The organism is Streptomyces sp. NBC_00691 (assembly GCF_036226665.1).
GTDB lineage: Bacteria > Actinomycetota > Actinomycetes > Streptomycetales > Streptomycetaceae > Streptomyces.
The window spans coordinates 5,368,590-5,424,583 of record NZ_CP109007.1; the positions used below are offsets into that span (position 1 = coordinate 5,368,590).

A 55,994-nucleotide genomic window follows, 5' to 3' on the forward strand; every position below is an offset into this window, starting at 1 on the left:
CGATGGGGAAGAACAGCTCGGGGTCTTCCTCACGACAAACGGCGTTGTGACGCCAGTCCATGGCTGCTACCTCTCTAGGGTGTTACAAGCTGGTTGCTTGTGAATGTGAACGCTTTCACGAATCCCCCCGCAAGGGAAGGGCCGACTGCCAGGTGAACTGGTGTGGTCCTAAGACTGAGGAGGGGTTCTGGCTCTCAGTGGAGGCCGGTGTTGCGGGCCGTCCCGATCGCCAAGAAGAGACTCCCAAACCCCGGCAACGGATACAACCCCTTCCGGAAAGTTTTTTTTGATTCCTCGGTGTCGGCTAGGTCACAGCCGTACTTCTAAGGGGTGGATGCGCGCCTAAACGTTCGAGTGAAAGGACTTTGGGCCCTTCCACTCACACAATCACACGCAGTGCACGGCGTACGCCTGTGAACGTCACGCTCGTACGCAGTCCCAGGTGGTCTCCGTCCATCTGCAGGGGGAGGGGGACCTTGGAATGCAAGGTGAAGTCGGTCAGGTCGTGCAGAGTCGCCGCGTGCTTGCCGCGAGGCCCTCGTTCCGGGGTCGAGGTGAGCAGCTGGGTGGCGTACCGGGCCACCGCCGGGGTGGAGAGACGGCGCAGTCCGAGGACGTCCAGCGCGGTTTCGAAGGAGGCCTCCGGGGACGCGTACACCGGGCGATTGCCCAGGTAGGTCCAGGGGGAGGTGTTGCAGATTATGGAGAGGACGAGGTCCTCGACCGGCTCGGCGCCGGGCCGCTCCAGGGTGATCGTGCCGTGCCGGCGGTTCGGTTCCTCCAGGAACTGGCGCACCACCTGGCGCAGGTAGAGGGCGTGGGTCGATCTCTTCCCGCGTTCCCGCTGCTGTTCGACCCGGCCGATGACACTCGCGTCGAAACCGAGACCGGCACAGAAGGTGAACCAGCGGGACGGGACGGACTCGTCCTCCGTGCCCGGTGTCCCCGACGCCAGCCCGAGGCTCACTGTGCGTGTCCGCCTCTCACGCAACGCGTCGAGCAGGGCGCCGGTCGCCTCCACGGCGTCGTTCGGCAGTCCGAGCGCGCGGGCGAACACGTTCGTCGATCCGCCGGGGACGACCGCGAGGCCCGGGAGCCGCTCGGGGTCGGGCCCGCCGTGCAGCAGTCCGTTGACGACCTCGTTCACCGTGCCGTCGCCGCCGAGCGCCACGACCAGGTCGACGGTGCCGGAGTCCGAGGCCCGTCGGGCGAGGTCCCGCGCGTGTCCGCGGTACTCGGTGGTGACCGCCTCCAGCTTCATCTCGCTCGCGAGCGCGTGGATGAGCACGTCACGGGTGCGGGCACTGGTGGTGGTGGCTGCCGGGTTGACCACGAGAAGTGCGCGCATGAGCGCCAGGGTACCTACCCGGCGGTACCGGGCCCACTCCAGCCCGATCCCTGGACGTATCCGACCCGGCCCCCGGCAAGCGCGACCGCACGGAGCCGGCGCCGTGCCCCCGGCCCCGCGGCCGTGCCTCCGCCCGGCTTCGGGCGGGCCGGGCCCGCCCCGCTACCCTGCCCTGTATGAGCAGTCCCGCTGAGAGCAGCACGGAGCAGACCCCCCGCCCCGCCCGACTCGCCGCCGCGGCGGTCGTGGCCGGTGTCGAGGCCCTCGGCCTCTTCGCCGGGGGTGTCTACATGCTGGTGCACGCACTGACCGGGACGTCCGATGACCTCACCGGCGCCGCCACGGGCGCCGTGACGCTCGTCGCACTGGGACTCATCCCGCTCGCCGCCGCCCGGGGCCTGTGGACGCGCCGTTCCTGGAGCCGCGGTCCGGCCGTGATCACCCAGATCCTGGCCCTGCCGGTCGCCTGGCAGCTGCTGCAGGCGAACAGCGTGATGATCCCCGCCGGCATCGTCCTCGGAGTCCTGGCCGTCGCCGGGCTCGTCCTCCTGGTGAACCCGGCCACGACCGAGGCGCTCGGGATCCGGCGCCCCGGTCAGGAGAGCTGACGAGGACTACTCCTCCACCAGGAGCTTCTCCCGCAGCTGCGCGAGCGTCCGGGCGAGCAGTCTGGAGACGTGCATCTGCGAGATGCCGACCTCCTGCGCGATCTGCGACTGGGTCATGTTCCCGAAGAAGCGAAGCAGCAGGATCCGCTTCTCCCGGGGCGGCAGGTCCTCCAGCAGCGGCTTGAGGGACTCGCGGTACTCGACCCCCTCCAGGGCCTCGTCCTCCGCGCCGAGGGTGTCCGCCACGGCGGGCGACTCGTCGTCCGTGTCGGGGACGTCCAGGGAGAGCGTCGAGTAGGCGTTCGCCGACTCCAGGCCCTCCAGGACCTCCTCCTCCGAGATCCCGAGCCGCTCGGCCAGCTCGTGCACGGTCGGCGAGCGGCCGTGCTGCTGGGAGAGCTCCGCCGTCGCCGTGGTCAGCGAGAGCCGCAGCTCCTGGAGCCGGCGAGGCACCCGGACCGCCCAGCCCTTGTCCCGGAAGTGGCGCTTGATCTCGCCGACGACCGTGGGGGTCGCGTACGTCGAGAACTCGACGCCGCGCTCAGGGTCGAACCGGTCCACCGACTTGATCAGGCCGATGGTCGCGACCTGCGTCAGGTCGTCCAGCGGCTCGCCGCGGTTGCGGAAGCGCCGGGCCAGGTGCTCGACCAGCGGCAGGTGCATCCGCACCAGCTGGTTGCGCAGCTCGGCCTTCTCCGGGGAACCCTCGGGCAGCTCACGCAGTGTGATGAAGAGCGCGCGGGCGCCGCTCCGGTCGTGCGGGTCCGGGACGGCGGGGACGTCGGGGGCGTCGTCCGGCTCGTCCCCGTCCTCCGCCTTCTCCGTCTCCGCGACCGGTCCCGCGACCGGCTCCGTGGCCGTCCCGGCGACGGCCCCGGTGGCCGTCTCCGCGCTCGCCGCCACGGTGCCGCCCGCCTCGGAGGAGCCCTCCGCACGCGCGGGCCCCCGGGGGGCCTCGGAGACGCCCGGCGTCGTCTCGGGAACCTCGTGGTGCTGCTCGTGCTCGCTCATCTGGTCCGCCTGCTCCGTAGCGACCTCATACGGCCGTGCCTGCTGCTCAGGGATGCCGGCCGTCGCGTCCCCGCGCCTCACGCCGGGCCTGGCCCCGCGCCGCGCTGTTTGTACAGGCTGATCGAGACCGTACGGTCTTCGGCCACCGACGATTCCACCTTCCCGGCCAGTGCCGACAGCACCGTCCAGGCGAACGTGTCACGCTCGGGCGCCCGGCCGTCGGTGGTCGGGGCGGAGACCGTCACGTCGAGGGAGTCGTCGACCAGCCGGAAGACACAGCTGAGGACGGATCCCGGCACGGCCTGCTGGAGCAGGATGGCGCAGGCCTCGTCGACCGCGATCCGCAAGTCCTCGATCTCGTCGAGGGTGAAGTCCAAGCGCGCCGCGAGGCCGGCCGTGGCCGTACGCAGCACGGACAGATAGGCACCCGCAGCGGGCAGCCGGACTTCCACGAAGTCCTGGGTCCCGGGCTCGCCTGCGATCTGGGACACCCTCACCTCCAAGGTGGCACAAGCTCATTCGGGGCTCGGGGGGAGAGGCCCCCGAACCGGGCGGTACGCAGGGGGCTGCGCAGTCCGCCGTGACGCTATCGCGATCCGTCCCGCCGTGTCGCCGTGAACCCCCGCCCCCACCGGCCCCCCGGCCGCCGGTCGTCACCCATGGTAGGCCTATGGGTGCGGACGGTGGGCAGGGGGCTGTGGAGGACGGAAGCGAGCGACCGGCGGAGGGGTGACGTACCCAACCGTGGGGCGGGCGAATCGTCGAACGGCCGAATCGCCGGACGGTCGGACCATCGGCCCGGCCGGGGACTCAGACGATCGACCCGTCCACGAAGCACCAGCGCCAGGCCTCGCCCGGCTCGAAGGTCCGCATCACCGGGTGCCCCGTCGTGGAGAAGTGCCCCGTCGCGTGCTGCCCCGCCGAGGAGTCGCAGCAGCCCACGTGACCGCAGGCCAGACAGAGCCGCAGCTGGACCGGATGTGTTCCGTCCGCCAGGCACTCCGGGCAGGTGTCGGCCAGCGGCGCCGGTTCGGGGCGCGGCATTTCGGCAACGTGCGGGCACTCGCTCATGATGGCCAGGTTACGTTGCGGGACGAGACGGGGACGGGCATGGACGCTCTACAACTGGTGGCACTCGTGGCCGCGAGCGCGGCGATCGCGGGGCTCGCCCGCAGGACCCCGGTGCCCGCGCCGCTCCTCCTGGTCGCCGTCGGTCTCGCCGCCGCCTACGTGCCCGGAGTGCCGGACTACACCCTCGACCCGCACATCGTGCTGCCGCTGATCCTGCCCCCGCTCCTCTACACGGCGGCCGTCGACTCCTCCTACCTCGACCTGCGGGCCAACATCCGGCCCGTCGCACTGCTCTCCGTCGGGTACGTCCTCTTCGCCACCGTGGCCGTGGGCTGGCTCGCGTACGTCCTCGTGCCCGACCTGCCGCTCACCGCCGCCCTGGTGCTCGGCGCGGTCGTCGCCCCGCCGGACGCGGTCGCCGCCACGGCCATCGCCCGCAAGCTCGGGCTGCCGAACCGGATCACCACGATCCTCCAGGGCGAGTCCCTGGTGAACGACGCCACCGCCATCACCGCGTACAAGGTCGCCCTCGCGGCGGCCGTCGGCGAGGGGCTGAGCTGGGCCGGCGGCCTCGGGGAGTTCGCCCTCGCGGCCCTCGGCGGCATCGGCGTCGGACTGGTCCTCATGGTCCCCATCCACTGGCTGCGCCGGGGTCTCGGCGACTCCCTCCTGCAGAACACCCTCTCCCTCCTCATCCCCTTCGTCGCCTACGCGGCGGCCGAGGAGGTGCACGCCTCCGGTGTCCTGGCCGTCGTCGTGGTCGGCCTCTTCCTCGGCCACCGCGCCTGGCAGGTCGACTTCGCGACCCGCCTCCAGGAGGAGGCCGTCTGGAAGATGGTCGCCTTCGTCCTGGAGTCCGCCGTCTTCGCCCTGATCGGCCTTCAGCTGCCGTACGTCGTCCAGGGGCTGGGGCAGTACGGGATGGCCGAGGCGGCCTGGTACGCGATCGGGGTCTTCGTCGCGGTGGTCGTGGTCCGCTTCGTCTGGGTCTACCCGGCGACCTTCCTGCCCCGGCTCTCCGCCCGGGTCCGGGAACGGGAGCCGGGGGTGGACTGGAGAGCCCCGCTCGTCGTCGGCTGGGCCGGCATGCGCGGAGTGGTCTCGCTCGCCATCGCCTTCTCCATCCCCGTGGTCACCGACGGCGTGGAGTTCCCGGCCCGCAACCTCGTCCTCTTCCTCACCTTCACCACCGTCATCGGCACCCTGGTGGTGCAGGGCCTCACCCTCCCTCCGCTCATCCGCTTCCTGAAGCTCCCCGGAAAGGACCGGTACGCCGAGACCCTGGCCGAGGCACAGGCGCAGAGCGAGGCCTCGCAGGCCGCCGAGGAGCGCCTCGACGCACTGCTCGCCGACGAGCGCAACGCCCTGCCGAAGCCCCTCGCCGACCGGCTCCGCACGGTCCTGGAACGACGCCGCAACGCGGTCTGGGAGCGGCTCGGCGCGGTCAACGAGGTCACCGGGGAGACCGCGGACGACACCTACCGGCGGCTGTCGCGGGAGATGATCGACGCCGAGCGGGAGGTCTTCGTGCGGCTGCGGGACGCCCGGCGGATCGACGACGAGATGATGCGGACGCTGCTCCGCCGGCTCGACCTGGAGGAGGCGGCCGCCTACCGCGAGGAGACCGCGGGCTGAGTCCCGTCGTCCGGCCGGGACCCCTGCTCCTGAACGGTCCCGTCCTCCGGCCGGGGCGCGTCCGGGGCGCCCGTCACGACCGCCACGAGCCGGGTGCCCGCCGGGAACGCGCCCTCCTCCGCCAGGGTCGTGAGGCCGAGCAGCATTTTGGCCACATACAGCCGCTCGATGGCGAGTCCGTGCCGCGCCTCGAAGTCGCGTGCGAACACGTCGAGAGCCGGGGACACGCGCGCGTAGCCGCCGCCGTGGAAGCGCTCGTCCAGGCGCCAGTCGCCGCGCGGGCCGCCGAACGCCGCCACCTGGAGGGCGCGTACCTCTCCGCCCAGGAAACCGCCCTTGAGGACCGGGACGCCCAGAGCGCGCTGCCCGGGGGCCAGGCCGGCCGCGAGGCCCGCCAGGGTGCCGCCCGTGCCGCAGGCGATGGCGACCGTGTCCGCCGCCCCGGCGAGCTCCCGGCCCAGCTCCAGGCAGCCCTGGACGGCGAGCGCGTTGCTGCCGCCCTCCGGGACCACGTACGCGCCCGCGGGGGCCCGTTCCAGGAGCGTCGCGCGCGTGGCCGGGTCGTTCTTCGCGCGGTACGTGGCCCGGTCCACGAAGACGAGCCGCATCCCGTCCGCCGCGCACCGCGCGAGCGAGGGGTTGAGCGGCCGTCCGGCCAGCTCGTCGCCGCGCACGATCCCGACCGTGGGGAAGCCGAGCAGCCGTCCGGCGGCCGCGACCGCGCGCAGATGGTTGGAGTACGCGCCGCCGAAGGTCAGCACGGGACGGCCGCCCGCCGCCTCCAGGTTGAGCGCGAGCTTGCGCCACTTGTTGCCCGGCAGATCGGGATGGATGAGGTCCTCGCGCTTGAGCGCGAGCGTGAGCCCGCGCCGGGTGAAGCGCTCGTCCTCCACCGGCTCCAGGGGTGAGGGGAGCCGGGGCCGCAGGCGGGAGAGGTCGAACGCGTTCACCCGGCCATTGTCCGGGTGCCGGGCCGTGGTCCGCGCGGCCCCGGACGGTCAGCGCAGGTGCTCGGCCACCCGCTCGCGCATCGAGGCCATCGTGAAGCCGCGCGGGTCCACCTTCCCCGGCTGCCACTCCAGGTGCCCGATGACCGAGCGCTGAGTCCAGCCGTGCACCCGGCACAGCGCGGCCGCCGCCTTCGCGATCGCCTCCAGCTGGACCTTCGGCCACGGGTCTCTGCCGTCGCCGAGGTTCTCGCACTCGAAGCCGTAGAAGTACCGGTTGCCGTCCGTGGTGGCCTCGTCGTCCCGGGGCAGGCCCTGCTCGGCGATGACCGCCCTGAGGACCTCGTCGTCGCCGAGGCCCGCGTGGTTCGCGCGGCCGTAGCCGACGAGATGGACGGTGCCGTCCTTGGCGATCACGCCGTGGCAGAGCGGCCCGGGCAGGCCGGCGTGGCCGTCCCGGCAGATGCGGACGGTCTGGGCGGTGCCGCGGGTCACGGTGTGGTGGATCATCACGCCGTGCACGGGGCCCCAGGGGCCCTTGTGGTTGCGGTTGTGGGTGGACCATTCGCCGACCTGGACGACCGCGAGGCCCGCGTCGCGCAGCGCGCCGAGAAACCTGCTCGCGGACATGGGGGTGGACATGACCGACTCCCTTCGGAGGACGGGTGGGGGCTTCCGGAGCGCCGGAGTCCGGTGCGCCGAAGGTTCCGGAGTACCGGACTCCGCTCCTTCGGTGCCATCCGTTCGGGCCGTGTGCGAGCCGATCCGGACAGGGGCCGGTGGGGTGGGCGGGGCTCCGCTGTTCGGATGGAAATCACGTGACATGCCCCGAAGATCGTCGAACAGTCCCACTCGAATGTGTAATGGCGCCGACACGTTCCGTGCTGAAAGGCTTCGTCTCGCAAGTCAGTCATACGAGAGGGAGTTCCATGTCCGTTGGTTCGGTTGGCGACGAGGTCCGCGTCGCGGAGCAGCAGGCGCCGCAGCAGAGTCTCGGCACCGCGGCCGCGCGGAACCTCGCCACGACCACCAAGTCGGCGCCGCAGATGCAGGAGATCACCTCACGGTGGCTGCTGCGGGCGCTGCCCTGGGTCCAGGTGCAGGGTGGTACGTACCGGGTCAACAGGAGGCTCAGCTACTCCGTGGGCGACGGCCGGGTCACCTTCGTCCAGACCGGAGAGCGCGTCGCGGTGATCCCCGCCGAACTCGGCGAACTCCCCGTCCTGCGCGGCTACGAGGACGAGGAGGCCCTGACCGAGCTCGCGGCCCGCTGCCGCCAGCGGGAGTACGCGGCCGGCGAGGTCGTCGCCGTCGCCGGCGAGCCGACCGACCGGGTCCACCTCCTCGCGCACGGCCGGATCGAGCAGATCGGCGAGGGGCCGTACGGCGACGAGGCCGTCCTCGGAGTCCTCGCCGACGGCGCCTACTTCGGTGACGACGCCCTCGTGGACCCGGAGGCCACCTGGGAGTGGTCCGCCCGCGCCGCCACCGCCTGTACGGTCCTGGAGCTCACCTGCGACGACGTGCGGAACCTCGCGGAGCGGGCCGGCTCGCTCGCCGCCCACCTCGCGAGCGTGGCCGCCCTGCCCCAGCAGCGGACCAACAGGTACGGCGAGGCCGAGATCGACCTCTCCGCGGGCCACGTCGGTGAGGCCGTCGTCCCGCACACGTACGTCGACTACGACGCCTCGCCCCGCGAGTACGAGCTGAGCGTCGCCCAGACCGTGCTGAAGGTGCACAGCCGTGTCGCCGACCTCTACAACCAGCCGATGAACCAGACCGAGCAGCAGTTGCGGCTCACGGTCGAGGCGCTCCGCGAGCGCCAGGAGTACGAGCTGGTCAACAACAAGGAGTTCGGCCTCCTCGCCAACTGCGACTACGGGCAGCGCCTCCAGCCCCACGACGGCGCCCCCAGCCCCGACGACATGGACGAGCTGCTCTCCCGCCGCCGGGGATCCAAGCTGTTCCTCGCCCACCCGCGCGCCATCGCCGCCTTCGGCCGCGAGCTCAACAAGCGCGGTCTGGTGCCCGAGACGATCGACATCAACGGCAACCGCATCCCGACCTGGCGCGGTGTGCCGATCTACCCGTGCAACAAGATCCCGGTGTCGGACGCCCGGACCACCTCGATCATCTGCATGCGTACGGGCGAGGCCGACCAGGGCGTGATCGGTCTGCACCAGACCGGCATCCCCGACGAGATCGAGCCGAGCCTCTCCGTCCGCTTCATGGGCATCGACGAGCAGGCGATCATCTCCTACCTGGTGACGGCCTACTACTCGGCGGCGATCCTCGTCCCGGACGCGCTCGGTGTCCTGGAGAACGTCGAGGTCAGCCGCTGGCGGTGAGCCGACGGGGCCCGGGGGCGGGGACCGAACCCTCCCGCCCCCGGGCGTTCCCGGCTCGCCGCCGCGCAGCATCGCCACGGAGGAGACGAAGGAAGTGACCTTGACCCTTGCCGGCGGGGATCCCGTCACCGACGGTCAGGGGGCCGTGCGGCTCCTGGACCGGACACGGACGGCCGTCCATCCCCAACTGCGCTCGACCGTCGAGACCCTGCCCGGTTCGATACGGCGGGTCGCGATGTACCACTTCGGCTGGGAGCACGCCGACGGCACCCCGGCCACGGAGCCGCCGGGCAAGGCCATCCGGCCCGCCCTGGTCCTCGCGGCGGCCCGCGCGCTCGGTGCCGACGAGGCACCGGCCGTGAAGGCCGCGGCGGCGGTGGAGCTCGCGCACAACTTCACCCTGCTCCACGACGACATCGTCGACGAGGACGTGACCCGGCGGCACCGGCCCACCGCCTGGACGGTCTTCGGCATCCCGGACGCGCTGATCGCCGGTGACGCGATGAGCGCGCTCGCCCTGCGGATGCTCGCCGAGGATCCGCACCCCGCCTCGGCGGCCGCGTCCGCGCGGCTCGCCGCCTGCATCATCGAGCTCTGCGCGGGACAGCAGGCGGACTGCGCCTTCGAACAGCGGGCGCCGCGCGAGGTCTCCCTCGACGAGTGCCTGGCCATGGCCACCGCCAAGACCGGCGCGCTGCTCGGCGCCTCCTGCGCCATCGGCGCGCTCTACGCGGGCGCGGGGGAGGAGGAGGTGGCGGCGATGGACGCGTTCGGCCGGGAGGCGGGCCTCGCCTTCCAGCTGATCGACGACCTCATCGGGATCTGGGGCGACCCCGACCGTACGGGCAAGCCGGCCGGGGCCGATCTGGTCGCCCACAAGAAGTCGCTGCCGGTGGTGGCGGCGCTCGCCTCGGGGACGCCGGCGGGCGAGGAGCTGGCCGAGCTGTACGCCCGCCCGGTCCTCGACGCCGCGGCGGTGCGGGCTGCCGCGGACGCGGTCGAGCGGGCCGGGGGGCGCGACTGGGCGCAGGACCAGGCGGCCGAGCGGATGGGCCGCGCCGTCGAGCACCTGGCCCAGGCGGTCCCGGACCTGACGGCGGCGGGGGACCTGCTGGCGCTCGCGGAGTTCGTCACGCGGCGGACGCGCTGAGGCCCCGGGGCGCCGTCACGCCTCGGGGACGATCCGGGTGACCACGGTCTCGATCAGGTCGTCCAGGTCCCGGTCGCCGTGCAGGCCGGGGACCGTGAAGTGGTCGAGCAGCAGTCCGGTGAGGGCGAAGTAGAGCAGCCGGACGGTGTCCGCGTCGCCGGGCATCCCGCCCTCCAGGTGGCCCTGGACGTTCGCGTCCAGATCGCCCCGGAGGACCTTGGTGAGCTGGGTCCGCAGCTCGGGGCGGCGTACCGCTTCGAGCCGGAGCTCGAAGAGCCCGAGGTAGCAGGTGCGCTCGTCGGCGAGGCGCTGGGCGACCTGGCGCATGAGCTCGAGGACCAGGGCGCGGCTCGGCGCCGGTGCCATGGCGGCCTCCATGACGCCGGGCTCCGGGGTCAGCCGTTCGAAGATCCGGTCGGCGACCTCGGAGAGCACCTGGTCCCGGTCGCGGAAGTAGTTGGACGAGGTGCCGGTGGGGACCCCGGCGCGGGCATCGACCGCGCGGAAGGTCAGCCCGCGGGCACCTTCGTCCGCCAGGACCTGGATGGCGGCGTCGAGCAGCGCCGTCCGTCGTTCGGGGTTTCTCGCCATGTCGTGTCTCCTCCTTCGTCGAACTTCTTCGAAAATAGGGCTTGCGCAACCACTACAGGTGAAGCACTATAGCCGTCGTGGTTGCGGTCGCAGTCACGTTCCGGAGTGAAAGAGGACCGGTTTGCGCAAGCTCACGTACTTCATCGCCTGCACCATCGACGGCTTCATCGGTGACCCCAAGGGCGACGCCACCTCCATGTACAAGTTCGTGGACGCCGAGTTCCTGGAGTTCCTGACCGGCGAGTACCCGGAGACCATCGCGGCCCAGGGCCGGGAGGCACTGGGGGTCGACGCCGAGAACCAGCGGTTCGACACGGTCGTCCAGGGGGCGGCGTCGTACCAGCTCGCCCTGGACGTGGGCATCACCAGCCCGTACGGGCACCTGCGGGAGTTCGTCGCCACCCGCTCGCTGCCCGAGTCGCCCGACGCGAACGTGGAGCTGATCGCCGACGACCTCGTCGGCCGTGTCCGCGAGCTCAAGGCCGAGGACAGCCCCCTGGACGTCTGGCTCTGCGGTGGCTCGACGGTCGCGGGCGAGCTCATCGAGGAGATCGACGAGTTGATCATCAAGACCTATCCGCAGGTGTACGGCTCCGGCATGCCGATGTTCGGCGCCGGCTTCGAGCCCCGCGACTTCGAGCTGAACGACCTGCGCGTCTTCGGCAACGGCGCGTTCGTCCGTACGTACACCAGGAAGCGGTAGACGGCGGCAGGCGCTCGCGTGCGAGCCGTCCTACCCTGGACCTATGGGTGACGAGGCGTCCCACACGACGCGCGACCCCCGGGCCGAGCACGGATGCCCGGCCTGCGGGCAGCCGCGAGCGATGACGGCCACCCGGCACAAGGTCCTCGGGGCCTGGGTGCCGGAGTGGGAGGTGCAGCCCTGCCGCAACCCGGACTGCACGCTCCACGAGGGCGTGGAGGCGGACCTCGCCGCGACCGTGGACATGCCCGCCGACGTGGCCGCCGGTACGCGCCCCGCGGCGGGGGCGGAAGCCGCGAGCACGCACGTGACCGGCAAGAACGGCGAGATCGGGAGAAGTCAGGCCACAGGGTGACCGGACGCGCGCCGGAGCCTGTCGTACGGCTACAGTCCGCGCATGTCATCGGAGTCGACGGAAGTCTGGACCGGCTGGTACCGGGACCGCAGCGGCGCGGAAGCGATCGTCATCACGGCCGACGGGCGGCGGGTCGCCACCCGGATCAGGGGGATCGAGTACACGGGCGAGGGTTTCGCCGCGCTCAGCGCGGCGGAGGGCGGGCAGGCCCTCACCGCCTGCGTCCTGGAGTGGGACCTGCCGCTCCCCGTCGTCATGGACGGCGCCTCCCAGCAGGCCACGCTGAGCTGTCTGCTGACGCTCGGTGAGCGCGCGGACCTCAGTCTGACGCTGCACTACGGTGGCGCCGCCTTCGAGTCGTGCGTCGCCGGAGGTGACTTCGACGGGGCGCTCGAACGGGTCAGGCGCCAGCTGCCGCCCGGCGCCGACTTCGGCCGCCGACTGCTCCAGGCGGCCTGACAGCACACGTGCGGCACGAGAGAACGAGGACGGCGGCGCCCCGGGGAGGGGACGCCGCCGCCACTCGTTCTCCTCGTGCTCAGCTCTCGCGCGGGGCTCGGTTCCCGCGCTCGCTCAGCCCGCGCGTGCTCAGTTCTTGAACGCGGAGGCGAGGCCGTAGCGCCACAACTGGTCGACGCGGGACCGCTCCTGCGAGTTCGGCTGGGCGTTCTGGCAGGACGTGCCGGGGCCGCCGCCCGACATCAGCTCGCTGCACGGACCGCTGTAGTGGTCCGGCAGCCCGAGGACGTGGCCCGTCTCGTGGGCGGTCACGCGGGTCGAGTTGTACTGCTGGTTCTGCCGGTAGTCGAGGAAGATGTAGCCGCTGCCGTGACCGTCGGTGCTCGCGTACGAGCCACGGGAGTCGTTGCCCTCGTAGTAGGTGAAGTCCGGGTTGCCGCCTTCGACGAGCCGGACGTTCACCACCGAGCTGTTCCATATCTGGGCCGAGCGGGAGATCTGGCTGCGGAAGCTCGGCGCGTTGGCGGCGCTGTAGACCACGGTGACGGCGGCCGCGCCGGGGGTGGCGGCCCGCTTCTTCGCCACCGACTTCACGACGGCGTCGAAGAAGGCCTGGTTGGCCTTCGCCTCGGCGGCCGAACCGGCGTACGCCACGGAGGCGTTGCCGGCGGCCGGGACACCGGTGGGGGCGCTCGCGGCCACGGCCGGGGCCGCGCCGAGGGAGGCGGCGAGGCCGAGGCCGAGGGCGGTGGCCAGGACAGAGGTGAGGACCTTGGGGTGACGCATGGGGGGCTCCTCCTGTAGGGGATGGGAGAGAGTCTCGGGGGAGCCGGGGCGCGTGGGGATGATGTCAACCGGCGATAGCATCACTGCATCACCTGGTCGAAAGACCCCCAACTCCCTTTAAATCAAAGGTGATTGAGGGGTTCCGGGTATCTGGTGCGAGCCAGGGAGCCGCCCTACCCTCGGGGCATGGACCTGGAGGTGAGACACCTGCGCGCGCTCTGCGCCATCGCGGACACGGGCAGCCTGCACAAGGCGGCCCGCCAACTTGGCATGAGCCAGCCCTCGTTGACCACCCAGCTCCGTCGCATCGAGAACTCCCTGGGTGCCGAGCTCTTCTCCCGCGGCCGCACCGGCTGCCGCCCCACCCCGCTCGGCCGCTCCCTGCTCAGCCGGGCCCGCCCGCTCGTCGCCGACATGGCGGCGCTCGTCACCGAGACCCGGGCCGCCGCCGCCCGCACCGACGGACTCGGGCTCCGCGTCGGCTCCACCGCGAGCCGGGCGCTCCCGGGCTGGCTGCGCCGGCTCCGCCAGCGGCTGCCCGGCACCGACATCGGCCTGCGGATGGACGTCTCCGCGAACGCGCTGCTCCGGAGCGTCGCCGCCGGGCAGCTCGACGTGGCCTTCGTGCACGAGGTGGAGGGCTGCCCGTTACGGGTTCCCGAGGACCTCGAGGGCCGGGTCCTGGTCGCCCGCGAACCGCAGTTCGTCTCCATGGCCCGCGACCATCCGGCCGCCGCAGAGGCGGTGGTGGACCTCGCCGACCTGGCGGGCGACCACTGGATGGTCGATCCGACCGTCGACGGCGAATGGGACGGCCTCCGCCGGGTCCTGCACACCGCCGGCATCGACCCGCCGCTGCTGCACGGCGATTACCACACGGCCGCCTCCCTCATCGTCCTCGGAGAGGCCGTCGCCCCCTGCCAGCCGACCTCGGCGCCGCGCGAGGACATGGCCGTCCGCCCGCTGCGGGGCGATCCGCTGGCGGTCCGGCTCCTGCTGTACGCGCGGCCCGGGGCGCCCCTGGACACGCTGTACGCGGAACTCGCCTCGGCCTACCGGGAGGTGGCCCTGAGAGCGGCCCCGTACCGCGAATGGCTCCAACGGCAGGGGACGGCGGCGGGCCTGTCGGTGGGACCGTGCATGATGACGGCATGAGCGCACACCCGGCACAGGCACTGGTCCGGCACGCACGCCCCGAGGACCTGCCGCGGGTCGTGGAACTCATCGCCGAGCACGCGGCGTACGAGAAGGCGGCACCTCCGGCCCCCGGCCTCGCCGGCCGGCTCGCCGGCCTCCTCTTCGGCACCGAAACGCCCCGCCTCCGCTGCCTGGTCGCCGCCCTCCCCGACGGCACCCTCGCCGGGTACGCGAGCTGTGCCCCGGAGCTCTCCACCTGGGACGGCACGGAGTACCTCCACATGGACTGCCTCTACCTCACGGAGAGCTCCCGGGGTCACGGTCTGGGCCCCCTTCTGATGGCGGCGGTGCGGGCCGAGGCCCGCGCCCTGGGCCTGGCGGAGATCCAGTGGCAGACCCCCGCGTGGAACGAGAGCGCGATCCGCTTCTACGACCGCCTGGGTGCGACGTCGAAGGAGAAGCACCGCTACAGCCTGCTCTCCGCGGACGCCCAGGGGCTGCCGGGACCCGGTGGGCAGCCGCCCGGCCCCGGTGGCGGGCGCCGCCGAGAGCCCTAGCCCGCCACGTCCTGGGGGTACCACCGCAGCTCGACCGTGTTGCCGTCCGGGTCCTTCACGTAGACCGACTGGGCCGAACCGCGGGCGCCCCAGCGGGGGACGGGTCCCTCGACGACGTCGAACGTCCCCGAGTCGATGACCTCCTGCCAGTCCAGCGGGTCCACGACGAGGCAGATGTGGTCGACGTTGGACTCGCCGCGCGGGCGCGAGAAGAGGTCTATGACGGTGCCCTCGTCGATCCGGACGGACGGGAACGACACCTTCCCGTCCCGCCATTCCTCGACCCGCTCGCCCGCGAGCCCCAGGAGCCCGGTGTAGAACGCGAGCGCCCGCTCGACGTCGGTCACGTTGAGCACCAGGTGGTCGAAAGCCTTGACGCGCATGGAACATCACCCTTCTGTAGGTACGCCGTCATCGCGGCGGGAAACCCCGAAGGGGTACGACCGCCATGCGGTCGTACCCCTTCGGACGGGAACGAGAAGGTCAGGCCTTCTTCGTCTCCCAGAAAATGCGGTCGATCTCGGCGATGAGCTCCAGCGCCTTCTCGCCCGTCTTCGGGTCGGTCGACGCCTTGGCGGCCGAGAGGGCCTTCAGGGTGTCGTTGACCAGCTGGTTGAGCTCGGGGTACTTCTCGAAGTGCGGAGCCTTGAAGTAGTCGCTCCAGAGCACCGACACGTGGTGCTTGGCGAGCTCCGCGCGCTGCTCCTTGATGACCGTGGCGCGGGCGCGGAAGTGCGCGTCCTCGTTCGCCTGGTACTTCTCCTGGACAGCCTTGACCGACTCGGCCTCGATGCGGGCCTGGGCCGGGTCGTACACGCCGCACGGGAGGTCGCAGTGGGCGCTGACCTTCACCTTGGGGGCAAACAGGCGGGAGAGCATTGTGCCGTCCTTCCTCGTGATCGTCTTCTCAGGTGGGACATTACTCGGTGAGAAGGGCGATTTCGCGGGCGCCCCCTGGGGCTTAGGTCAAAAGTCCAGGGTCACCATGGGACTCGTGTACGAGTGAACGAGCGGATGTGTGGGTCGATGCGCGTGTGGACGGGCGGGCGGAGCGTGAGGTGCCGATGAGGGAAGCGGGGCGGGAGCGGGCGGCGGAAGCCGGGGCTCCGTTCGGGATCGCCGAGGTGACGGGGGTGTCCATGGTGCCCACGCTGCTGCACGGGGACCAGCTGCTCGTGCACTACGGCGGACGCCTGCGGCCGGGGTGCGTGGCCGTGGTGCGGCACCCGCTGCAGCAGGATCTGCTCATCGTGAAGCGGCTGATCGAGCGACGTGACGGCGGCTGGTGGGTGCTCGGCGACAACCCGGACGCCGAGGGCGACAGCCGGGTCTTCGGGGCCGTACCGCCCGAGCTCGTTCTCGGGCGGGTGCGGGCGCGCTACCGGCCGCTGACGCCGGGGCGTCAGCGGTCGCCGGGGGTGACGCTCTCCTGGCTGCTCTCGGCGGTGAGGCCCGTCCGGTCTGCCTCCAGACGCTTGCGGGCCCGGTAGGCGGCCACGTTGGCGCGGGTCGCGCAGCGGTCCGAGCAGTAGCGGCGGGAGCGGTTGGTGGAGGTGTCCAGGTAGGCGTTGCGGCAGGGGGGCGCCTGGCAGAGGCCGAGCCGGTCGGCGCCGAACTCGGTCAGATGGAAGGCCAGCCCCATCGCGCAGATGGCGGCGTAGCCCGTGGTCGCGTTCGAGGAGTGGTCGGCGAGGTGCATGTGCCACCGGGGGCGGCCGTTCTCGTCGAGGATGTCGTGGCCCGAGATCTGAGGGCTGACCGGGAACTCCAGGAGGAGCGAGTTCAGGAGGTCGACGGCTCCCGTGTGGTCGCCCTCGTCGGCCAGCGTGAACACCGCCCGCAGCCGGGTCCGTACCGCGCGGAAGCGGGGGAGGTCCGCGTCCGTGACCCGCCGGGCCATCTGGGAGGCCTCGCCGAAGAGGTCCCGGACCACCTCGACGGAGGCGAGGGAGTCCTTTCCGCGCGCGGGCTCCTCGGTGTTGACCAGACGTACGGCGAAATCCGAGTAATGGGCCAGTTCCACTTGTAGTCCTTACTTCGGCGGGCTAGTGTCTCGGTCGGAAGGGGTAACGGCTGTTGCCCCTATGAGGGTATTACGAAGAGGGGGAGGACCGACCATGACCGGGACCGACTGGGCGGGCTGGCAGCAGAGCTGGGACCGTCAGCAGGAGTGGTACATGCCGGACCGTGAGGAGCGCTTCCGGGTGATGCTCGACATGGTCGAGGCCATGGTGGGACCGAAGCCCCGCGTCCTCGACCTCGCGTGCGGTACGGGAAGTATCACGGATCGGCTCCTCAAGAGGTTCCCGGAGGCGACCAGTACCGGTGTCGACCTCGACCCGGCCCTCCTCGCCATCGCCGAGGGCTACTTCGCCGGGGACGAGCGCGTCACCTTCGTGACCGCCGACCTCAAGGACCCCGACTGGGCCGCCGGGCTGCCCCACGACGCGTACGACGCCGTCCTCACCGCCACCGCGCTCCACTGGCTCCACAGTGAGCCCCTGACGGCCCTCTACGGCCGGCTCGCCGGTCTCGTCCGCGAGGACGGCGTCTTCATGAACGCCGACCACATGATCGACACGGCCACCCCCCGGATCAACGCCGCCGAGCGCGCCCAGCGGCACGCCGTCATGGACCGCGCCAGGACCGGCGGAGCCCTGGACTGGGCCGAGTGGTGGGCCCTCGCCGCCGAGGACCCGGTCCTCGCCGGGCCCACCGCCCGCCGCTTCGAGATCTACGGCGAGCACGCGGACGGCGACACGCCCTCCCCGCGCTGGCACGCCGAGACCCTCCTCGCCGCCGGGTTCGGCGAGGCCAGGACCGTCTGGGCCTCGCCGTCCGACACCCTGCTCCTCGCCGTGAAGTAGGCGCCGCGGACGCGGGAAGGGGCGGTACGGGTCTCCCCGTACCGCCCCTTCCCGCGTCGCTGTGCCGCCGGTGCCGAGCCGGGGCGGCGCCGGTTACAGCACCTTGGACAGGAACGCCTTCGTCCGGTCGTGCTGCGGGTTGCCCAGGACGTCGCGCGGGTTGCCCGACTCGACGACCACACCGCCGTCCATGAAGACCAGCGAGTCGCCGACCTCGCGGGCGAAGCCCATCTCGTGGGTGACGACGATCATCGTCATGCCCGACTCGGCGAGGTCCCGCATGACGTCCAGGACGTCACCGACCAGCTCCGGGTCGAGCGCCGAGGTGGGCTCGTCGAAGAGCATCAGCTTCGGCTCCATCGCCAGCGCGCGGGCGATGGCGACACGCTGCTGCTGACCGCCGGAGAGCTGCGACGGGTAGTTGCCCATCTTGTCCCGCAGGCCCACGCGGTCGAGCAGACGCTCGGCACGCTCGCGTGCCACCGCCTTCGACTCGCCCTTCACCTGGATCGGGGCCTCCATGACATTGCCCAGGGCCGTCATGTGGGGGAAGAGGTTGAAGCGCTGGAAGACCATGCCGATGTCACGGCGCTGGACCGCGACCTCGCTGTCCTTCAGCTCGTACAGCTTGCCGTTCTTCTCCCGGTAGCCGACCAGCTGGCCGTCGACCGAGAGACGGCCGCCGTCGACCCGCTCCAGGTGGTTGATGCAGCGGAGGAACGTCGACTTGCCGGAGCCGGACGGGCCGACCAGGCAGAAGACCTCTCCGTTCTGGACCTCCAGGTCGATGCCCCGGAGGATGTGGGCGGCGCCGTAGGACTTGTGGACGCCCTCCGCCTTGACCATGGGCTGACCGGTCATGCCGATGCCTCCGGGGAACGCTTGAACGTGGTGAGGTTCGTCTTGACCCGCTGCCACGGGGTGGGCGGCAGGTTACGCGTCGAACCGCGGGCGAAACGGCGCTCCAGGTAGTACTGGCCGACGCTGAACACGCTGGTCAGGGCGAGGTACCAGATGGAGGCGACGAAGAGCATCTCCATCACGGCGCCGGCCGTGCTTCCGATGTTCGACGAGGCCCGCAGGAGTTCTGTGTACTGCACGGCCGAGACGAGTGACGAGGTTTTCAACATGTTGATGAACTCGTTGCCCGTGGGCGGCACGATGACCCGCATGGCCTGCGGCAGGACGACCCGGCCCATGGTCTTGGTCTGGGACATGCCGAGCGCGTGCGCCGCCTCGGTCTGCCCCTCGTCGACGGACTGGATGCCCGCCCGGACGATCTCCGCCATGTAGGCGCCCTCGTTGAGGCCGAGACCGAGCAGCGCGACCATGAACGGCGTCATGACGTCGACGGTCTCGTTCTTGTAGATCGGCCCGAGGTTGATGTACTCGAAGATCAGCGACAGGTTGAACCAGACGAGCAGCTGCACGTACACCGGGGTGCCGCGGAAGAACCAGATGTAGAGCCAGGCGACGGCTCCGGTCACGGGGTTCCTGGACAGCCGCATCACCGCGAAGACGACACCGAGGACGAGTCCCAGGGCCATCGAGGCGACGCTGATGATCACGGTGTTCGCCAGGCCGTCGAGGATCGACGGATCGAACACCTTGTCCCACACCGTGTCCCAGATGATGTTGCCCTGGGAGAAGGCGTAGATGAGCCATCCGAGCAGGACGACGACCACGACGCCGCTGACCCAGCGGCCGTAGTGCCGTACGGGGATGGCCTTGATCGCCTCGTACGGGGAACCCGAGGCGCCGGGCCCGGCCGGAGCGGCGGCCGGGTCCTTGGAGATCTTGTCAGTCATGACGACTGCCCTTCAGTGGAGCGGGGAGGTCACTTGCCGGCTTGGACGGAGGGTCACTGGCCGGCGTTGACGGTGGCCGTCTTGACGGCGCTGTCCGAGACGTCCCACTTCTTCAGGGCATCGGCGTAGGTGCCGTCCTTGATGGCCGCGTCGAGCGCTTCCTTGATGGCGTCGCGCAGCTGGGTGTCGTCCTTCGAGACGCCGATGCCGAAGAGGCCGACGTCGCTCTGGTTGCCGACGACCTCGAAGTCGTTGCCGCCGCCCGAGGTCTTCGCGATGTACGCGGCGACCGGGTAGTCGTTGAGGTCGGCCACGGCGCCGCCGGCCTTGACGCGGGTCTGCGCCTCGGCGTCGGTGTCGAAGGCCTGGATCGTCAGCTTGTCGGCGCCGCACTTCGTGGCCTGGGCCTTGAAGGTGTCCTCGTAGATCGTGCCGCGCTGGACGGCCACGGTCTTGCCGCAGAGGTCGTCGAGCGAGTTGATGCCCTGCGGGTTGCCCTTCTTGACCAGGAGGGAGACGCCGGAGCTGAAGTAGTCGACGAAGTCGATGCCCTTGCCGATCTTCTTCCCGTTGTCGTCCAGGCCCTCCTGGCGCTTCTTGTTGTCCGTCATCGAGGACATGATCACGTCCTGGCGACCGGTGTAGATCGAGGTGATCAGGCCGTCGAAGGTGCCCGAGGTGAACTCGAACTTGACGCCGAGCTGCTTGCCCAGGGCCGCGGCGATGTCGGGGTCGACGCCGACGATCTTGCCGCCCTCGGTGAACTCCATCGGGGCGTACGAGGCGTCGGTGCCGACCTTGATGACACCGGCCTTCTGGATGTCGGCGGGGAGCTTGGAGAAGAGCGGCGCGGCGTTGGCGGAGCCGCTGTCCTTCGTCGGGGTGGCGGAGCCGCCCTCCGTCTGGTCGCCACAGGCGGTCAGCAGCACGGAGCCGACGACCGCGATGGCGGCGACCGCGGCAAGACGGGAGGTGCGGGTCTTGGCGGTCGTACAGCGCGTGGAGCGTGCGGTCATGATCGGGTTCCTCCGGCGTGTGAGGGAGTTGCCAGTGGTCACGTACGTCTCTTCGAGTGTCGTGACCTCGTGTGATTACGGCATCTTGCCATTCGGACCGCCTCAAACCGACGGCCACGGATGTCAAAATCGGATAACGGGTGACCCCCGAATGCCGACAGGCCGGTACATCAGGGCCGGATCTTCTGCTGAATGCCTTCCACGCCACCGAAGAATTTCCTGTTGATCTCGCCATTCGGACGACACGAAGGCCACCATTCGGGTGCTTGAAGCACCTATATGGACATGGGGTGACGTGTCGTCCTCCGTCCGTGTGCGGATGCACTCGGTATGAGTCGCGTCACCGAGCGGATATGGACTCGTCCGCGGTGCCGTCCGTCCGGTAAGAAGGATCCTTACACCCCTCATCCGGGGCTCAGGGCGCGTTGTGCGGCGCGCCCGCGCGGCTACCAGACACGGCGGCCGCGGGACCCGCCCACCGCTCCACACCAGGAGCGGCCAACCCTCAAAAATGCAGACTTAAGGGGTCAACCCAATGGCAGCGGAGATCGTCAATCCTCGCAGTGACAGCGGTACGGAAGGAGCTCCGGAGGAGCCCTTCGACGCTGTCTTCGCCCTCCACCGGGGCGGCAAGATGGCCATTCAGGCCACCGTTCCCGTCCGGAACAAGGACGACCTGTCCCTCGCGTACACGCCCGGCGTCGCGAAGGTGTGCACCGCGATCGCCGAGCAGCCCGACCTGGTCAACGACTACACCTGGAAGTCCCAGGTCGTCGCGGTCGTGACCGACGGTACGGCGGTGCTCGGCCTCGGTGACATCGGCCCGGAGGCCTCCCTCCCGGTCATGGAGGGGAAGGCCATCCTCTTCAAGCAGTTCGGCGGCGTGGACGCGGTCCCGATCGCCCTCGCCACCACCGACACCGACGAGATCGTCGAGACCGTCGTCCGGCTGGCCCCGTCCTTCGGCGGCGTCAACCTGGAGGACATCTCGGCGCCGCGGTGCTTCGAGATCGAGCGCAAGCTCCAGGAGCGCCTCGACATCCCCGTCTTCCACGACGACCAGCACGGCACCGCCATCGTCACCCTCGCCGCCCTCCGCAACGCGGCGAAGCTGACCGGCCGGACCCTCGGCGACCTGCGCGCGGTCATCTCCGGCGCCGGTGCGGCCGGAGTCGCCATCGCCAAGTTCCTGCTGGAGGCCGGGCTCGGCGACGTCGCCGTCGCCGACCGCAAGGGCGTCGTCAGCCGCGACCGGGACGACCTCAACCCGGTCAAGCGCGAGATCGCCGACCTCACCAACAAGGCGGGCCTCAGCGGCTCCCTGGAGGCCGCCCTCGCCGGCGCCGACGTCTTCATCGGTGTCTCCGGCGGTACGGTCCCCGAGGCGGCCGTCGCCTCCATGGCTCCGAACGCCTTCGTGTTCGCCATGGCCAACCCGAACCCCGAGGTCCACCCCGACGTCGCGCACAAGTACGCGGCCGTCGTGGCGACCGGGCGTTCGGACTACCCGAACCAGATCAACAACGTCCTCGCGTTCCCCGGCATCTTCGCCGGCGCGCTCCAGGTCCGGGCCTCCCGGATCACCGAGGGCATGAAGATCGCAGCGGCCAACGCGATCGCGGACGTCGTCGGCGACCAGCTCGCCGCCGACTGCGTGATCCCGTCGCCGTTCGACGAGCGGGTCGCCCCGGCCGTCGCGGCCGCGGTCGCCGCCGCCGCCCGCGCGGAGGGCGTCGCCCGCCGCTGACGCGTCGCACCACCCCGTGAGGGCCCCGTCCTGTTTCCGGGACGGGGCCCTTCCGTGTCCGCCGGGCCCGGCACCGTACCGGCGGGGGAGGGACGCGCGTCACACGGGTGCGTGGTTCCGTGGCCCGCCCGTGGCCGCCTAGGGTCGGGGCCATGTTCGCTGCCTACGCTGCCCGAATCGACCGCGACCAGCCCCTGAACGGCCTCGAATTGGGTGAACGTCCCGAACCCGAGGTCCGGCCGGGCTGGACCACCGTCACCGTCAAGGCCGCCTCGCTCAACCACCACGACCTGTGGTCGCTGCGCGGGGTCGGGCTGCCCGAGGAGAAGCTGCCGATGATCCTCGGCTGCGACGCCGCCGGGATCGACGAGGACGGCAACGAGGTCGTCCTGCACTCCGTGATCGGCCAGACCGGCCACGGCGTCGGACCCGACGAGCCCCGGTCCATCCTCACCGAGCGCTACCAGGGCACCTTCGCCGAGCGGGTGACCGTGCCCCGCTGGAACGTCCTGCCCAAGCCGAAGGAGCTCTCCTTCGAGGAGGCCGCCTGCCTGCCCACGGCCTGGCTGACCGCCTACCGCATGCTCTTCACCAACGCCGGTGTACGGCCCGGGGACTCGGTGCTCGTGCAGGGCGCCGGCGGCGGGGTCGCCACGGCCGCGATCGCCCTCGGCAAGGCCGCCGGCCTGCGGGTCTTCGCCACCAGCCGTGACGAGGAGAAGCGCAAGCGGGCCGTCGGGCTCGGCGCCGTCGAGGCGTTCGAGCCGGGCGCGCGGCTCCCGCAGCGGGTCGACGCGGTCATCGAGACCGTCGGCGCCGCCACCTGGTCCCACTCCGTCAAGTCGCTGCGGCCCGGCGGGACGCTCGTCATCTCGGGTGCCACGAGCGGCGACCGGCCCGCGCACGCCGAGCTGACCCGGATCTTCTTCCTGGAGCTGAAGGTCGTCGGCTCGACGATGGGCTCCAAGGACGAGCTGGAGGACCTGTTGTCGTTCTGCGCGGCGACGGGGGTCCGGCCGGTCGTCGACGAGGTCCTGCCGCTGGACCGGGCGCGGGAGGGCTTCGAGCGGATGGCCTCCGGTGAACTCTTCGGAAAGATCGTCCTGAAGACCTCCTGACGAAGATCGTCATCAAGACCTCGTGACGACCCCTTGATGACTCGGCGGTGGGACTGATGGGATCTCCGGCACGTGAAACGTGAACAACGCTCACTTCCTCGTGCCGGAGGTCCACCTTGTCGCGAACCATCCCTGCGTGGCGAACCACCCTTGCCGCGGGCGTCCTCGCCGCCGCGCTGATCGCCCCCGCCGTCCCCGCGTCCGCCGCCGCCACCGACCGCCCGGACACGGGCGTCGACGGGATCCCCGCCCTCACCGACGAGCACGGCCGCGCGCTCACCCTGCGCGGCTGGAACGTCGGGGACAAGGCGCACAGCGGTGACGCCGCCCTCTCCGGTGTCACCGAGAGGCACTTCCGCGACATGCGGGCCAAGGGCTTCAACTTCGCCCGGCTCCTCGTCTTCTGGGACGACCTGGAGCCCCGGCCCGGCCAGTACAGCCAGTCCTATCTGCGGAAGATCGAACGGGTCCTGGACTGGGCGGAGAAGCACGACGTCAAGGTCCTCCTCGATGCCCACCAGGACGTCTTCGGGCCCGCCTTCGGACACCGGGGCGTGCCGGCCTGGGCCACCAGGACCGACGGACTGCCCTTCACTCCGCACCCCGACGACTGGTTCTCCGAGTACTTCGAGCCCGCCGTGCAGCGCGCCTTCACCCACCTGTACGAGGACGAGGACCTCCGGCGGGCCCAGGCCCGGATGTGGCGGCTGCTCGCCGACCGCTTCGAGGACCACCCGGCCGTCCTCGGCTACGACCCGATCAACGAGCCGATGGGTGAGCTGCGCGAGGGCGAGGACCTGGCGACCGCCGCCCGGCGCATCGAGCGGGAGCAGGTCACCCCGATGTACAACCGCGTCGCGGACGCGATCCGCTCGGTCGACGAGGACGGCTGGATCTTCGTCGAACCGACTCCCATCGTGGGCGAGGGCGTGCCCACCGGGCTCGGCCGGATCGACGACCCGAAGATCGTCTACGCGCCGCATTTCTACAACGGCGCGATGGAGGCCGGCGGGGACTACGACCCGGAGGCCCGCTGGATCGAGAACTACGAGCAGGCCGTCACCCTGTACCCGAAGGAGTACAAGGTCCCCGTGGTGGTGGGCGAGTGGGGACCGCTCGACAACGCGCGGCCGAACATGAACCGCTTCTACCGGGAGGCCATGGCCTCGCTCGGCCGCTACAGCTCCGGCTGGGCGGGCTGGGAGTGGTGCTACGGCGGCGGCTACTGCGCCGTGGACGGCACGGGGGCGTTCCGTACGAACAAGGAACTGACCGCCGAGCCGTACGCGGAGGCGGTCGCGGGCACGGTGCGCTCCGCCGCCTACGATCCGGGGGCCCGGGTCTACCGCCTCTCCTACGACTCCGCGGGGCGCCGCGGCTCCCGGGTCACCGAACTCGCCCTGCCGCCCGGCGACTGGCGTGTGACGGCCCGGGGCGGGGCGCTGGTGCTCCGCCCGGCCCCCGGCCGGGCCCTGGTCCTGGCGGCGCCGGGCGCCCGGGTGACGGTGACCGTCACCCGGCGCTGACGCCCTGCCGGGAGCCGGGGGCGAGTCCGTGAACCCGGCGGTCGGTCATGTCTCCGGACGGGATGCCGTGACCTTCGCGGTCAGGCCTTCGGGCGTGACCGCAGCAGGCCCGTGATCCGGATCGCCGCCGTCGCCAGCTGGTCGCGGGTCTCGGCCAGCTGCTCCTGGCTCACCCCGTGGTCGCGTGCCGCGTCCCGGATCTCGTCGCGGAAGCGGTCGAGGAGCCGGTCCAGATCGCGGGCCGGGTCGCCCGAGCCCTCGGTGTCCCGCGCCCACTCCGGCGCCTCGCCGGCCGGCGCCGCCGCGAACGGCGGCTCCTGCCCGGCGGCCTTGGGGTGGGTCGTGCCCGCCACGAGTCCGCCGAGCTGGGCCGTGATGTCCGAGAGCCCCTCCCAGACCCCCTTGGGCCAGTCGCCGCGCGAGAAGCGGTCCTGGACCTCCTCCTGCACCTGCTGGGCGATCCGCTGGAACTCCTTCGCCTGGTGACGGGCGGACTTGGCCTCGGCGCGGGCCTGGCGGGCCTGCTCCTTCCACTCCTGCCCGACCCGGCGCAGCTCCTCCTTGGCCTCGGTGAACGAGGAGGAGGACTCCGCCGCACGGGTCCGGCCCGCCGCCGCGCGCATCTCGCTGCGCACCCGGCCCGCGGCACCGCGCACGTCGTCACGGATCTCCGCCGCGAGCTCCGACACCGACTCGCGGATCTCCCGCTCCAGGTCGTCCAGTTCGGCGCCGCGCCCGGCCAGCTCGGCGCGGCCCGCGTCGGTGATCGAGTAGACCTTGCGACCGCCCTCGCTGGCGTGGGTGACGAGGCCCTCGGCCTCCAGCTTGGCCAGGCGCGGATAGACCGTGCCCGCCGAGGGCGCGTACAGACCCTGGAAGCGCTCCTCCAGGAGGCGGATCACCTCGTAACCGTGGCGCGGGGCCTCGTCGAGCAGCTTGAGCAGGTAGAGGCGCAGGCGGCCGTGCGCGAAGACGGGCGGCATGTCAGAGCACCTTTCCGGTCGCGGAGGGGGTGGAGGAGGGGGTGGAGCCGTCGTCCTCGTCGGACTCGGGGCGGCGGAGCAGTGCGATGGAGCCCGAGACGGTGGTCGCCTTGAGGGTGCCCCGGCCCGAACCGAGGGTGCCGGTGACGGATTTGGTGCCCCACTGGCCGGCCACGCGCAGGTCCTCGAAGGCGTTCGACACGGAGCCCGTCGTCGTGTTGGCCTCGACGCGGGCGTCGGCCGGGTGGGGGAGGCGGATGGCGACCTCGCCGGAGAGGCTGGCGAGCCGGATGTCGGCGGGGGGTCCGTCGAGCTCGGCCGGGTCGAGGTCGATGACCATGTCGCCGCTGACGGTCTCGGCCCGCACGGAGGCGCCCGCGCCCTCGATCACCGTCACGTCGCCGGTCACGGAGTTGATCCGGAGCGCGCCCGTGACCGACTGGGCCTCCAGATTGCCCGAGACGCTCTCGGCCCGGACCGGGCCGGAGAGCCGCAGGAGGGTGGTGTCGCCGGAGACGCCGCGCACCTCCGTACGCCCCGTGATGCCGGTGACGACCGCTTCGGCGCCGACCGCGGTCACCTCGACGTCGACGCCGGCGGGGACGGCGACGGAGACGACGGCCCGGCGCCGGAACTCCTTGCGGTCGAGCCACTTGAGGGCGCTCTTCCACTGGATGTCCTCGTAGCCCACGGTCAGGGTGGAGCCGTCCTGGGACACGAGCAGCGGCGGCCCCTCGATCTCGGAGACCTCCACGCGGGCGGAACTCTCGTCCGTCCCCACCACGTTCACCGTGCCGTTGACGACGCGGATCCGCAGCCGGGTCACGGGGTCGGCGGGGGACAGCTTCGTCGGCTCGGTGACGGACCACTCTGTCATGGTGCTGGCCTCCCGTTTCGGCAACGCAACATATCGTGTTTCTCGCTAGACACGATATATCGCGGTGAAGGGAAGTCAACCCTGACTCTCCCCTGACAGGGTGGGGGCAATTGCCTCCGTACGCGGACAAATTGGCCTAGCGTAGGAGCCATGAACGCGACATCCGGACCGAACCCCGTCGGGGCGCTTCTCCTCTGCCGCGCCGATCCGCCGACCGTCACGCCCCCCGCGCAGCTGCTCCGCGAGCACCTGCTGCTCGCCCCGGCGGGCGACGACTGGAGCGTGCTCGTACCGGAGGGGAAGCCCTGGCTCCACGGCGGGGAGCCGGTCGAACAGGTCGTCACCGGCTGGGCCACCGCCCTCGCCGTCTCGGCCGCCGGCTGGCCCGTCGTCGCGCTCTGGTGGGACCGCGACCGGGCCGGACTGACGCTCGCCGCCGGCTTCCGCCGTACGGTCGGCTACACCTGGCTCGCGGACGGCACCCCCGTCGGCGAGGACGAGGCCATGCGCACCTTCGCCGCCCGGCTCGCGCTCGACCCCGTCCTGGACGTCCAGGCCCTGGAACCGCTCACCGCGCCCGATCCGGACGCCGACGCCCATGCCCGGCTCCTCGGAGTGGTCGCCGTCCTCGGCCGCCTCGGGCTCGCCCTGCCGACCGGGCTCCTCCCCGGCGAGAGCGCCGACCGGCTCCGCTCCGTGGCCCTGGCCCAGGGCGCCCAGCAGCTCGAAGGGGCGGGCTGGAAGGACGCCGTGCGCGCCGAACTCGACGTGGTGGAGGGCGGTCCCCTCGGCCCGTACCTGCGCGGCCCCAAGGCGCGCGCGCTGAACGGGGCGCAGCTCGCCGCGGGGGTGCCGCTGCTGATCTGGGGTCTCGGCCGGCGCAGCGGCGGCTGGGCGGCGGCCGGGGCGCTGCTCGTGGCGCACGGCGCGCTCGGCCTCGTCTACGACCGACTGCGGGAGGGGTGACCCCGCGCGCGGAGTCACCCCTCGGAGCGGCCGTCCCCCGGGCGGGCGCTACTCGTCCTCGTCGTCCTCGTCGTCCAGACGGGCCAGCCAGGTCGCGAGGCGCTCGACCGGCACCTCGAAGTCGGGGTTGAGATCGACGAAGGTCCGCAGCTGCTCGGCGAGCCACTCGAAGGTGACCTCCTCCTGGCCGCGCCGCTTCTCCAGTTCCTCGATGCCACGGTCGGTGAAGTACATGCGTTCAGGATAAGCCGGACCCCTCACGTCCCCTGTCGCCCGTCACCCCCACCGACTAGCCTTCCTCATCATCGTTTCGGGGAGCGGGGGCGCTGTGACGCACGGGATCGCGCGTATTCGGCTGGACGACGGCACGCCCGTGTGGGCCCGGGTCAGTGACGTGCAGGAACTCGGCAGGGGCGGCGGGTTCCAGGACACCGGCGTCAAGGACCGGGTGGTCTCCATGGCCGGCGGCCTCACGGACGTGGTGCGCGGGGTGGTCGGCTCGCTGCGGGCCGGACTCGACCCGCAGGGCTCCGTGGAGGTCGCCGTCAGCTTCGGCATCGAACTGGCGGCGCAGTCCGGCAAGGTGATCGGAGTCCTCGCCGACGGCTCGGGCAAGGCCTCCGTGAACGTCTCCCTGACCTGGACCGAACCGGGCCGAGCCACCGGCCCCGCGCCGGACTCCGCCGCGGACCCCGCGGCCGTTCCCGCACCCCGGCCGCCCGCACCCGACCCCTCCGCACCGGAGCCGGCGGCCGACGAGCCCGCATGAGCGCCTTCGACGCTCTCGTGCGCCCCGCACTCGTACGCATCGCCGCTCCCGACCGCGGGTATGACCCGCACGGCGACCGGTACTGGGGCACCGGCTTCTTCATCGCCCCCGGCTGGGTGCTGACCTGCGCCCATGTCGTGGCCGAGGGGGGAAGCGCGGTGTGGAGGAGCGAGCCCGCCGTCGGCATCACCTGGGAGGACGGAAAGACCTCCCGGGAGACCACCGGCACCGTCGTGCTCGCCCTGCCGCGCCCCGACCGGCCCGACGACCCGCCGGACCGGTGGGCCTTCCCCGACATCGCGCTCGTCCGCGTGCCCGCCGCGCAGAAGGCGTCCTGTGTGCGCCTCGGCGAGCGCCCGCCCGTGCCGCCGGCCTCCGTCGGACTGCACGGCTGGTCCCGGGAGACCGGCGAGCTCGGCATCCGGCACGTCCACGGCACCCTGATCGGCACGGACGGCAAGGCCCTCATCACCGACTGGGTCATGCCCGTCGAAGGCTGCTCCGGCGGCCCCGTCGTCGACCACCAGCAGGGCGCCGTCGTCGGCCTCAACAAGGGCCGCGGCCGCGACGGCGGCGCCGTCGTCCCCGTCACCGCGCTGCGCCGGCTGCACGACCTCCCCGGCGCCGAGGCGATGGGCGAGGCGCTGCGCGCCCACGACCGGTACCACCTCGCCCGCTACCGCTCCCTGGACGACCGGCCCGACTGGACCCGCACCCAGGGACGCCTCGCCGGCTCCGCGGGCGTCGGTCCGGGACTGCGCACCCAGCTGTACGGCCACTTCGCCGAGCTGCCCGCGCCCACCGCGCCAGGCGAGATCATGGACCTCGTCGACCAGGTCAAGGCCTGGATCAGGGACGACGAACTGCCGGACGCCCTGGAGGACGACCCGCGCACCTGGAGCGAGGGCGCCGGACTCCTGCGCGGCCTCCGGGCGCCCCGCAGGGACGGCGTCCGCGACCTCGAACTCGACGCGGTGCTCCTGTACGCCGCCCATGTCGCCCGGCACGTGCGCGGACGGTACGGCGAGCGGGTCGACACCGCCGACCTCACCCACTGGATCGTCGACGAGTCGGGCGACGCCGACCGGCACCTGCGGCGCGAGATCGACCGGCTCGTCAGCCCCGGGCGGCCGGCGCCCCTCTCCGTACGCGAACCGCGCGCGCGTGCGGACGTCCTCCTGGAGGTCGACCCCCCGGTCTACGGCCGGTGTTACCCGTGGCGGGTCAAGCTGCTCCTCGACGGGCACACGGTCAGCCCGCTCCACATCGACGAGAGGGGCGTCGAGCGGGCCCGGCTCGGGGAGGCCCTGCGCGAGCCGCTCGCGGACGCGCTGCGGCGCGGGGACAGCGGACGGCACCTGGCCGCCGTGGAGGCGGTGCTGCCGCTCGAACTCTTCGACGAACCCCTCGACACCTGGCGGCTCGAACCGCCCCAGGGGGGTCCCGAGGACGCCTGGGCGACCACTCTCGGCCAGCGCAGGTTCGTCGTCATCCGCGACCGCCGCCGCTACGGCCGCGAACCGGAGCCCGAATGGCGCGAGCGCTGGGAGGCGGCGCAGAGCGGGCCGCTCCGGGCCGCCCCGCTGCGCGCGGAGGTGCCCGGCGCGGGCCCGGACGCCCACACCGCGCGCGTACGCAGGGAGACGTGGGCGGAGACGTACGACCGGCTGCGGGAGGCCGGGGGCGGCACCGTCCCCGTGTACTGCGGTGGCGTGAGCGGCGGCGACGGGCTCATGGCGATGCACGCGGCGCTCGCCGCCGGGCATCCGCTCGCCCTCTGGCGGACCGGCGCCCACGACCACACCGACTGCGCGGAGTTCCACGAGCGGGCCGGCCGGCTGATATCCGCCGCCCCCACCGCCTGGGACGTCCGAGGGCCCGTCAGATCCCTGCGCACGCGCGCGACGGACCGGGCGGCGGGCCCCGAGGCGCTGGCCGCGTACGCCTGGGCCGAGAGCATCGCCCTGCTCCTCGACCCGCCCGACCGGCCTCCGCACGGCGGTCTTCTGGAGCCCCCGCCGATGCTCGGGGAGGGGGAGCAGTGACAGGAGCGCCCACCGGGACGGCGGCCCCGCGATCCGTCCGATTAAGCCATCGGCAGGCCCCGCTCGCGGGCGGTACGGTCGACGGACCCGGCATCGACACCACAGCCAGGAGGAGCCCCTCGTGAACGATTGGCGGATCTACCGTGGTGCCGGTCTTCCGCACGACGAGATACAGCGGCTGCCCGCCCCGCCGCCTTGGCGCGACTTCTCCGCGGGCAGCGCCGACGACACCCTGGCGGGCTCCGACCGGCGGCTCGGAGTCAAACGCAGACTCGTCCAGAACCACCATCCCCGGCCTGCCGAGACCGACGCCGTGAACGCGGCGCTGTACCTGAGGCGTCCGCTCCTCGTCACCGGCAACCCCGGCACCGGCAAGTCCACCCTCGCCCACGCCGTCGCCCACGAACTGCGCCTCGGCCGGGTGCTCCGGTGGCCGATCGTCAGCCGGACCACCCTCCAGGACGGGCTCTACCGGTACGACGCCATCGGCCGGCTCCAGGACGTCCAGCTGGAGCGAGCCCAGGCCGGATCGCCCGGCTCGGCCGCCGCGGCACCGGCCGGCATCGGCTCGTACATCCGGCTCGGCCCGCTCGGCACCGCGCTGCTCCCCTCCGAGCAGCCCCGGGTGCTGCTCATCGACGAGCTCGACAAGAGCGACCTGGACCTGCCGAACGATCTCCTGAACGCCCTGGAGGAGGGCGAGTTCGCCATTCCCGAGCTGGAGCGGCTCGCCGACCGGGAGCCGGCCGTCGAGGTGCTCAGCGACGACGGCCGCAAGGTGGCGGTGCTCGGCGGCCGGGTCCGCTGCACCACCTTCCCGTTCATCGTGCTCACCTCCAACGGCGAACGGGACTTCCCCGCCGCCCTGTTGCGCCGCTGCATCCGTCTGGAGCTCGAAGCGCCCGGCGAGGACCAGCTCCGCGCCATGATCGAGGCCCACCTCGGCAGCGAGGGGGCCGCGGGCGACGGGGAGCAGGGCCTCGTCCAGCGCTTCCTCAACCGTGAGCCCGGCGAGGTCATCGCCACCGACCAGCTCCTCAACGCCCTGTATCTGACCCAGCACGCCTCGCGCGCCGAGCGGGTCACCAGGGAACGCATCGCCGACATGCTCATGCAACCGCTCGATCAGCCGAGGTGACGATCGGATGCACCGGATGCATCTGGAGGAACTCACCCGCAGACTGCGGGCCGGTGGCCAGGACCCCACCGCCGAGGACGTCGCGGACGCCCTCTGGCTGTCCCAGTGGCTTCCCGGCCCGGCCCCGGAACAGGAGGAGGAAGGGGCGGAGAGACCGCCGGCGGACGCTCGGCGGGGGACGGCCGGGGAGGGGTCCGCCGACGGCCGGGACCCGGGCGGCGGCGTCACGGGCACCCCGGGCGGGGGAGGGGCGGCCGGGCGCGGCGGGCCGCGTGAGTCCGTCTCCCTCCACATGGCCACGGGAGCCGCGGGAGCCGGCGGAGGGGCCGGGGCGGCCGGGGCGGCCTCCGGAAGCGGCGGCGGCGCGGGTGCCACCGGCACCACCCACGCCCCGGGGGCCACAGCGGCCGCCGGGACAGACCGGCGTACGGACCGGGGCGCCACCCTCCCCGTACGCGCCCCCGGCGCCAACGCCCTGCCCGGACTCCTGGGCCTCCAGAAGGCACTCCGCCCGCTGCGCGCCTACGCCCCCGCACCCCACCGCCCCGGCGAGGGCGTCCTCGACGAGGAGGCCACCGCCGAGCGCAGCGCCGCCGCGGGCATCCTCACCCCCGTGATGCGCCCGGCCACGGGCCGGCGCCCCGACATCCAGCTCCTCATGGACACCGGCCCCGCCATGGTCGTCTGGAGCCGGATGGTCGAGGAACTCCGCCAGGCCTGCCAGCAGTCCGGCGCCTTCCGCGACGTACAGGTGCACCGGCTGTACGACACCGGCGAAGGCCCCCCGCTCGTCACCACCACCACCGGCGCCGACGGCCGCCCCCGGCTGCGCCCCGTCGACCAGCTCCACGACCCCACCGGCCGCCGGTTCACCCTGGTCGTCAGCGACTGCGTCGGACCCCTCTGGCAGCGCGGCGCCGCCCAGCGCTTCCTGCGCCAGTGGCCCCGCAACTCCCCGCTCGCCCTCGTCCAGCCGCTGCCGCCGCGCCTCTGGCCCCGCACCGCGCTCCCCGCCGAGCCCGGCACCTTCCAGCGCTCCGCGACGCCCGGCGGCCACACCGCGTTCCGCTCCGACGACGAGCCCTGGGGGCCGCTCCTCCCCGGCCGCAGGGCCGTCCCCGTGCTCACCCCGACCCCGGAGGCCTTCGCCTCCTGGACCCGGCTCCACACCGGCCACGGCGGAAACGCCGTACGGGGCTGGGCCGCCTGGCTCACCCCCGAAGCGGTGCGGCCGCGCGCGCCCGGGACCCCCCGCGCCGCCCGGAGCGACGACGAGCTCCTGCGCGCCTTCCGGGCCGCGGCCTCGCCCGGTGCGCTCCGGCTCGCCGTCCACCTCGCGGCGGCGCCGCTGACCCTGCCCGTGATGCAGCTCGTGCAGCGCGCCATGCTCCCCGACACCGGACCCATGGAGCTGGCCGAGGTGCTGCTCAGCGGCCTCCTGCGACGACTGCCCGGGCCCACCCCGTACCCCTGTTTCAGCTATCCGCCCGGTATCCAGCAGCACTTCCTCGGCTCGCTCGACCCCAGCGCCGCCGCCCTCGTCCTCAAGCACTGCTCCGCGTACGTGGAGCGCAATTTCGGCCAGGGCATGCGCAACTTCCCGGCGCTCGCCGCCGCGCGCCTCGCGGGCGCCGACACCGAGGCCGAGCCCGGCACCGGGACCGGAGCGGGCTCGGGAACCCACCGGAACCGGGCCGCCGACGTCCCCGAGGAGACCGAGGCGACCGACGAGCCCCTGGGGCCCGAAGGTCCCGAGACCGAACTCTTCGCCCGCATCCCCGCGCGCGTCCTCCGCTTCTACCACCCCGACCTCGTCACCCCCGACCCCCTCACCGAGGCCCGCCGGCTCCTCGCACAGGGCCGCGCCCAGTCCGACCCCGCCCTGCTCGCCGGGGCGCGCGAGCGCGCCGAGGCGGCGCTCCCGGCGGAGCCGGTCGAGGCCCGGATCGTGCTCGCCCGTGCCCTGTACGCCGAGGCCGGCACCGCCGCCGCGCGCCGCACCGGCCGTCGCACGGCGCTCCTCGGCGAAGCCGCCGACACGCTCGTACGGGCCGGGGAGCTCGCCGGGGCCGGCGGCGAGGCATGGGCCGAGTCCCGGCTCGAACTGGCCGTGGTCCACCACGCGCTGTGGCGCGACAGCGACGAGGCCGGTCATCTCGACGCGGCCCTCACCGCCCTCGCCGAGGACGCCGACCACTGGCCGGAAACCGCCCGCCACACCCTCCATCTGCGGCGCGGCCGACTGCTCCTCGCCCGCGGCGACGGCGAGCGGTCGGCCGCCGAACTCACCGCCGCCCTCGCCCTGCACGAGAGCGCCGCCGCCCTGCTCGACCTCGCCGACGCCCTCCACCTCGCCGGGGCCGACCCGGGCCGCGTCGGACCCGTCCTCGACCGGGCCGAACCCCTCCTCGGCGACGCGCGCGCCCTGCGGCTGCGCTTCACCACCGCCCGCGCCCGGCTGTACGACACGGAGGGCGACGGCGCGGCCGCCGACGCCGCGTACGAGGAGGCGACCCTGCTCGCCCCCGCCGACAGCGAACAGCGCGGACCGCTCCTGCTCACCTGGGGCGGATCGCTGCTGCGGCGTGCCGCGGCGGGGACGGGCACGGCGCCGGTCGACCGGGCCGAGGGCGTCCTGCGCGAGGCCCTCACCCGGCTGCCCGCCGGAGCGCCCGAGCGCGCGCGGGCGCGCACCCTGATCGGCAGCGTCCTCGCCCTCCGCTTCCACCGCGCCGGGTTCCTGCCCGACCTCTTCGAGAGCCGTCACGTCCTCGAACACGCGCTGCGGGGCACCCACGACCCGGGCGAACGCGCCGAGGTGTGGCTGCAGCTCGGGCGGGTCCGGCTGGAGTTGGCCGAAGCCGCCAGGGACGGGGTGATCGGCGACGCCCTCGCCGCGTACCGCAACGCGGGGGAGGACTCCCGCACCGCCCACGGCGAGGACCCGGGCACGGTCACCGGCGCCCGCGCGCTGCACGCCCAGGGGGCGGTGCTCGTCCTGATGGGCCGCCCGGCGCGGGCCCGGACGGTGCTGCTCGCGGCGACGGCGCAGTGGAGGCGGCTCACGGGGGAGCTGGTGGAGGTCGACTGGGACGACGTGGAGCGGACCCGGGCCCTGCTCGCGGGGGTGGAGAGCGCCAGGGCGCGGGAGGGGGTGCCGCTCACGTCCGAGGAGCGCCGCCTCGTCATGCCTCCGTGGTGGTCCTGGACGGCTGGATAACGGGGGCGCACATGGGGGCAGTTGAATCGAATGGGTTTCCGGTCTCCTGGGGTCGGGAAGAACCGCCGCACCGCTACGACCGTGGGGGACAGCGTCGGTGAGGAGGAGCCGGGAGTGTGCCAGCGCACGGGGTGGGCGACGGGTGTCCGGCGGGATGCCGCCCGGTCATCGCATCTGTCCGATCTCGCGACCGTCGACCTGCGGACCCTGCGGGTCATGGACGACGCCGCCCTCGGGGCGGCGGTGGAGAGAGTGCTGCTCCGTCCCTCGGATCTCGTCGCGTCCTGGACCGAGGACGAGTTCGTCGGCTGACGGCCGGTTCGCCGCGCCCGACGTCCGTGTGGGGGGATCGTTTTCGGCCGTATCGACGACCGGTCGCCGGTCGGGCGTCCGGAGCCGGGAGTGATCGCCGCCCCGCCGGACCCGGCGGTTCTCGCGGGCCTCGCCACCACACGTCCGGGACCGGCCGGGGCGTCCTTCCTGCGCACCGGGCTGCACGCCCGCCGGCTGCTTCTGCTCAAGACCCTCCTCGTCCGGGTCCGGCGTCACCGTGAGGCGGTGGCGCCCGCGGTGCTGCGCGGCTTCGAGGCCGGCTGGCTCCTGTTCGAACGGGCCGAACGCGCCCGCCCGGACGTGGTCCGCGCCGCCCTGGACTACCCGACCACCGGTACCTGGCTCGCCACCGCGCTCACCGAACCGCCCGGAGCCGGCCTCGACGGCCACCTCGCCCATCTCGAACTGCTCGCCGTCGCCGCTGCCCTGCGCGCCGGGCTCCCCCTGGACCTGGTCGTCGAGGCATCCGGCGGGGTGATCCCGCTCCCCGGTCTCGGCCGGGTCGAGGTCGGCGGCGCGGGCCCGGTGAGGATCGACGCGCGCGCCCGCTCGGTACGGATCGTGGGCGGGGACGGCACGGGCTCCCGGGCCGTGCTCCGCCGCCACGCGCGCGGCTCCGGGCGGACCCTGACGGGCAGCGGCCCCGGCTGGCACGGACTGTGCGCCCTGCCCGGCGGCGTGACCCGGCTGGAGGACCTCGACCCGTACCGGCTGCCGCCGGGCATGGGCATGCCGGCCCGCGCCGCGGCCGACCGCGCCGACACCGACCTCGCCGGCTGGGCCGGCAGCTGGACCGCCGCCCGCGGTCTGCTGCGCGCGACCGACCGCGCCCGGGCCTTCGAGGTGGGACGCTCGGTGGACGCCGTCGTGCCGCTCGTCCCGCTCGGTACGCGCTCCATCGGGGCCACCCTGGGTGCCGCTCCCGGAGCCATCCTCATGACGCCCGCCGCGGGGGCCCCCGACATGGTCGAGACCCTCGTCCACGAGCTGCACCACAGCAAGCTCGCCACGCTCCACGAGCTGGTCCCGCTCCACCGGACCCACCCGCCGGACCGGGCGCCGCCCACCTACCGGGTCGGCTGGCGCAGGGACCTCCGGCCGGTCGCGAGCGTCCTCCAGGGCGCCTACGCCCATCTGGCGCTCGCCGACCTGTGGCACCGGGCCGGCCGGGTCGGCCGTGCCTCCGGAGTGCCCCGGCAGTGGCGGATCCACTCCGCACGGCAGTTCGACCACATCCACGATCAGGTGGTCGAAGCTCTTGCGATCCTGCTTGAATCCGATGAACTGACCAATGAGGGAAGGGAGTTCGTCCGGCAAATGAGGAAGCATCTTGCGAGCCTCAGCTCCGGCCGGCGAGCCCTTGCGTAACACTGTGCCCACGGCACATGACACTGCGTTGCGCGTGAGCGGGACGGGAGATGCACACATGGCGGAACAGCGGTCGGGCGGCGCTTCGGCGGACCACGGTGGCAGAGCTGCTCCCGAGCACGTCCTCGTCGTCTTCCCCGGCTACCACCGGCCGTGGGCGGCCTGGATCAACCAGCGGCTCGACACCCACGGGGTCCGCGCCACCCTGCAACGCTGGGACCCGCCCCGCGAAGTCCCCCTGGAGGACTCCCTCGGCGACCTGCTCCTCGCCCGCGGCCGGGTCCTCCTCGTCCTCGACGACTGGTTCTTCGAACTGGGCCCCCGGCCGGCCGGCGAGTGGAACGACGTCCTGCGCGGCTTCGTCGCGAGCCAGGCCGACCGCTTCGCCGCCGTCAACCTGACCAACCGCACCCTCCTCCCCTCCACGGCCGTCCTCGAACCGGTCAGCCTCTGGGGCGTCGGCGAGGAGGAGGCGGAAGCCCGGCTCCTCAGCAGGCTCGACATCGAACCGCGCCGTTCCCCCGCCCGCCGGATCGCACCGGGCGCCCTCGTCCGCTACCCCGAGACCCCGCCCGACATCTGGGGCGAGGTGCCCCGCCGCAACCCCCGCTTCACCGGCCGCGACGACCTTCTCACCGAGCTCCAGGAACGGCTCATGGACGCCGAGCGCGGCAACGCCGCGTACACCCTCCTCGGCATGTCCGGCATCGGGAAGACCCAGATCGCCGCCGAGTACGCCCACCGCTTCAGCTCCGACTACGACGTCATCTGGTGGGTCAGCTCCGACGACCGGAACGTCCAGCGCGACCGCCTCGGCGAACTCGCCGTCGCCCTCGACCTGCCCACCGGCAACGAGCCGGGCGAACGCATCCGCGCCGTCCGCGAAGCCCTCCGCCGCGGCGACCCGCACGGCCGCTGGCTCGTCGTCTTCGACGGCTGGGACGACATCAGGGACGTCGACGTCATGGTCCCCCAGGGACCCGGACACGTCCTCATCACCTCCCGCAACCACGCCTGGCGCGAACACACCGACGTGCTCCCGGTCCGCAACTTCGACCGCGCGGAATCCACCGGCTACCTCATGCGCCGGGCCCCGCACATCACCGCCGCCGAGGCCGACGAGGTCGCCGCCGAGTTCGGCGACGTACCCCTGCCCCTCGTCCAGGCCGCCGCCTGGCTCGGCGAGTCCGGCATGGAGGCCTCCGAGTACCTGCGCATGGTCCGCGAGGGACGGCTCTCCACCGTCGACGAGCCGAGCACCGGCGACGGCATGCCCAACACCTCCCTCACCTCCTGGTCGATACTGATCAACCGGCTCCGGCGCGCCCAGCCCCAGGCCATCGACATCCTCAGCCTCTGCGCCTCCTTCGCCCCCGGCCGCATCCCCCTCGGCATCGTCCGCGCCCACCCCCAGGCCTCCCTCCCCGAGGACCTGCGGTGGATGGCCACCGACCTGCCCGCCTGGACCCGGGCCCTCGACACCCTCGTCAACTACTCGGTCCTCACCCGGGAGACCCGCGGCCCCGTCACCAGCGAGGAGGCCGCACCGCAGCAGGAGTCGATCCACATGCACCGGCTGGTGCACGACATCGTCTCCCGGCTCACCGACGGCGAGCACCGCGACGCCCACCGCAAGGCCGTCCGCACCCTGCTCGCCGAGGCCGACCCGGGGAACCCGACGGACAGCCGCAACTGGCCCCGCTACTCCGAGCTCCTGCCCCACCTGGAGCCCTCCGGAGCCCTGCGCAGCACCGACCCGCGGATCCAGACCACCGTCCTCAACTGCCTGCGCTACTGCGACCGCAGCGGCGAGCACAAGGCGGGCACCCGGCTCGCCGAACGCATCCGCGGCAGCTGGAGCGGCCTCATGGACCCGCTCTCCCCGCACATGCAGGAACTCACCACCGTGGAAGGCGACATCCTGCGTCGCAGCGGCGGCTTCCGCGAGGCGTACGAACTCGACCTCACCCGCCGCACCCTGCTCGCCGCGGCCGACCACCCCGACGAGCTCGGCGACCTCAAGTCCAAGATCTGCATCGCTCGCGACCTGCGCTTCCTCGGCCAGTACAAGGAATCCGAACGCCTCCAGCGCGAGGTCCTCGCCGAGGCGCAGAGCCTCCTCGGCGAGACCCAGCAGCTGACCCTCGCCGCCCGCCACAACATCGGCGTCGTCCTGCGGATGCTCGGCCGCTACCGGGAGGCGCACGAGCAGGACGCCGACACGCTCGCCCGCTGCGAGAACATCCTGCGCCCCCACCACCCCTCCACCCTCAACTCCAACAACGCCGTCGCCCAGGACCTCCGGCTGCTCGGCCGCTACCGCGAGGCACTCGGCCGGCAGGAGGCCAACGTCCGCCTCCATGTGAAGATCCTCGGCGCCCAGCACCTGCAGACCCTCTACGCACGCAGCCAGCTCGCCCTCTGCCGGCGCCGCGAAGGCGGCTTCAAGGACGACATCGGCGCCGTCATGGCCGGAGTCCTCGACCACCTCGAACAGGCCCAGGGACGCGGCCACTACCTCACGCTCTCCGCGGTCACCAACTACGCCAACTACCTGCGCGAACACGGTGACCTCGACCGGGCCCGCGAACTCATCAACGAGGCCGAGGCCGGCTACCGCGCCCTGCTCGGCCCCGCCCACCCCGTCTCCACCGGCGTCCTCGCCAACACCGCCCTCGTGATGCAGTCCGCCGGCGAGCGCACCGAGGCCATGACCATGCTGGAGGCGGCCCTCGCCGGACTCACCGCCGCCCTCGGACCCGACCACCCCTGGGTCCTCGGCTGCGCCCTCAACGCCACCGCCGCCCGCAACTTCAACGGGCGCGTGTCCGACGCCGCGGAACTGAGCAGGGACACCCTGCGCCGGGCCCGCCACGTCATGGGCAACGAGCACCCGCTGACGCTCTCCTGCCAGGTCTCGCTCGCCACCGACCTGCGCGGGCTGCGCGAGACCGAGGAGGCCTCGAAGCTGGAGGAGGACGCCCTGCTCACCCTCACCAGGACGCTCGGCGCCCAGCACCCGCACACCCTCTCGGCCCGCCAGCGCAACCGGCCGTACTGGGACTTCGAGGCCAACCTCTGACGTACTGCGGGACGGAACGCCGGAGGCCCGGCACCCCCTCGGGGGTGCCGGGCCTCCTCACGCGGTACGACGATCAGGCGTCGAAGACCTCGTTGACCAGCTGCTGCTGCTCGGCCTGGTGGCGCTTGGCCGAGCCGACCGCCGGGGACGAGGAGTGCGGACGCGAGATCCGGCGCAGTCGCTCGCCCGCCGGGATGTCCGCGCCGACCGCCAGGTCCAGGTGGTCGATCAGGTTGAGCGCGATGAACGGCCACGCACCCTGGTTCGCCGGCTCCTCCTGCGCCCAGATGTACTTCGCGGCGTTCGGGTACTTGGCGATCTCGGCCTGGAGCTCGGCACCCGGCAGCGGGTACAGACGCTCGAGGCGGATGATCGCGGTCTCCGTGTCGCCGCGCTTCTGACGCTCGGCCTCCAGGTCGTAGTAGACCTTGCCGGCGCAGAAGACGACCTTGCGGACGTCGGCCGGGTTCGCCGTCGTGTCGCCGATCACCGGGCGGAAGCCGCCGGTGGTGAACTCCTCCACCTTGGACGCCGCGGCCTTCAGACGCAGCATCGACTTCGGGGTGAAGACGATGAGCGGCTTGTGGTGCGGGTTGTGGACCTGCCAGCGCAGCAGGTGGAAGTAGTTCGACGGCAGCGTCGGCATGGCGACCGTCATGTTGTCCTGGGCGCACATCTGGAGGAAGCGCTCCGGGCGCGCGGACGAGTGGTCCGGGCCCTGGCCCTCGTAGCCGTGCGGCAGGAGCAGCGTGACGCCGGAGGTCTGGCCCCACTTCTGCTCGGCCGAGGAGATGAACTCGTCGACGACGGTCTGAGCGCCGTTGACGAAGTCACCGAACTGGGCCTCCCAGACGACCAGGGCGTCCGGGCGCTCCAGCGAGTAGCCGTACTCGAAGCCCATCGCCGCGTACTCGCTGAGCAGCGAGTCGTAGACGTTGTAGTGGGCCTGCTCCTCGGTCAGGTAGAGCAGCGGGGTGAAGTCCTCGCCGGTCTCCTGGTCCACCAGGACCGCGTGGCGCTGGCCGAAGGTGCCGCGGCGGGAGTCCTGGCCGGCGAGCCGGACCGGGGTGCCCTCCATCAGCAGGGAGCCGATGGCGAGGGTCTCGCCGAAGCCCCAGTCGATGGTGCCGTCGTCGACCGAGGCGGCACGGCGCTGCATCTGCGGCAGCAGACGCGGGTGGACCGTGATCCGCTCGGGGATGGTGACCTGCGACTCGGCGATCCGCTTCACGACCTCGGCGGAGACCGCGGTGGTGACCTCGACCGGGAAGGCGGCCTTGGCGTCCGGCACGGTCGCCGCCGCCGGGGCGGCGGTGGCCTCGCGGACCTCCGCGAACACCTTCTCCAGCTGGCCCTGGAAGTCCTGGAGCGCCTGCTCCGCCTCTTCGAGGGTGATGTCACCGCGACCGATGAGCGACTCGGTGTACAGCTTGCGCACCGAACGCTTCTTGTCGATCAGGTTGTACATCTGCGGGTTGGTGAACTGCGGGTTGTCGCCCTCGTTGTGACCGCGGCGGCGGTAGCAGATGAGGTCGATCACGACGTCCTTGTTGAACGTCTGGCGGAACTCGAAGGCGAGCCGCGCGACGCGGACCACGGCCTCCGGGTCGTCGCCGTTCACGTGGAAGATCGGCGCCTCGATCATGCGGGCCACGTCGGTCGCGTACATCGAGGAACGCGAGGACTCCGGGGCGGCGGTGAAGCCGACCTGGTTGTTGATGACGATGTGGACCGTGCCGCCGGTGCGGTAGCCGCGCAGCTGCGACATGTTCAGCGTCTCGGCGACGACACCCTGGCCGGCGAAGGCCGCGTCACCGTGCAGGGCGACCGGCAGGACGGTGAAGTCCGTGCCGCCCTTGTTGATGACGTCCTGCTTGGCGCGGACGATGCCTTCCAGGACCGGGTCGACCGCCTCGAGGTGCGAGGGGTTGGCGGCGAGGGAGACCTTGATCTCCTCGCCGTCGAGACCCACGAAGGTGCCCTCGGCGCCCAGGTGGTACTTGACGTCGCCGGAGCCGTGCATCGACTTCGGGTCGAGGTTGCCCTCGAACTCGCGGAAGATCTGCGCGTACGACTTGCCGACGATGTTCGCCAGGACGTTCAGCCGGCCGCGGTGGGCCATGCCGATGACGACCTCGTCGAGGCGCGACTCGGCGGCCGAGTCGATGACCGCGTCGAGCAGCGGGATGACGGACTCGCCGCCCTCCAGGGAGAACCGCTTCTGGCCGACGTACTTCGTCTGCAGGAAGGTCTCGAAGGCCTCCGCCGCGTTCAGCCGGCGCAGGATCCGCAGCTGCTCCTCACGCTCCACGCGGGAGTGCGGGCGCTCGACGCGGTCCTGGATCCACTTGCGCTGCTTCGGGTCCTGGATGTGCATGAACTCGACGCCGGTGGTGCGGCAGTACGAGTCGCGCAGCACGCCGAGGATGTCGCGGAGCTTCATCATCGACTTGCCGGCGAAGCCGCCGACCGCGAACTCCCGCTCGAGGTCCCACAGGGTGAGGCCGTGCTCGGTGATGTCCAGGTCGGGGTGCTTGCGCTGCTTGTACTCCAGCGGGTCGGTGTCGGCCATGACGTGGCCGCGGACCCGGTAGGAGTGGATGAGCTCGAAGACGCGCGCGGCCTTGGTGACGTCGTCGTCGTGCGAGGCGTCGATGTCCTTGAGCCAGCGGACCGGCTCGTAGGGGATGCGCAGGGCCTTGAAGATGTCGTCGTAGAAGCCCTCCTCGCCGAGGAGGTAGTTGGCGACGACGCGCAGGAACTCGCCGGAGGCGGCGCCCTGGATGACGCGGTGGTCGTACGTCGAGGTCAGGGTCATGACCTTCGAGATGCCCAGCTTGTTCAGGGTGTCCTGGGAGGTGCCCTGGAACTCGGCCGGGTAGTCCATCGAGCCGACGCCCATGATGACCGACTGTCCGGGCATCAGACGCGGCACGGAGTGGACGGTGCCGAGGCCGCCGGGGTTGGTCAGGGAGACCGTGACACCGGTGAAGTCGTCCATCGACAGCTTGCCCACGCGGGCCCGCTTGACGATGTCCTCGTACGCCTGCCAGAACTCGAAGAAGTTGAGCGTCTCGGCCTTCTTGATGCCCGCGACGACGAGCTGGCGGTCGCCGTTGGGCTTCACCAGGTCGATCGCGAGACCGAAGTTCACGTGCTCCGGCTTGACCAGGGTCGGCTTGCCGTCCTTCTCCGCGAAGGAGTAGTTCATCGACGGCATGGCCTTGATCGCCTGCACCATCGCGTAGCCGATCAGGTGCGTGAAGGAGATCTTCCCGCCCCGGGCGCGCTTCAGGTGGTTGTTGATCACGATCCGGTTGTCGAAGAGCAGCTTCACCGGGACGGCGCGGACGGACGTGGCCGTCGGCACCTCCAGCGAGGCGTTCATGTTCTTCGCGACCGCGGCGGCGGGGCCGCGCAGCGTGATCAGCTCCGGGCCGGCCGGGGCCTCGGCCGCGGGCTTCGCGGCGGCCTTGGCCGGGGCGGGCGCGGCGGCGGGCTTCGCGGCGGCCGGCGCGGCAGGCGCCGCGGCGGCCTTCACGGGCGCCGGAGCGGGCGCGGGGGCCGGAGCCGCGACCGGAGCGGGCGCGGGGGCGGGAACGGCCGCAGGAGCGGCAGGCGCGGCCTGTGCGGGGCCCGCCTGCGGCGCCGCGGGGGCGCTCGGCGTGGTGGAAGCCGGGGCGGTCGGGGTCTCCGACGCTCCCGGCTTGTAGTCGGCGAAGAAGTCCCACCAGGCACGATCGACCGAATTCGGGTCCTGGAGGTACTGCTGGTAGATCTCGTCGACGAGCCACTCATTGGCACCGAAGGCGGCTGCGGGGCTCTTGCCCTGCCCGTCCTGGTCGGTCGGGGAGCTCGGGGTACTGGGGGACTGAGACGACACGGCGGCAACCGCCCTCTTCCGCTTCACAAGGTGATGGACAGCGGAAATAAAGGCTACGCCTGTCCGGCCGAGAGGTGCAGGCGGGGAGCGCCAACGTCGCGCAAGTCACACTTGACGGGGTGTTTCGGGGCCGTGAATGGCGGGAAACAAGCGTGGTTCCGCATGTGTGAGGGTACGGAGAAGCGCAGGCACGGCCGTGTTCGACCGCACCCCTGACCACGTCCCGCTCACTTGCGCGGAGGTCTCCCTCACGTACACGCAGAACGTGGTCTTCCGGTTCGAACCCTACGTCAATCTCTCGATGGAAGGCTGCCCGGAAGAGTGACCCTGATGCGGCAGCCACGTGAGGATTCGGCCACCCCGATCCCGCCGCCGTGCAGATCCACGGCCCAGCGGGCGATCGCGAGGCCCAGCCCCGTGCCGCCGTCGCTCCCGGGGCCCTGCCGGTGCGGTGCCGTGCCCCGGTTGAACCGCTCGAAGACCTTGTGCCGCTCCGACTCCGGGATGCCGGGACCCTCGTCCTCGACCTCCAGCTCCAGGGAGTCCGGGTACGGGCCGCGCCGGGCCCGGACCGTGACGCGGCCGTGCGGCGGCGAGTGCTTCACCGCGTTGTCGATCAGGTTCGCCATCACCTGGTGCAGCCGCTCCGCGTCCGCGTGCGCCACCAGCTCGGGCGGCGACACGTCCAGGTGCAGATGCACGTCCGTGCGGTTGTGCAGGCCCGAAGTGGACGAGAGACCGCGCTGCGAGGCGGCCAGGTTCGCTTCGCGCAGAACTCCCGACAGGTACGGCCAGACCTCGAAACGGCTGGCCCGGAGCGCGACGACACCGTTGTCAAGACGTGACAGGTCCAGCAGCGTCTCCACCAGCCGGCCCAGCCGCTCGGTCTGCTTGAGCGCCGACCGCATCGTCTCCGGATCCGCCTCGGACACCCCGTCCACGACGTTCTCCAGCACGGCCCTGAGCGCGGCGATCGGGGTCCGCAGCTCGTGCGACACATTGGCGACCAGCTCCTTGCGGTGCCGGTCCACCGCCTCCAGGTCGTCCGCCATGCGGTTGATCGTCGACGCCAGGTCGCCCAGCTCGTCGCGCCGGTCCGCACCCCGCACCCGCCGGGTGAAGTCCCCGCGCGAGATCGTCCCGGCCACCGTGGTCATCTCGTCCAGCGGCGCCGTCAGGGACTGCGCCACGAACTGGGTGATCAGCAGGGTCGCGATCATCGCGAAGACCGTGATGTACCGGAACTCCGTGGACGTGCGGATCGCCACCAGCGCGAGCCCCGAGGTCAGCAGGACCGCCCCGACGACCAGCGTGCCCAGCTTGGTCTTGATCGAGATCGCGATCCGGCGCGGCCGGCGCACCTCGCCGTCCGGCCCCCGCAGCTCCCTCGGCCGCCCGGGCCTCCGCCGGCTCACAGCGCCGGGGTCTCCAGCGCGTAGCCGACGCCATGGACCGTGCGGATCCGCTCGGCCCCGATCTTCCGGCGCAGCGCCTTGATGTGGCTGTCCACGGTCCGGGTGCCCGAGGCGTCCGCCCAGTCCCACACCTCCGCGAGCAGCTGCTCGCGGGAGAGGACCGCCCGCGGCGTGCTCGCCAGGCAGACCAGCAGGTCGAACTCGGTCGGGGTCAGGTGCACGTCCTCGGACCGCACCCGCACCCGGCGCTGCGCGTGGTCGATCTCCAGCTCGCCGAGGCGCAGGATCCCGCTGCGCGGGGTCACGGCCGCCAGCGCGGCCCGCTCCACCCGGCGGAGCAGCACGTGCACCCGGGCGGCCAGCTCCCGCATCGAGAACGGCTTGGTCATGTAGTCGTCCGCACCCACGCCGAGGCCGACCAGCATGTCGGTCTCGTCGTCGCGGGCGGTCAGCATGAGGACCGGGACGGGACGCTGGGCCTGGACCCGGCGGCACACCTCCAGGCCGTCGAACCCGGGCAGCATCACGTCGAGGACCATCAGGTCCGGCTGCCATGCCTCGGCCGCGTCGACGGCCGCGGGGCCGTCGGTCGCGGTCTGGACGAGAAAGCCCTCGGCGCGCAGCCGAGCGGCGATCGCCTCCACGATCGTGGCGTCGTCCTCGACCACGAGTACCCGGCGCTGGGCACCCGGAGTGGCCGCCGCACCGTGGTGAGTGGTGTGTGTCTGCTCCATTGCCCCGCCTCGCGTCGCCGATGTCGGCTCAGCAGCCTAGAGGTACCGGTGGCGTCCCGGCTATCCAGGACTTACTCGGGACGGATACCGAGGTGAACCACGTCGGGGACGCCCCGGGCAACGGGGATCTCTTCCGTCCGTACCCCGCTGAATCCGGCATTCCGCAAGGACCCTTCGAAATCGGCGGAGGGCCGGGCGGACCAAACGGCGAGCACTCCGCCCGGGTTGAGGCGTGCCGCGCAGGCCGCCAATCCCTCGGCGGAGTAAAGGGATTCGTTGTCCTCGGTGACCGTCCAGTCGGGCCCGTTGTCGATGTCCAGACAGAGCACGTCATGGGTGTCGGGGGAGGTCCGGAGATAGTCCATCAGGTCCGTGTGCAGGATCACGGTCCTGGGATCGGCCAGAGCGGCCCCGGAGATCGCGGCGAGGGGCCCCTGGCGGTGCCATTCGATGATCGCGTCCTCCCGCTCGACGACCGTGATCCGGCTCCAGCGGGGGTCGGCGGCGGCGTGGGCGAGGGAGAAACCGACGCCGAGGCCGCCGACGAGCACGGACGCGCCGGTACGGAACCGCTCGGGCAGCGCGGCCTGCGCCGCGTCGATCAGGAGCCGCTCGGAGCGCCCGTCGGAGGTGTCCATCAGGAAGGTCCCGTTGGCGATGATCTCGTAGTGCTCGTCGCGACGGCGGAGCACGATCTCTCCGTACGGCCCTTCGCGGCGGTCCAGGGTGACGGTTCCTGACATGGTCGGTCGCTCCGCTCTCGGCTCGGCAGTGGGTCCCCCGCCATCCTCGCCGGGCGACCTCGGTGAGGACAAACCCGTTTCGCGCCCCGCTGTCCGCTCCGAGTTCAGCGCCGGGCCCCGTCCGTCCAGATGCGGCTGCCGAGGTCCGAGCCGCGGAGCACCTGCACCCTCCACGGATCGATGCGCAGGACGTGGTACTCCGGGTCCTCCGCCCAGGTCGAGACGCTGTCGATGAACACGTGAACTTGTCCTCGATCTCCGAGAAGGACTCCACGCGAGTCGCCATTTCGATTCCTTTCGGCATTCAGGGGTCGAGGGCCGGGGGAAGGGCCTGCCCGCCCTACGCGTCGACGCGCTCGGCCGTAAGGGGAATGTCCGCGGGTGCGGGTCCCGCGTCCGCCGCCGCCCGGCCGCGGAGGCCGAAGGCGCTGACGAGGGCGGCCACGAGGGCGGCGACGAGCGGCACGACCAGGGCGGCCCGGTAGCCGTCCAGGAGCGCCGCCGGCGAGGTGCCGTCCGTGGCCGCGATGTTCACCGCGGCCACGGCGGACAGGCCCAGCGCGGCGCCGAACTGGAAGGAGGTGTACAGCAGGCCGCCGGCGACGCCCTGCTCCTCCTCGGCGACACCGTCGGTGGCGACGATGGTCAGCGGCCCGTACGCCAGGGAGAAGGCCAGACCCAGGACGAGCAGGCTCGGGAACATCGCCAGGTACGTCCAGTCCGCGCCGACCGGCAGGAACAGCGCGTACGACAGAGCGGCGAGGAGCAGCCCCCCGAAGATCACCCGGGCGTTGCCGAACCGGGCCACCAGCCTCGGTGTGAGGGTGGGGGAGAGGACCGCGTCCACCCCGATGACGATGAGGGCGAAACTGGTCTGCAGGGCCGACCAGCCGCGCAGCTCCTGCAGATAGAGCACCGCGATGAACTGGAAGCCGAAGAAGCCCGCGGCGAAGAGCAGCCCCGCCAGGTTGGCACGGACCAGCGAACCCCGGCGGAGGAGCCCCAGGCGCACCAGCGGTGAGGACACCCTGCGTTCGACGGCGACGAAGACCAGGAACAGCACCAGGCTCGCCGCGACGGTGCCGGCCGTCGTGGCCACGGAGACGTGCGCGGCACGCTCGACGCCGAAGACGAGCAGCAGGATGCCGCCGGTGACGCTGACCGCGCCCGCCAGGTCGACGCCCTGGCCCGTACGGTCCGGGCGCGGCGACTTCGGGATGAGCGCGATCGCCGCGATCAGGATGAGGAGGCTGAGGACGACCGGCGCGAAGAACACCCAGCGCCAGTCGACGGCGGCCAGCAGGCCGCCCACGACGAGGCCGATGGAGAAGCCGCCGGCCGCCGTGCCGGAGTAGACGAGCAGGGCCTTGTCGCGCTGAGGGCCCTCGTCGAAGCTCGTGGTGATGATGGACAGGCCCGCCGGGGTCATGAACGCGGCGGCGACACCGGTCACGAAGCGGGCGACGATCAGCATCCAGCCCTCGGTGGCGAACCCGCCGAGGCCGGAGAAGAGCAGGAAGACCACGAGCCAGAGGACGAACATCCGGCGCCGTCCGAACAGGTCGGCGGCCCGGCCGCCCAGCAGCATGAACCCGCCGTAGCCGAGGACGTAGGCGCTCATCACCCACTGGAGCGTGCCGGTCGACATGCCGAGGTCCTCGCGGATCGACGGCAGGGCCACATTGAGCATGGCCACGTCGATGCCCTCGAGGAAGATCGCGCCGCACAGCACGAACAGGACGCCCCAGGCGCGCCCGCTCATACGGTCCGTACCGGTTCTCGACGGGGATTTCGGAGTGGACACAGAATCGCTCCTTGTGCGCGAAGGAATGGTCGTGGGAATGGGCGGCGCTCTTGTGGCAGGCGCGAGGTGTTCCCATTGAATTCCGCGTGAGAATTCGCCCCGGCAGGGGTGCGGCACAAGGAGAAAGCCGTGCCGCAGGATTTCCACGCGTCGATGTGGAAATCCTGCGGCACGGCGGAGATCCGGGGAAGAAGGCACTTGGAAGTCATCCGGTTACCTCAGGGGTACCGACCCGGCGGGCGGGGTCCTCCGGCGCCGCCCGCCACCCGCTGAGCGGGGTCAGGACTCGCCCGTCACCCGTCGCGCGCCCCGCCACGCGTACAGGCCCGTCCCCGTCACGAGTGCGGCGACGGCCACCGTCCACGCCCCCGCCTGGGTGCCCGGCTGCATCACCCAGGCCCACCACTGCGCATCGCCGCCCGGTGCGGAGGGGGCCGCGAGATAGACCGTGCCCACGAGGAAGGCCGGCGGCAGCCAGCTCAGCCGGGCGCCGACGACGGCCGCGGCGGACGCCGTCACCCCCACGAGACCGAGCGTGTTGCGTACGGCGGCGAGCGCGCCGAACTCCTCCGCGTGCCCCGGCACCGCCAGGGCGAGCAGCGCGACCGCGAGGACCGCCGGGGCCAGCACATGGGCGAGGCGCCGGGGCCACCACGCCCGGACCGCCGTACGGTCCAGCTCGTCGCTCGGCGTGTGGAGACTGGTGCCGATCGCGGCGGCCGCGAGCAGCGGGCCGAGGACGACGACGGGCAGTCGGGCCGTGTGGTCGAGATCCGGCAGCGACTGGAGCCACCAGGCCGCCCAGGCGGCGGCCGCCGCCGTTCCGACGAGGGCGGCCAGGGCGCCGGGCAGGGCGCGGGAGCGCAGATAGAGCAGGGAGGAGTGCTTCACGGGACCGGCACCTCGTCGGGTTGACAGGTGTTCGCCGCCAGATAGCGGCCCAGGTAGTCGCGCTGGTCGGCCGGGGACTTGGCGCGGAGCCGGTCGATGTACGGCTGGGCGGCGGTCGGATCGGGGCCGTAGCCCTCGGGCGTCGGGGCCAGCCACTCGATGACGGCGAGGTTGACGATGCTCGCCCGCTCCGCGTTCGGACCGGTGTTGTCGCCCGGCCGGCACGTGTCCGAGAACAGCCAGGACACCGCCGAGTTGAGATACAGGTCCGGGCGCGGGAGCCGGCCGCGCACCGCGTCCGCCGCCACGTCGGGCAGCGCGACGTCCCCGGGACGAGGGGGCCCGAACGGGCCGCCGACCCAGCGGACCGGGGCACCCGGCAGCCCCTCGAGGCGCGCGTTGAGCGGGGCCAGCGCCGCCGACACGTCCGGCAGCAGGAGCGCGTCCACGGCCGTGAGGCAGATCTGCGGCGTCCCGTCGTCGCAGAGCGGGCGGGCCAGGGCGGGGTCCGGGCGCCACGGGCCCTCGTCCGTCGGCAGGCGCAGGATCGCGGCGGCGGCGGCGACCGCCACGGCCAGCGGGACCAGCGCGAGCGGACGCGACCGCGCCCGGCGGAGCCCGTACGCCAGGAGGACGGTGAGCGCGAGCCCGGCCGTCCACACCATCGACACCGGACCGAACCACCACACCGGCCGGTCCCAGAGGAAGCGGTGCTCGGTGGCGGGGCCGAGCCAGCGGGCCGGGCCCTGGCTGTACGCGCCGACCCCCAGCGCCACGTACCCGGCGATGCCCAGGAGCGGGGCCGTCAGCCGCCAGCGGACCGTACGCCCCACGACATGGCCGAACGCGCCGAGGGCGGCGACGGCGACCGCGTCGGCGGCGAGGAGTTCGAGGAAGGGACGGCCGCCGGAGGCGTACGGCCAGGTGGCGAGGAGACAGACGGCGTCGCCGAGGAGCACGCCCGCGGCCGGCCAGAGCGCCGACGGGGCGACCGCCACGAACAGACGGCGGAGCGGCGGGCGGGGTGCGGACTCCCAGAGGTCCAGCGTGCCGCGGCGGCGGTCCCGGCCGCCCTGCCAGCAGCCCGCCGCCAGCGCGAGCGGCCCGGCGAGCAGCCCGGCGGCCACGTGCAGCAGGTTCGTGGCATCGGCCCAACGGCCCTGCCAGCCGGGTGCCTTGCCGTACATCGTGACGAGGACGGTGAGCAGGACGGCGAGGCCGGTCCAGGGGCCGAGCCCGCGACGCAGCTCGATGAGAACGGGCTTCGTCCCGCGGGCGGCCCGCCCGGCGGCGCGGGGCGGGGGAGGGGTGAGGGTGGTGGTCACCGGAGCGCTCCCTCCGCGGTGTCCGCGGTGTCCGACGTATCTGGGGTGGTCGAGGTGTCCGAGGTGTCCGAGGTGGCGCGATGGGCACGCAGGGCGACCGTGTAGCCCCGCTCGACGGCATGCGTCGTGGAGTCGTTCCCGTCGGCGGGCTCCCCGCCGAGCGCGGTGAGTTCGGCCGTCGAGCCCTGGAAGGCGAGGCGGCCCGACTCGATGAGGGCGACGCCGGTGCAGGCCGCGGCCACGTCCTCCACCAGGTGCGTGGAGACCACCACCGTCGCCTCGGTGCCCAACTCCCGCAACAGCGACCGGAAGTCGACCCGCTGCTCGGGATCGAGACCGGCGGTCGGTTCGTCGAGCAGCAGCAGCTCCGGTTCGTTCACGATGGCCTGGGCGATCCCCGCGCGCCGGACCATGCCGCCCGACAGCGTCTTCATCCGCACGTCGATGCGGTCGGCGAGCCCGACCCGTGTCACCGCGTGCTCCACGGCCGCCGGGACACGGTCGGCCGGCACCTCCTTGAGCCAGGCGACGTAGGCCACGAACTCCCGCACGGTGAAGGACGGGTAGTAGCCGAAGTCCTGCGGCAGATAGCCGAGCCGGCGCCGGATGCCGGTCCGTTCACGGTGGCTGGTGGCGTCCCCGCCGAGCAGCTCCACCCGGCCGGAGGACGGTGCGGCGACGGTCGCGAGGACCCGGATGAGGGAGGTCTTGCCGGCGCCGTTCGGCCCGAGCAGGCCGTGGACGCCGGGACCGAGGGACAGGTCGAGCCGGTCGAGGGCGACGGTACGGCGATGGCGGACGGTCAGTCCGCTCACCGCGACGGCGGTCGAGACGTTCACCGGGACTCCAGGTGGTCGAAGGAGCGGCGCCGCAGCGCGAGGAGGGCCGCGCAGGCCAGCGCGGCGGCGGCCCACCCCCCCTGGGCGGCGGCGCCGGAGAAGTACGGGGCCAGCGCGGTGGCCGAAGCGGCCGTGTCCACGGGCCCGAGCAGCGGGCCGGCGACGGCGAGCAGCCACCCGCCGCCGAGCGTCGCGGCCGCCGCCCGGCAGCCCACGAACGAGCCGAGCGCGAGCGTGGCCAGGGTCAGCGCCAGGCCGGGGAGCAGCCAGGCGGCGGCACCCGGGAAACCGGCCACCGGCGGCAGCAGCGCACCGCCCGCGGTCAGCAGCGGTACGCAGACGGCGAGGACGGCGGCGGTACGGGTGAGCAGGAGCCGAAGCCCGCCGGACGGGGTGGAGGCGGTGATCTCGTGCATCGGGTCGGCGTGACGTCCGTACGAGACGGCGACACCGGCGAGCGGGAGGACGGGCGAGAGCGCGAGCAGCAGACTCCGCGCCCCCTGGACCCCGGCTCCGTGGGCGAGCCCGTAGGCCCCGCCGACGACCAGCAGCACGGCGACCACCCAGGATCCGCGGAGCGCGGGCCCGACGGCCCACCAGAGCCGTGCCCACCGGCCGAGGGGGGTGGGGGTGTGCGCGGCCGGCCCGGGCCTGCGCCCGGGGGACACGGCGGCTGCGAACCGGCGTCGGGGGTGTGCGGGTGCGGGTCGGGGTTCGGGGGACGCGGTGGGTGCGGGCACGGGCACGGGTCGGGGTCCGGAGGCGGTCCCCGGGCGGGGGCTCCGTGCGCCCTCCTTCGCCCGGCCGGGCCCGAGGGAGGCGAGCAGTTCGGCGCGGACGCTCGCGAGCACCGGCCCGGCCGTTCCGGCCCGTACGGCGGCCGAGACGCGGCCCGCGCAGTCCCCGCAGGACTCGACGTGCTTCTCCAGCGACCAGGCGTCGGTCTCGGCGGCGGACCCGTCGGCGTACCGGCGCGCCAGGGCGTCGGAGACGTGCCAGGGGAGGCCGGGGCCGTCCGCGCGGGGGCGCGATGTCGTCATGCGGTGCCTCCCAGGGCGTGGGGGCCGCCGGGCTGGGCCGACCCGAGCGCGGCGCGCAGTTCGCGGCGGGCGCGCAGGGCACGGGTCTTCACCGTGCCCTCGGGTATGCCGAGCAGCCGGGCGGTCTCGCGGGTCGTCAGGCCGTCGACGACGGTCGCCCGCAGGACCTCGGCGAGTTCGGGCGAGATCCGGTCGAGGGCCGCGCCCACCTCCCCGTACTCCAGTCCGGCGAGCACCCGGTCCTCGGCGGAGGACGCGGCGGCGGACGGCTCCGAGGGCACGGCGGCGTGTTCGGCCGCCCGTTCCACGACGCGGTCCGCGCGGGCCCGGGCCCGCTGCGCGTCCACCAGGCGCCGGGCCGCGATCACCCAGATCCAGCCGCCGGCCTCGCCGCGGCCCCGGTGGCCGCCGGCCGAGCGCCAGATCGTGACGAAGGTGTCCTGGAGGACCTCCCGTACGGTCTCCTCGTCCTGGCAGCGCCGGGCGAGGCGCGCGTGCAGCCAGCCGGCGTGCCGGTCGTACAGCACGGCGAGCGCCCCGGAGTCCCCCCGGGCGACCGCGCGCAGCAGCGCCGTGTCGTCCTCGTCGCCCCCGGAGGGGCCTCCCCGTGCGGGGTGCGACAGTCTCACGCCTTCTCTATCGCGCGCGTGCCCCGGTTCGGTTCTCCGGGACTCAGGGGTTCGTGGGCGGGCCGCCCTCCGGGAGGGCGGAGAAGACCCGCTGGAGCGCCGCCGGGCGCTCGCCGTCGGCCGAGACGACGAGGCGGTGGCGGTACGTCACGTAGTACTGGAAGCCGTCGACGACCGGGTCGCCCGTCGGCCGCTCGGGGACCCGGGCGTACGCGGGGTCCTCCAGAGCGGCCCGTAGCTCGGCGGCCTCGGCGGGGGTCTGACGTCCGGTGCGGGGCGCCTCGGTGCCGGAGCGGCTGGTCCACGAGCCGTCGTAGTGGACGACCAGTGTGTTGCGGACACCGGCGAGGCCGCCGTTGACGACGACCTGGACAAGGACCTCGGAGGGGCGGGGGTCCGCCGTGGGGGAGTCGGGAGCCGTGGGGGAGCCCGGCGCCGTGGTGGCTCCCGGGGTCGCCGTCGCGCCCGGGGGCGCGGTCGTCGTCGGGGCGCCCGGCTCGGCCGGTCCGCTCGTCCCCGACGGGGACCCGCCCGGCGCGGGCGGCGTGTCCGCCCCGCAGCCGCTCGTACCGCCGACCAGGACCCCGACCAGAAGCAGGGTCCCGCACCACGTGCCCCGTACGCCTCTCACCATAGACCGAGCATGCCGGGTGACGGGTGCCGCGCGCAGCCGGACGGTCAGGTTCGGCCCCGACCGCCGACCGCCGACCGACCGCCGACCGGCCCCGACCGCCTCCGCCGACCGGCCCCGACCGCCGACCGACCGCCGACCGGTCCCGCCCCCGTATCGCTTCGGGCCCCGCCCCCGTACGCGCCCCCCCCGCCCGTCAGCCGGCCTCGGCCCCGCCGCCGTCCCGGACGATGCCCGTCAGCGGTCCCTGGTAGCGCCAGTCGAGGGAGTCGTACAGCGCGAGGCCGTCCGTGGTCGCGGCGAGCACCCCGGTCTCGGCGCCCGCCTGCGCCGCGGCCGCCTCCAGGGTGCGCATGACGTTGGCCCCGAGTCCGCGCCGCCGGTGCGCGGGATCGGTCTCGATCTGGTCGGCGACGGCGGTGGACCCGGTCGGGGCGATCTGGCCGCGGGCGGCGAGGGTGCCGTCGGGCGCCAGCACGCGGACCCGGATGACACCGTCCCGGACCTCGGTGGTCCGGGCGTACCCCTCGGGCGGGGCCGGCCGGGCGCCGGGGTCCAGCGGCTTGATCATCATGAACCCCGGGTCGTCGGGGACCGTCCAGCCCTCAGTGATCCACGCGCGCGCGTCCTCGGGCCCCGCCATGATCTTGAGCCAGCTGTACGGGGTGGTCAGCCGGGTGCAGAGCGCGCCGACGGTGGCCGCGTCGGGGGCGGGCAGCACATGCCGTACCACGTGCCGGGGCAGCCCCACCTCGATCCGGTGGCCCCAGGGCTCGTCGACGGCGGTCGGGGTGCCACGGGAGACGGCCCAGCCCGCCACCCACGCCGATGTAAGAGCTGCGATATCCATGCAGTCATTACATCGGCCGAAAGTGGCCTGCGGGAGGGTGATCGCTCAGAGCGAACGGGCGTGCGGGAACATTCATGGGCTCACATGCATTGAGTCGGCATAGCTCAACTTGACTGCCGAAGGGGAGATCATGGCTTCCGACTCCAAGCCGTCCGTGCCGCTCACTCTGCCCGTACTGCCGCTTGACGACGAGGTCGTGCTGCCCGGCATGGTGGTGCCGCTCGACCTGTCCGACAACGACGTGCGCGCCGCGGTGGAGGCCGCCCAGGCCGCCGCGCGGTCCGGAGCGGGCAAGCCGCGGGTGCTGCTCGTGCCCCGCGTCGACGGGACCTACGCCGGGACCGGCGTCCTGGGCACCGTCGAGCAGGTCGGGCGACTGTCCGACGGCGACCCCGGCGCCCTGATCCGCGGTCTCGGCCGCGTGCGCATCGGCGCCGGTACGACCGGACCCGGCGCGGCCCTCTGGGTCGAGGGCAGCACCGTCGAGGAGACCCTGCCCGAACCGCTGCCCGGTCAGGTCACCGACCTGATCAAGGAGTACAAGGCGCTCGCCACCAGCTGGCTCAAGAAGCGCGGTGCCTGGCAGGTCGTCGACCGCGTCCAGCAGATCGACGGCGTCGGAGCCCTCGCCGACAACTCCGGATACTCGCCCTTCCTCACCGTCGAGCAGAAGGTCGCGCTCCTGGAGACCGCCGACCCGGTCGCCCGCCTCAGGCTCGCCACCGCCCAGCTCCGCGAGCACCTCGCCGAGCAGGACGTCGCCGAGACCATCGCCAAGGACGTCCAGGAGGGCGTCGACAAGCAGCAGCGCGAGTTCCTGCTCCGCCGCCAGCTCGAAGCCGTCCGCAAGGAGCTCCGCGACCTCAACGGCGAGTCCGGCAAGGACGCGGCGGACGAGTCCGACGACTACCGCGCCCGCGTGGAGGCCGCCGACCTGCCTGAGAAGGTCCGCGAGGCGGCCCTCAAGGAGGTCGAGAAGCTGGAGCGGTCCAGCGACCAGTCCCCCGAGGGGTCCTGGATCCGCACCTGGCTGGACACCGTCCTCGAACTCCCGTGGAACGAGAGGACCGAGGACCGGTACGACATCCGCGGCGCCCGCGCCGTCCTCGACGCCGAGCACGCGGGCCTGGACGACGTGAAGGAACGGATCACCGAGTACCTCGCGGTGCGCAAGCGCCGTGCCGAGCGCGGCCTCGGCGTGGTCGGCGGCCGCCGCGGCGGAGCCGTCCTCGCCCTCGTCGGCCCGCCCGGTGTCGGCAAGACCTCGCTCGGCGAGTCCGTCGCGCACGCGATGGGCCGCGAGTTCGTCCGGGTCGCCCTCGGCGGTGTCCGGGACGAGGCGGAGATCCGCGGCCACCGCAGGACCTACGTCGGCGCCCTGCCCGGCCGCATCGTCCGCGCCATCAAGGAGGCCGGGTCCATGAACCCGGTGGTCCTGCTCGACGAGATCGACAAGGTCGGCTCCGACTTCCGCGGCGACCCCGCGGCGGCCCTCCTCGAAGTCCTCGACCCGGCGCAGAACCACACCTTCCGCGACCACTACCTGGAGGTCGAACTCGACCTCTCGGACGTCGTCTTCCTGGCCACGGCCAACGTCCTCGAAGCGATCCCGGAGGCCCTGCTCGACCGCATGGAGCTCGT

54 protein-coding genes (2 of these 54 cut by a window edge) are annotated in these 55,994 nt (G+C 72.6%); 23 read left to right on the top strand and 31 right to left on the bottom strand.

Annotated elements, in window-relative coordinates; all coding sequences use genetic code 11:
• Window positions 1-61 carry the beginning of a WhiB family transcriptional regulator gene (locus OG392_RS24470; RefSeq protein WP_003953983.1) on the bottom strand. The gene continues 197 nt to the left of window position 1, outside the view, so the window shows 61 of its 258 coding nt (coding positions 1-61); it begins with the start codon at window positions 59-61; its stop codon lies beyond the left edge, outside the window.
• A gap of 318 nt (window positions 62-379) precedes the next feature.
• Entirely contained in the window at window positions 380-1,348 is a 969-nt protein-coding gene (locus OG392_RS24475; protein WP_329282895.1) for a diacylglycerol/lipid kinase family protein, read from the bottom strand.
• 176 nt (window positions 1,349-1,524) lie between these two features.
• On the opposite strand from OG392_RS24475, the gene OG392_RS24480 reads away from it, so the two are divergent.
• Window positions 1,525-1,956, top strand: coding sequence for a hypothetical protein (locus OG392_RS24480; protein ID WP_329282898.1), 432 nt, complete (start codon window positions 1,525-1,527; stop codon window positions 1,954-1,956).
• A 6-nt stretch (window positions 1,957-1,962) separates the two neighbouring features.
• Here the strand turns inward: OG392_RS24480 and OG392_RS24485 are convergent, their stop codons facing one another.
• From OG392_RS24485 to OG392_RS24495, 3 genes are all read right to left on the bottom strand, one after another.
• A complete protein-coding gene (locus tag OG392_RS24485; protein WP_329282901.1) occupies window positions 1,963-3,048 on the bottom strand; it encodes an RNA polymerase sigma factor SigF in 1,086 nt (361 codons plus the stop codon).
• Window positions 3,045-3,458: an anti-sigma regulatory factor gene (locus OG392_RS24490; RefSeq protein ID WP_015036094.1), complete on the bottom strand. Its 414-nt coding sequence runs from the start codon at window positions 3,456-3,458 to the stop codon at window positions 3,045-3,047. Before OG392_RS24490 ends, OG392_RS24485 begins: the two co-directional genes overlap by 4 nt.
• A 319-nt stretch (window positions 3,459-3,777) precedes the next feature.
• Window positions 3,778-4,038, bottom strand: a complete 261-nt coding sequence (locus tag OG392_RS24495) for a UBP-type zinc finger domain-containing protein (RefSeq protein WP_056567228.1) — start codon at window positions 4,036-4,038, stop codon at window positions 3,778-3,780.
• A 39-nt stretch (window positions 4,039-4,077) separates the two neighbouring features.
• Between OG392_RS24495 and OG392_RS24500 the strand changes: the two genes are divergently transcribed.
• Window positions 4,078-5,673, top strand: coding sequence for a Na+/H+ antiporter (locus tag OG392_RS24500; protein ID WP_329282907.1), 1,596 nt, complete (start codon window positions 4,078-4,080; stop codon window positions 5,671-5,673).
• Here the strand turns inward: OG392_RS24500 and OG392_RS24505 are convergent.
• The gene (locus OG392_RS24505) at window positions 5,649-6,623 is read right to left on the bottom strand and encodes a 1-aminocyclopropane-1-carboxylate deaminase/D-cysteine desulfhydrase (RefSeq protein ID WP_329282909.1); all 975 of its coding nucleotides are present in this window, start codon (window positions 6,621-6,623) and stop codon (window positions 5,649-5,651) included. The two genes, OG392_RS24500 and OG392_RS24505, sit on opposite strands and share 25 nt — an antisense overlap.
• Before the next feature lie 48 nt (window positions 6,624-6,671).
• A complete protein-coding gene (locus OG392_RS24510; RefSeq protein WP_329282910.1) occupies window positions 6,672-7,262 on the bottom strand; it encodes an N-acetylmuramoyl-L-alanine amidase in 591 nt (196 codons plus the stop codon).
• 287 nt (window positions 7,263-7,549) lie between these two features.
• On the opposite strand from OG392_RS24510, the gene OG392_RS24515 reads away from it, so the two are divergent.
• On the top strand, window positions 7,550-8,968 hold the full coding sequence (locus OG392_RS24515; RefSeq protein ID WP_329282911.1) for a family 2B encapsulin nanocompartment shell protein: 1,419 nt from the start codon (window positions 7,550-7,552) through the stop codon (window positions 8,966-8,968).
• A gap of 100 nt (window positions 8,969-9,068) precedes the next feature.
• Window positions 9,069-10,118, top strand: a complete 1,050-nt coding sequence (locus OG392_RS24520) for a family 2 encapsulin nanocompartment cargo protein polyprenyl transferase (protein ID WP_443055094.1) — start codon at window positions 9,069-9,071, stop codon at window positions 10,116-10,118.
• Between the two features lie 15 nt (window positions 10,119-10,133).
• Here OG392_RS24520 and OG392_RS24525 read toward each other — a convergent pair whose 3' ends face one another.
• Entirely contained in the window at window positions 10,134-10,709 is a 576-nt protein-coding gene (locus OG392_RS24525) for a TetR/AcrR family transcriptional regulator (protein WP_329282914.1), read from the bottom strand.
• 121 nt (window positions 10,710-10,830) lie between these two features.
• On the opposite strand from OG392_RS24525, the gene OG392_RS24530 reads away from it, so the two are divergent.
• From OG392_RS24530 to OG392_RS24540, 3 genes are read left to right on the top strand one after another with little or no spacing between them, the layout of a single operon-like run.
• On the top strand, window positions 10,831-11,412 hold the full coding sequence (locus OG392_RS24530; protein ID WP_329282917.1) for a dihydrofolate reductase family protein: 582 nt from the start codon (window positions 10,831-10,833) through the stop codon (window positions 11,410-11,412).
• Window positions 11,413-11,455: 43 nt separating this feature from the next.
• Window positions 11,456-11,767 (top strand): hypothetical protein, encoded by a 312-nt coding sequence (locus OG392_RS24535; RefSeq protein ID WP_329282919.1) that lies wholly within the window; start codon window positions 11,456-11,458, stop codon window positions 11,765-11,767.
• 42 nt (window positions 11,768-11,809) lie between these two features.
• A complete protein-coding gene (locus tag OG392_RS24540) occupies window positions 11,810-12,226 on the top strand; it encodes a DUF6304 family protein (protein WP_329282921.1) in 417 nt (138 codons plus the stop codon).
• 129 nt (window positions 12,227-12,355) lie between these two features.
• Here OG392_RS24540 and snpA read toward each other — a convergent pair whose 3' ends face one another.
• Window positions 12,356-13,012 carry a snapalysin gene (snpA, locus tag OG392_RS24545; protein WP_329282922.1) on the bottom strand — a complete coding sequence of 219 codons (657 nt, stop codon included), beginning with the start codon at window positions 13,010-13,012 and terminating at the stop codon, window positions 12,356-12,358.
• A 186-nt stretch (window positions 13,013-13,198) separates the two neighbouring features.
• Here snpA and OG392_RS24550 point away from each other — a divergent pair, with 186 nt between their 5' ends.
• Both OG392_RS24550 and OG392_RS24555 read left to right on the top strand, forming a co-directional pair.
• Window positions 13,199-14,167 (top strand): LysR family transcriptional regulator, encoded by a 969-nt coding sequence (locus tag OG392_RS24550; protein WP_329282925.1) that lies wholly within the window; start codon window positions 13,199-13,201, stop codon window positions 14,165-14,167.
• Window positions 14,164-14,706, top strand: a complete 543-nt coding sequence (locus OG392_RS24555; protein WP_329282927.1) for a GNAT family N-acetyltransferase — start codon at window positions 14,164-14,166, stop codon at window positions 14,704-14,706. Before OG392_RS24550 ends, OG392_RS24555 begins: the two co-directional genes overlap by 4 nt.
• Here the strand turns inward: OG392_RS24555 and OG392_RS24560 are convergent.
• On the bottom strand, window positions 14,703-15,089 hold the full coding sequence (locus OG392_RS24560; RefSeq protein ID WP_329282929.1) for a VOC family protein: 387 nt from the start codon (window positions 15,087-15,089) through the stop codon (window positions 14,703-14,705). The two genes, OG392_RS24555 and OG392_RS24560, sit on opposite strands and share 4 nt — an antisense overlap.
• 100 nt (window positions 15,090-15,189) lie before the next feature.
• Window positions 15,190-15,585, bottom strand: coding sequence for a superoxide dismutase, Ni (gene sodN, locus OG392_RS24565; protein ID WP_030320908.1), 396 nt, complete (start codon window positions 15,583-15,585; stop codon window positions 15,190-15,192).
• Between the two features lie 185 nt (window positions 15,586-15,770).
• Here sodN and sodX point away from each other — a divergent pair, with 185 nt between their 5' ends.
• A complete protein-coding gene (gene sodX, locus OG392_RS24570; RefSeq protein ID WP_329287431.1) occupies window positions 15,771-16,196 on the top strand; it encodes a nickel-type superoxide dismutase maturation protease in 426 nt (141 codons plus the stop codon).
• Here sodX and OG392_RS24575 read toward each other — a convergent pair.
• On the bottom strand, window positions 16,109-16,729 hold the full coding sequence (locus tag OG392_RS24575) for a CGNR zinc finger domain-containing protein (protein ID WP_329282932.1): 621 nt from the start codon (window positions 16,727-16,729) through the stop codon (window positions 16,109-16,111). The two genes, sodX and OG392_RS24575, sit on opposite strands and share 88 nt — an antisense overlap.
• A 94-nt stretch (window positions 16,730-16,823) precedes the next feature.
• Between OG392_RS24575 and OG392_RS24580 the strand changes: the two genes are divergently transcribed.
• Window positions 16,824-17,573 (top strand): class I SAM-dependent methyltransferase, encoded by a 750-nt coding sequence (locus OG392_RS24580; RefSeq protein WP_329282933.1) that lies wholly within the window; start codon window positions 16,824-16,826, stop codon window positions 17,571-17,573.
• A 93-nt stretch (window positions 17,574-17,666) separates the two neighbouring features.
• Here OG392_RS24580 and OG392_RS24585 read toward each other — a convergent pair whose 3' ends face one another.
• From OG392_RS24585 to OG392_RS24595, 3 genes are read right to left on the bottom strand one after another with little or no spacing between them, the layout of a single operon-like run.
• A complete protein-coding gene (locus OG392_RS24585; RefSeq protein ID WP_079188582.1) occupies window positions 17,667-18,434 on the bottom strand; it encodes an amino acid ABC transporter ATP-binding protein in 768 nt (255 codons plus the stop codon).
• Window positions 18,431-19,381, bottom strand: coding sequence for an amino acid ABC transporter permease (locus OG392_RS24590; RefSeq protein WP_329282938.1), 951 nt, complete (start codon window positions 19,379-19,381; stop codon window positions 18,431-18,433). Before OG392_RS24590 ends, OG392_RS24585 begins: the two co-directional genes overlap by 4 nt.
• A 53-nt stretch (window positions 19,382-19,434) precedes the next feature.
• A complete protein-coding gene (locus tag OG392_RS24595) occupies window positions 19,435-20,397 on the bottom strand; it encodes an ABC transporter substrate-binding protein (protein WP_329282940.1) in 963 nt (320 codons plus the stop codon).
• Window positions 20,398-20,932: 535 nt separating this feature from the next.
• Between OG392_RS24595 and OG392_RS24600 the strand changes: the two genes are divergently transcribed.
• The 3 genes from OG392_RS24600 (at window position 20,933) to OG392_RS24610 (ending at window position 24,788) form a co-directional block, all read left to right on the top strand.
• Window positions 20,933-22,144 (top strand): NAD(P)-dependent malic enzyme, encoded by a 1,212-nt coding sequence (locus OG392_RS24600; RefSeq protein ID WP_329282942.1) that lies wholly within the window; start codon window positions 20,933-20,935, stop codon window positions 22,142-22,144.
• A 152-nt stretch (window positions 22,145-22,296) separates the two neighbouring features.
• Window positions 22,297-23,262: a zinc-binding dehydrogenase gene (locus OG392_RS24605; protein ID WP_329282944.1), complete on the top strand. Its 966-nt coding sequence runs from the start codon at window positions 22,297-22,299 to the stop codon at window positions 23,260-23,262.
• A gap of 116 nt (window positions 23,263-23,378) precedes the next feature.
• Window positions 23,379-24,788 carry a cellulase family glycosylhydrolase gene (locus tag OG392_RS24610; RefSeq protein ID WP_443054862.1) on the top strand — a complete coding sequence of 470 codons (1,410 nt, stop codon included), beginning with the start codon at window positions 23,379-23,381 and terminating at the stop codon, window positions 24,786-24,788.
• A gap of 80 nt (window positions 24,789-24,868) precedes the next feature.
• Here OG392_RS24610 and OG392_RS24615 read toward each other — a convergent pair whose 3' ends face one another.
• Together OG392_RS24615 and OG392_RS24620 are read right to left on the bottom strand one after the other, a co-directional pair.
• Window positions 24,869-25,771 (bottom strand): PadR family transcriptional regulator, encoded by a 903-nt coding sequence (locus OG392_RS24615; protein ID WP_329282946.1) that lies wholly within the window; start codon window positions 25,769-25,771, stop codon window positions 24,869-24,871.
• 1 nt (window position 25,772) lies between these two features.
• The gene (locus tag OG392_RS24620) at window positions 25,773-26,648 is read right to left on the bottom strand and encodes a DUF4097 family beta strand repeat-containing protein (protein WP_329282948.1); all 876 of its coding nucleotides are present in this window, start codon (window positions 26,646-26,648) and stop codon (window positions 25,773-25,775) included.
• Window positions 26,649-26,798: 150 nt separating this feature from the next.
• Between OG392_RS24620 and OG392_RS24625 the strand changes: the two genes are divergently transcribed.
• On the top strand, window positions 26,799-27,614 hold the full coding sequence (locus tag OG392_RS24625) for a hypothetical protein (RefSeq protein WP_329282951.1): 816 nt from the start codon (window positions 26,799-26,801) through the stop codon (window positions 27,612-27,614).
• 48 nt (window positions 27,615-27,662) lie between these two features.
• Here OG392_RS24625 and OG392_RS24630 read toward each other — a convergent pair whose 3' ends face one another.
• The gene (locus tag OG392_RS24630; protein ID WP_266625572.1) at window positions 27,663-27,848 is read right to left on the bottom strand and encodes a DUF6104 family protein; all 186 of its coding nucleotides are present in this window, start codon (window positions 27,846-27,848) and stop codon (window positions 27,663-27,665) included.
• A 94-nt stretch (window positions 27,849-27,942) separates the two neighbouring features.
• Between OG392_RS24630 and OG392_RS24635 the strand changes: the two genes are divergently transcribed.
• The 7 genes from OG392_RS24635 (at window position 27,943) to fxsT (ending at window position 39,569) form a co-directional block, all read left to right on the top strand.
• On the top strand, window positions 27,943-28,383 hold the full coding sequence (locus OG392_RS24635; RefSeq protein ID WP_329282953.1) for a CU044_2847 family protein: 441 nt from the start codon (window positions 27,943-27,945) through the stop codon (window positions 28,381-28,383).
• A complete protein-coding gene (locus OG392_RS24640; RefSeq protein ID WP_329282955.1) occupies window positions 28,380-30,428 on the top strand; it encodes a VMAP-C domain-containing protein in 2,049 nt (682 codons plus the stop codon). Before OG392_RS24635 ends, OG392_RS24640 begins: the two co-directional genes overlap by 4 nt.
• A 121-nt stretch (window positions 30,429-30,549) precedes the next feature.
• Window positions 30,550-31,566, top strand: a complete 1,017-nt coding sequence (locus OG392_RS24645; RefSeq protein WP_329282959.1) for an AAA family ATPase — start codon at window positions 30,550-30,552, stop codon at window positions 31,564-31,566.
• Window positions 31,567-31,573: 7 nt separating this feature from the next.
• A complete protein-coding gene (locus OG392_RS24650; RefSeq protein ID WP_329282962.1) occupies window positions 31,574-34,786 on the top strand; it encodes an SAV_2336 N-terminal domain-related protein in 3,213 nt (1,070 codons plus the stop codon).
• 114 nt (window positions 34,787-34,900) lie between these two features.
• A complete protein-coding gene (locus OG392_RS24655) occupies window positions 34,901-35,098 on the top strand; it encodes a hypothetical protein (RefSeq protein WP_329282966.1) in 198 nt (65 codons plus the stop codon).
• A gap of 90 nt (window positions 35,099-35,188) precedes the next feature.
• Complete coding sequence (locus tag OG392_RS24660; protein WP_329282967.1) at window positions 35,189-36,487, top strand: aKG-HExxH-type peptide beta-hydroxylase; 1,299 nt, start codon at window positions 35,189-35,191, stop codon at window positions 36,485-36,487.
• Between the two features lie 58 nt (window positions 36,488-36,545).
• Entirely contained in the window at window positions 36,546-39,569 is a 3,024-nt protein-coding gene (fxsT, locus tag OG392_RS24665) for an FxSxx-COOH system tetratricopeptide repeat protein (RefSeq protein ID WP_329282969.1), read from the top strand.
• A gap of 73 nt (window positions 39,570-39,642) precedes the next feature.
• Here the strand turns inward: fxsT and OG392_RS24670 are convergent, their stop codons facing one another.
• From OG392_RS24670 to OG392_RS24730, 13 genes are all read right to left on the bottom strand, one after another.
• Window positions 39,643-43,452, bottom strand: coding sequence for a multifunctional oxoglutarate decarboxylase/oxoglutarate dehydrogenase thiamine pyrophosphate-binding subunit/dihydrolipoyllysine-residue succinyltransferase subunit (locus OG392_RS24670; protein WP_329282971.1), 3,810 nt, complete (start codon window positions 43,450-43,452; stop codon window positions 39,643-39,645).
• 290 nt (window positions 43,453-43,742) lie between these two features.
• Window positions 43,743-44,813 (bottom strand): HAMP domain-containing sensor histidine kinase, encoded by a 1,071-nt coding sequence (locus OG392_RS24675; protein ID WP_443055095.1) that lies wholly within the window; start codon window positions 44,811-44,813, stop codon window positions 43,743-43,745.
• 50 nt (window positions 44,814-44,863) lie between these two features.
• Entirely contained in the window at window positions 44,864-45,601 is a 738-nt protein-coding gene (locus OG392_RS24680; protein ID WP_073912321.1) for a response regulator transcription factor, read from the bottom strand.
• A 71-nt stretch (window positions 45,602-45,672) separates the two neighbouring features.
• Window positions 45,673-46,344 (bottom strand): spermidine synthase, encoded by a 672-nt coding sequence (locus tag OG392_RS24685; protein WP_329282973.1) that lies wholly within the window; start codon window positions 46,342-46,344, stop codon window positions 45,673-45,675.
• Between the two features lie 104 nt (window positions 46,345-46,448).
• Window positions 46,449-46,583 (bottom strand): hypothetical protein, encoded by a 135-nt coding sequence (locus tag OG392_RS24690; RefSeq protein ID WP_329282974.1) that lies wholly within the window; start codon window positions 46,581-46,583, stop codon window positions 46,449-46,451.
• 101 nt (window positions 46,584-46,684) lie between these two features.
• Window positions 46,685-48,106 carry an MFS transporter gene (locus OG392_RS24695; RefSeq protein WP_329287436.1) on the bottom strand — a complete coding sequence of 474 codons (1,422 nt, stop codon included), beginning with the start codon at window positions 48,104-48,106 and terminating at the stop codon, window positions 46,685-46,687.
• 321 nt (window positions 48,107-48,427) lie between these two features.
• A complete protein-coding gene (locus tag OG392_RS24700) occupies window positions 48,428-49,039 on the bottom strand; it encodes a hypothetical protein (protein WP_329282976.1) in 612 nt (203 codons plus the stop codon).
• Window positions 49,036-50,364 carry a hypothetical protein gene (locus tag OG392_RS24705; protein WP_329282978.1) on the bottom strand — a complete coding sequence of 443 codons (1,329 nt, stop codon included), beginning with the start codon at window positions 50,362-50,364 and terminating at the stop codon, window positions 49,036-49,038. Before OG392_RS24705 ends, OG392_RS24700 begins: the two co-directional genes overlap by 4 nt.
• The gene (locus OG392_RS24710; protein WP_329282980.1) at window positions 50,361-51,203 is read right to left on the bottom strand and encodes an ABC transporter ATP-binding protein; all 843 of its coding nucleotides are present in this window, start codon (window positions 51,201-51,203) and stop codon (window positions 50,361-50,363) included. The genes OG392_RS24705 and OG392_RS24710 overlap by 4 nt, the downstream gene beginning before the upstream one ends.
• On the bottom strand, window positions 51,200-52,243 hold the full coding sequence (locus OG392_RS24715; protein WP_329282982.1) for a zf-HC2 domain-containing protein: 1,044 nt from the start codon (window positions 52,241-52,243) through the stop codon (window positions 51,200-51,202). The genes OG392_RS24710 and OG392_RS24715 overlap by 4 nt, the downstream gene beginning before the upstream one ends.
• Window positions 52,240-52,872: an RNA polymerase sigma factor gene (locus OG392_RS24720; RefSeq protein ID WP_329282984.1), complete on the bottom strand. Its 633-nt coding sequence runs from the start codon at window positions 52,870-52,872 to the stop codon at window positions 52,240-52,242. The genes OG392_RS24715 and OG392_RS24720 overlap by 4 nt, the downstream gene beginning before the upstream one ends.
• Window positions 52,873-52,915: 43 nt before the next feature.
• Complete coding sequence (locus OG392_RS24725) at window positions 52,916-53,506, bottom strand: hypothetical protein (protein ID WP_329282986.1); 591 nt, start codon at window positions 53,504-53,506, stop codon at window positions 52,916-52,918.
• Between the two features lie 193 nt (window positions 53,507-53,699).
• Window positions 53,700-54,353, bottom strand: a complete 654-nt coding sequence (locus tag OG392_RS24730) for a GNAT family N-acetyltransferase (protein ID WP_329282989.1) — start codon at window positions 54,351-54,353, stop codon at window positions 53,700-53,702.
• Window positions 54,354-54,483: 130 nt separating this feature from the next.
• Between OG392_RS24730 and lon the strand changes: the two genes are divergently transcribed.
• A protein-coding gene (gene lon / locus OG392_RS24735; protein WP_329282992.1) for an endopeptidase La crosses the window boundary here: on the top strand, window positions 54,484-55,994 show its 5' portion. 913 nt of this gene lie beyond the right edge of the window; only the first 1,511 of its 2,424 coding nucleotides appear in the window; its start codon is at window positions 54,484-54,486; the stop codon falls past the right edge of the window.

What these genes read in the sequence shown, in the direction of transcription:
- OG392_RS24650 (WP_329282962.1), top strand. Translation starts at nt 31,574, where the DNA reads ATGCACCGGATGCATCTGGAGGAACTCACCCGCAGACTGCGGGCCGGT.
- OG392_RS24640 (WP_329282955.1), top strand. Translation starts at nt 28,380, where the DNA reads ATGAGCGCCTTCGACGCTCTCGTGCGCCCCGCACTCGTACGCATCGCC.
- OG392_RS24605 (WP_329282944.1), top strand. Translation starts at nt 22,297, where the DNA reads ATGTTCGCTGCCTACGCTGCCCGAATCGACCGCGACCAGCCCCTGAAC.
- OG392_RS24725 (WP_329282986.1), bottom strand. Translation starts at nt 53,506, where the DNA reads ATGGTGAGAGGCGTACGGGGCACGTGGTGCGGGACCCTGCTTCTGGTC.
- OG392_RS24580 (WP_329282933.1), top strand. Translation starts at nt 16,824, where the DNA reads ATGACCGGGACCGACTGGGCGGGCTGGCAGCAGAGCTGGGACCGTCAG.
- sodX (WP_329287431.1), top strand. Translation starts at nt 15,771, where the DNA reads ATGAGGGAAGCGGGGCGGGAGCGGGCGGCGGAAGCCGGGGCTCCGTTC.
- OG392_RS24515 (WP_329282911.1), top strand. Translation starts at nt 7,550, where the DNA reads ATGTCCGTTGGTTCGGTTGGCGACGAGGTCCGCGTCGCGGAGCAGCAG.
- OG392_RS24595 (WP_329282940.1), bottom strand. Translation starts at nt 20,397, where the DNA reads ATGACCGCACGCTCCACGCGCTGTACGACCGCCAAGACCCGCACCTCC.
- OG392_RS24495 (WP_056567228.1), bottom strand. Translation starts at nt 4,038, where the DNA reads ATGAGCGAGTGCCCGCACGTTGCCGAAATGCCGCGCCCCGAACCGGCG.
- OG392_RS24540 (WP_329282921.1), top strand. Translation starts at nt 11,810, where the DNA reads ATGTCATCGGAGTCGACGGAAGTCTGGACCGGCTGGTACCGGGACCGC.
- snpA (WP_329282922.1), bottom strand. Translation starts at nt 13,012, where the DNA reads ATGCGTCACCCCAAGGTCCTCACCTCTGTCCTGGCCACCGCCCTCGGC.
- OG392_RS24480 (WP_329282898.1), top strand. Translation starts at nt 1,525, where the DNA reads ATGAGCAGTCCCGCTGAGAGCAGCACGGAGCAGACCCCCCGCCCCGCC.
- OG392_RS24730 (WP_329282989.1), bottom strand. Translation starts at nt 54,353, where the DNA reads ATGGATATCGCAGCTCTTACATCGGCGTGGGTGGCGGGCTGGGCCGTC.
- sodN (WP_030320908.1), bottom strand. Translation starts at nt 15,585, where the DNA reads ATGCTCTCCCGCCTGTTTGCCCCCAAGGTGAAGGTCAGCGCCCACTGC.
- OG392_RS24550 (WP_329282925.1), top strand. Translation starts at nt 13,199, where the DNA reads ATGGACCTGGAGGTGAGACACCTGCGCGCGCTCTGCGCCATCGCGGAC.
- OG392_RS24630 (WP_266625572.1), bottom strand. Translation starts at nt 27,848, where the DNA reads ATGTACTTCACCGACCGTGGCATCGAGGAACTGGAGAAGCGGCGCGGC.
- OG392_RS24715 (WP_329282982.1), bottom strand. Translation starts at nt 52,243, where the DNA reads ATGACGACATCGCGCCCCCGCGCGGACGGCCCCGGCCTCCCCTGGCAC.
- OG392_RS24600 (WP_329282942.1), top strand. Translation starts at nt 20,933, where the DNA reads ATGGCAGCGGAGATCGTCAATCCTCGCAGTGACAGCGGTACGGAAGGA.
- OG392_RS24560 (WP_329282929.1), bottom strand. Translation starts at nt 15,089, where the DNA reads ATGCGCGTCAAGGCTTTCGACCACCTGGTGCTCAACGTGACCGACGTC.
- OG392_RS24585 (WP_079188582.1), bottom strand. Translation starts at nt 18,434, where the DNA reads ATGACCGGTCAGCCCATGGTCAAGGCGGAGGGCGTCCACAAGTCCTAC.
- OG392_RS24620 (WP_329282948.1), bottom strand. Translation starts at nt 26,648, where the DNA reads ATGACAGAGTGGTCCGTCACCGAGCCGACGAAGCTGTCCCCCGCCGAC.
- OG392_RS24680 (WP_073912321.1), bottom strand. Translation starts at nt 45,601, where the DNA reads ATGGAGCAGACACACACCACTCACCACGGTGCGGCGGCCACTCCGGGT.
- OG392_RS24590 (WP_329282938.1), bottom strand. Translation starts at nt 19,381, where the DNA reads ATGACTGACAAGATCTCCAAGGACCCGGCCGCCGCTCCGGCCGGGCCC.
- OG392_RS24695 (WP_329287436.1), bottom strand. Translation starts at nt 48,106, where the DNA reads ATGAGCGGGCGCGCCTGGGGCGTCCTGTTCGTGCTGTGCGGCGCGATC.
- OG392_RS24525 (WP_329282914.1), bottom strand. Translation starts at nt 10,709, where the DNA reads ATGGCGAGAAACCCCGAACGACGGACGGCGCTGCTCGACGCCGCCATC.
- fxsT (WP_329282969.1), top strand. Translation starts at nt 36,546, where the DNA reads ATGGCGGAACAGCGGTCGGGCGGCGCTTCGGCGGACCACGGTGGCAGA.
- OG392_RS24555 (WP_329282927.1), top strand. Translation starts at nt 14,164, where the DNA reads ATGAGCGCACACCCGGCACAGGCACTGGTCCGGCACGCACGCCCCGAG.
- OG392_RS24510 (WP_329282910.1), bottom strand. Translation starts at nt 7,262, where the DNA reads ATGTCCACCCCCATGTCCGCGAGCAGGTTTCTCGGCGCGCTGCGCGAC.
- OG392_RS24615 (WP_329282946.1), bottom strand. Translation starts at nt 25,771, where the DNA reads ATGCCGCCCGTCTTCGCGCACGGCCGCCTGCGCCTCTACCTGCTCAAG.
- OG392_RS24535 (WP_329282919.1), top strand. Translation starts at nt 11,456, where the DNA reads ATGGGTGACGAGGCGTCCCACACGACGCGCGACCCCCGGGCCGAGCAC.
- OG392_RS24685 (WP_329282973.1), bottom strand. Translation starts at nt 46,344, where the DNA reads ATGTCAGGAACCGTCACCCTGGACCGCCGCGAAGGGCCGTACGGAGAG.
- OG392_RS24625 (WP_329282951.1), top strand. Translation starts at nt 26,799, where the DNA reads ATGAACGCGACATCCGGACCGAACCCCGTCGGGGCGCTTCTCCTCTGC.
- OG392_RS24475 (WP_329282895.1), bottom strand. Translation starts at nt 1,348, where the DNA reads ATGCGCGCACTTCTCGTGGTCAACCCGGCAGCCACCACCACCAGTGCC.
- OG392_RS24500 (WP_329282907.1), top strand. Translation starts at nt 4,078, where the DNA reads ATGGACGCTCTACAACTGGTGGCACTCGTGGCCGCGAGCGCGGCGATC.